Below are 57,671 nucleotides of genomic sequence, written 5' to 3'. Positions count from 1 at the left end.
TTGGAACAAAATTATCAGTCAATGAATTTGTTGCTTATCTTGATTTAAGTAAAATGATTGATGAGTTAGATCCTAAAACAGTTGCCATTCTCTCAATTGCACTTTGCAATTTTGCGAACCTGTCTTCAATCGGCCAGCTGATTGTCGGTTTAGGATCACTTGAACCAACAAAACGTCCCCTTGTTTCAAAGCTTGGATTCAAAGCGATTGTCGGAGGGACATTGGCAAGCTTTATTACAGCAGTTTTAGTGGGAATGTTTATGTAAAGAAAGAAAAGCACCTTGAGCAGGGTGCTTTTTCTTATGGAGCAGAACCCTTTTTTCTGAGGACAATTTCTAAAAGTGCGGCGGGTAAGCGTAAACTATATTATATTTCAAAAAGGCGGGAGGTTTTTAAATGGGGATAAAAATGATTAAACTGTCTGTTCTGTATTTGGCTGCCGGTCTTCTGCTCGGACTGTTTATGTCGATTGCCCATGACTATACATTGACGCCAGTACACGTTCACATTAATTTATTGGGATGGACGACTCTTACGCTTGCCGGCATTTTATATTATGCATTTCCTGAGTTAACCGATCATTTTTTGGCAAAGGCTCACTTTTGGCTTCATAACATCGGACTTCCCGTCATGATGGCAGGGCTTGCGTTTACAGTTTCGGGGAATAACAGTCTGATGCTTCTTACCATCATTGGATCCTTTGCAACCGTGATTGGTCTTCTATTTTTTGTCTGGAATATTTTGGCGAATTTAAAATGAAATGGAAAAAGGAGGCATGTCATCATGCTTCCTTTTTAGTCGTTTTTAAAAGTGAATTCCTGATATTTTCCAGTGCCATTGCACTGCAGGCATTTTTTTGAAAGCGGGATATAAGGGTTCTTTCTGATAATGCCTGCTCCGCTGCATTGTCTGCAAATGACGACAAGTGCCATCACTAGTCCTCCTCTCAAAATAGACGAGCTTCCTTATGCATCTATTTTTGGGAAAAAAGGATGTTTTTATACGTCCTTTCTATTGACTTGATATCCATTCCTCTCTCAGCATGCCCATCTTGACAGAATCGTAATAGACACCTTTATAAAGTCTGCATTTGCGGATTCTGCCTTCTTCTTTCATTCCTGTTTTTTCAGCCACTCTGATCATTCTTGCGTTCCCGGACCATGTCGTTAAACCAATGCGAATCAGTTTGTATTTATCAAATAAGTGCTTAATCCAAAGGTTCAAAGCTTCTGTTCCTATACCGCTGTGCCAATTTGCATGCTCATAGATGACGATGCCGACTTCAAGCCAATTCGATGGCTGGTGCTCCCAGTAGTATGTGACCATTCCGATCAGCTGTTCGTCTGCATATATATAAAGTCTGTTTGGGTTAGGATCTCTTATTTCTTTCTTTTTTTGTTTCTCGAAATCTTTTTTTGTCATCATTCCTAAGGGGAAATAAGGAGCATCCCATTTTTTCCATTCCGGCTCTGCCTCGCCGTATACGAAATGAAATAACTTAGGGATATCGGCTGTGTTTAAGTGTTTTAAAGTTACTTTTTTACCACGAAGCATATAGTTCATCCAACTCCTTTCTTAAAAAATTCTCCTTCTTAAGGTGGATTCCTTTTCCTCTATAAGAAAATTTTGCAAAAAATATGGTCAAGAACTGTTCCTTTCGCACTAAAAAGCGCATGAGTTTGAAAAAAGCCTTTCAAAAAACGGCTGATTTCTCCTAATGCCGGGTAAGTGGAAACAACCGCCTGTTATGATTCAACCATTTAGGTTTTTTCACTGAAAAGTGGAATCAACCCATTCCCTCTATTCTCCAGAAGAGGTCAAGTTCCTTCCGCTGCAACGCTTATGGTTATAACTACTAACCTAGCACTAATCAATGTTCGGCTATAATTCAGGAGGTAATCGTTGCGTCATTGTCTCTTTTATTTTTTTATTTAATGATAATAATTATTAAATAAAAATAATAATAATTTTTAATTGAGTTTTGCGTACATTTTGGTATAATGAGACATATACTGATTCAACTTAGCGGAATATGGGGAATTGCTGCTGGCCTTCAGCAGCATTTGTAGTTTTATAAGCTTATTGAAGATGATTATTTTTCTCAATTAGGGAGGTATACTATGCTTGTAAATGAAAATGCTTATCATCAGGCCAATGATGCTGATACAAAATTTGATAGATTAAAAGAATACGGGGAACTAATTGCGGCCATCCTCTCTGGGATACTGATTTTAATTGGGTGGACCATTCAAACGAATCAGGGGGACTCCCCTGCAGCTGTCGCTTTATTTATTACGGCCTTTTTAATCGGCGGATTTGCGAAAGCAAAAGAGGGGATTGAAGAAACACTTGAAGATAGAAAGCTGAATGTTGAATTGCTGATGGTTTTTGCAGCCATTGGTTCAGGAATTATTGGATACTGGATTGAAGGAGCCATCTTAATCTTTATTTTTGCATTAAGTGGGGCGCTGGAAACCTTCACATTGAATAAAAGCGAGCGTGAACTTTCTGCACTGATGGAGCTGCAGCCTGAAGAAGCTTCCCTGCTTAAGGATGGCAAAGAAACAAGAGTTCATGTTTCATCGCTTGAAATTGGCGACTTGATTGCAGTGAGGCCAGGTGAGCGGCTCCCGACAGACGGGGAGATCGCGTCAGGTTCGACAAGTATTGACCAGGCGGCCATAACAGGTGAGTCTATTCCAGTGGAGAAAAAGACGAAAGACACGGTATTTGCAGGTACGGTTAATATAAATGGTTCGATTACAGTAAAAGTAACAAAAAACAGTGATGAGACTCTTTTCCAGAAAATCATCAAGCTTGTTCAATCTGCTCAGTCTGAAAAATCACCATCACAGCAGTTTATCGAACGATTTGAAGGCACTTATGTAAAAGGAGTATTGATTGCAGTTGCGCTGATGATGGTTTTGCCGCACTATCTGCTTGGCTGGAGCTTCAATGAGAGCTTCTACCGGGCGATGGTTCTGATGGTTGTAGCATCGCCATGTGCTTTGGTTGCATCGATTACGCCGGCAACTTTGTCCGCAATCTCAAATGGAGCAAGAAACGGCCTGTTATTCAAAGGCGGTGTACACTTAGAGCGATTAAGCAAGCTGAAGGTAATCGCTTTTGACAAAACAGGCACACTTACAAAAGGGGAGCCTGTTGTGACAGATGTGAATATCAGCGGGAATGCAGATGAAATGGACGTCTTCAAAGCGGTGCTGTCGATTGAAAAGCAATCCAATCATCCGCTTGCAAAGGCGATAGTCAGCTATATTAACAAGGAATATCCAACCCTTCAGCCGGAAATGCTGGATGTACAGGAGCAATCCGGTTTTGGTGTAACCGCCAAATGGAAGGGTGAAATGTGGAGTGTAGGCAAACCTGCCGCTCTGAGTGACAAAGAAAACAAGATGACTTCATTTGGCTTAGAAAGAGCCCAAGAGGGGAAAACCATAGTCTATGTAAAAAATGATCGTGGAATTGCGGCCGTTCTTAGTCTTCAAGATGTACTTAGAGACGATGCCATTCAAGCAATTGATGAGCTGAAACAGGCTGGTATTCATACCGTGATGCTGACAGGCGATAATGAGTCCACAGCACAATCTGTTGCAAGTGCAGCAAAAGTAGACCAATTTATTGCGGAATGCCTGCCTGATGACAAGGTGGCAGAAGTGAAGAAGCTTGGGAAGAAGTACGGACATACAGCGATGATCGGGGACGGCATTAATGATGCTCCTGCCCTGGCGGCTGCAAGTGTAGGAATTGCCATGGGTGAAGGGACGGATGTAGCTCTTGAAACGGCTGATATTGTCTTGATGAAAAATGATCTGACGAAACTGAAAAAAGCGATTGAGGTCTCACGGAAAATGGATAAAATCATCAAGCAGAACATTGTATTTTCAATGTCAGTCATTGCCCTCCTGATCTGTTCGAATTTTCTCCAGGTGCTTGATCTGCCGCTTGGAGTCATCGGGCACGAGGGAAGCACAATTCTTGTTATTTTAAATGGACTGCGGTTATTAAGATGAAAAAATGGACGAAAGATTTCTTTCGTCCATTTTTCTATGTCGTTCTTTCTCCAGCTGAATCATCATCAGGTCTTTTGCTCACGATCACATAAGCTGCAGCAATACAAATGAAGCCTATGATCCACCCGATCAGGGAGCTATAGTAAAACCAGTCTGTTAATTGAATAAAAATAAAAGGTGATGCAAAACCGATAATACATAAGATGAGGACTATATTTCGTTTCATCAACTTCAGCAAGACTAACATCTCCTTAACTAGGTAAAGAACGGATTCCCATGTTAATTATACATAAAAAGAAAACACATTGAAAATCTAGCTTTCCTTTTTTATGAAAAAAGGGCAGTTTGCCGCTTTAGGTTAGAATTTTCCTGTTTAAATTCACGTTGATTAAATTTGAAAACAGGGATGGAAATTAGGGCGTATCTAACGGAAGGAGGGCATCAGCACTTTATGCTGACGCCCTCTGCCGCATTATAAAAAGAAGAATCCAAGAGAAATAATGACTCCGCTTATAAGCAGGATAAACACACAATACCCCATAATATCTTTCGCTTTAAGTCCTGCAATAGCCAAAGCAGGCAAAGCCCAGAATGGCTGGATCATATTTGTCCAGGCATCTCCCCATGCTACTGCCATGGCTGTTTTTGCCATAGGAACATCAAGTGCTTTAGCAGCCTCGAGCATGACAGGCGCCTGAACAGCCCATTGTCCCCCGCCAGACGGAACGAATATATTTACGATTCCTGCACTCCAAAAAGCGAACACCGGAAACGTCTGCTGATTGGAAATGGATACAAACCCTTCTGAAATGACAGCCGCAAGCCCTGATGTAACCATCATTCCCATGATTCCTGCATAAAAAGGGAATTGAATAATGATTCCTGATGCCCCTTTAATCGCTTCTGTCACAGCATTTAAAAAATTCCTTGGTGTTCCGTGAAAGAGGATTCCCAAAAATAAAAATAAAAAATTCACCACATCTAAGTTCAGCTTAAATCCATTGTTCATAAAATAGGATATAAGAAAGATAAGTCCCATGACTCCAATTAATAGAGAAATGATTCTGCTGTTTTCAAGACGGTCGGCAGGAGTAAGTGCTTCTTTTTCTAGAGTGGCAGCTTCCATCCGCGGATCTCTCAGCAGTTCCGGATTAACGGTAACAGTCTCTTCTTTTCTTGGCATCATCAAGCGGTTGACGATCGGCAAGGTGATGAAAAGCACGCCGACAATAATCAAGTTAAACGGTGCGAAAATCGTTTCGCTGGTCGGAATAAGTCCAATCATATCCTGTGCAAAATGACCTTCTGTCGCAATCGTCAGCGGTACAGAGCCTGAGATTCCGCCATGCCAGATGACAAATCCGCTGTAGGCGCTGGCAATCAGGAGACGATAATCAAGGTTTTCGATTTTTTTGGCTAATTCTTTGGCATACAGTGCGCCGATGACAAGCCCAAAGCCCCAGTTAATAAAGCTTGCAAGCATTGAAACTAGTGTAACGTAAATGATGGCCTGGCCAGGTGTTTTTGCAGCATCCGCAAGGGCACTTAATCCCTTTTTGAAGAGAGGGCTGCTTGCAAGAACATGTCCTGTCACCAGAACGAGCACCATCTGCATGGCGAAGCTGAGAAGTCCCCAGAAGCCGCCGCCCCAGTACTCGACCATTTGAAGAGGTGAGGAAGGGGTGAAAATTAGCCCCAGCGCAAAGACGACGAATGTTAGGATGATGACAAACAAGTATGGATCAGGCAAATAACGCTGCATAATCCTGTTCGAAAAAGAAATCACTGCTTTCAAGCTGCTTCCCTCCAATATAGTTATTTCTCTAAATGTATTCGCTTTCAAGAGGGAATCTCCTTTTTTAATCCCTGTTAATAGAAATTACCTATATGAATAAGTAAAAAAATGTTAAAATGATATGAATTTACAGTTATTATAGAAAGCTAGGTGATCTCGCTTGAACAAACTCATTCCGCTGGGATATCTCAGTGCCATTATTTTTATTATATCGGGCATTCTTTATTTTTTCGCATCCAACTGGAGCGGTTTTGAACGATTGGAAAAGGTAGCTCTTGCTATCGGGTTGATGGTTTTATTTTATGCAGCAAGCTTTATGAGCGGAAAGATCTTGTCCAACCGGGATGATCTGCCGAAGTGGCTGCTTGTCTGCGGTGCTGTCTCGTTTGGCGCTGCAGCTGCATTGATCGGCCAGATCTATAATTCTCATGCAGACAGCTATCTTTTATTTTTCATCTGGATGGTGCCTTCTATTGCACTTGCCATTATTACGCGTTATCAGCCGTTTTCGATCCTGAGCTATGGGTTATTGCTGCTTACGTACTGGTTTTACATGTTTCCGTCGAGTGTCTCAATCGCTCGCTCTGATTTTGAAGAATGGCTGATTTATTCCGGCATGGTTTTACTGAATGCACTGGTATTTGGATTAGCCTATTTTTTAAAGCTAAAACCGCTGCAATATGCTTCGTTTACTGTCGTTCATCTTTTTTTAATCATCATGTCATTTTATGATGTGTTTGAACCGTATAGTTCCTGGATGAACATTGTTTATTTGGCAGTCATTCTAATCAGCTATATCCTCTTCATGAAAAAAGAAAGTCAGCATACGCTTACTATTATTACTTTTGTTATGCTGGGGATTTTTGCTCTCTCCAAATATGCCGAAGTCAGCATAAGGCTTGCAGACAAAATCGGTCCATACAGTTTTTATTTATTTTCCATCCTCGGGACACTGCTCTTTTTGGGAGGGGGCATTTACCTTGCCGTACGTGTAACGAGAAGAGCGCCGGATGACTCTCTGACGTATAAAGTGTTTAAAACTATTTTGATCGTAATCATAACCTTCACTTCATCTCTATTGCTTTCATTCAGCCTTGGGGGATTATTGTTTTTGATCTTTCAATCTGAATATAGCCTCGCTGTGTTCAGTCTTATTCTCATCGGCACAGCTGTTTTTTGGAAAAAGCTCTATGCGGCTGCAAGGTACACGTTATTTATTACAGGGATTTTAACAGCAGTAGGTGTTCTTTTCATGCTTAATGCTGGCACGGCCATTCTCTTTATTGCGGTCAGCCTGGTGATTATTCTGTTAGAGCGGGAAAAGTTTCTCCAGTTTCTTGCCTATACATTTATGCTTGCATGCTTCATAAATCTGTTCTTTGTTCATCTTCAATGGATGGAGAATTTCCGTCTTGTTTTAGCAGTTTTAGCGATTTTGCAATTTCTGATGCTGCTTGTGCCGGCGGGCAGAGTGAGACAGCTGAGCAGCTTTTGTGTTTTTTACGGCTTTCTGCTTCTTTATCCGGCTGCTTTTTGGGGAACGGACTGGAAAGAAACGCTGATCTATCAGCTTCTTTATTTCGGACTGAATGCAGCAATGCTTGTCCTGTTCCATAAGAGAGATAGTCTTGTTAAGAGAAACATCACCTGGACGTTTTTTATCCTGTTTTTCATTGGTCTATATTACGATTTTGCATGGAAGCTGCTTCATAAATCGCTGACCTTCCTGCTTCTTGGCCTTGTGATTTTTGCAGCAGTCAGATTTTTCGATAAAGAAAGACCTGCTGGAATAAAGATTTTTACAAACAGGACGTGGGCTATGATTGCGGGAGTTTTTATCCTGCAGCTTGCTTTTACAGGCTACCAGAGCTTTTCAAACGAACAGGCACTGGAGCAGGGAAAAGAAATCGTGCTTGAACTGCAGCCGCTCGACCCAAGATCTATGCTTCAGGGAGATTATGTCCAGCTGCAATATGAAGCTGGCCGATATAAGCCGGCAGATGACACCGACAGCGGAACGGTCATCACCGTTAAGCTGAAAAAAGACAGCAATGGCATTTACAGGCCAACAGGCGAAACGGCTGAAGGCAGAGCAGGGGACGTTTTTAAAAAGCCTCAAACGGACGAAGCCTATTTGACGGGTAAATATAACGGCTATGACGGGCTAATCTTTGGAATTGAATCTTTCTTTGTTGAAGAGGGTACAGGTATGGAACTTGAACGATCGGCTAAATATGCAAAAGTGATTGTTTCAGATGAAGGCAATGCCCTGCTTGTAGATGTGAAAAAAGATTTATCTTCGCTTAAATAAGAAAAAATCCATCCGTCACAGGATGGATTTTTTTCTATGGACCTATGATTTTATCCTAATTGGCATCATTGGCTAATTTCACGAGCATATGGGCAAGGAAATGTCTTTCTTCATCATTACCGACTTTCCATAGTTCATTCAATAAATTCTCTTCGCTGTTTCGCGGTTCAACGTTATTAGCCAGATAGTTTGCCACTTTCTCGGCGCCTTTGGCAAGCATTTCATCGCTTAAACCTAAACGTTTTCCTGCTTCCACTTTTTCACCTAAATACGATTTGAACTCTTCGAAATCCCGAAGAATCGCTTCCATTTTCTCATTATTCATAGAATCTAGTTTTTTCTCAATCTTTTCTGTTTGAATGGAATCGTCTTTTACTTGATGGTTTGACATTTTTTCCTGCACCTCCTGATAAAGTTATTTGTTACATTCCCCTTTAGAATGAAGGTAAACCTTTCCAGAGAGTTGGATGTGCAGAAACTATAAAACTATTACTGATAGGTTCTGCCTTTCCAGCTGTATCCGCATTTTTTGAAAGAAGCAATCATTGAGGAATACAGCAGGATAAGAAAAGCTAATGCTGAAAATGAAACCGCGAACGATAGGCTGATTTTTTGCCCGCTGCGAAAATCGATAAATGCTTTTTGCAAGATAATAAGCAATAGCGGAATAAAGGTAAAAAACAGAAACTCTTTGGATGATATCAAGGAATAAATGCCGTAAATGGCTAATAAAAACGGGAAAATAAAAAACATACTATAAAAAAAGGTAAACAGGATGACGATGAGGATTGAACGTCCAAATCCCGGAAAAATATTTTTCTTGAAGCCATCCCATACTTCTTTGTTACTGTTATACATATAGCACGTCACAAAGTCTGTGACATTTGCGAGGAGGACGCGATGCTGATTCTTTTTAGCCGTTCTTGCAAGCGCAACATCATCTACGATGGAATCTTTAATGGCTGCATGGCCGCCAAATTGTTTGTAGGCTTTTTTTTCAAACATCATAAACGCTCCATGTGCAGCAGATGCTGAAACCATTGATGTGTTATTGGCAAAAAAGAGCGGAAGGTGAAAATAAATCAGAAAATGCTGCATTGGAACTAGCAGCTTTTCAAGCACAAATTTGACTGGAAAGCGGGGAAAACCTGAAAGCATGGCAGCTTTCTTCTCTTTCATAAGAGAAAGGGAGCTTTCAATCGTGTTTTTATGAACTCTTACATCAGCATCTAAAAATAAATAATAATCTCCATTTGCGATGAGGCTTAATTGATGACATGCATGGACTTTTCCCGACCATCCTTCTGGCAGCTCCGTACCGGAACAAATGATGAAACGGTCATCATGTTTTGTTTCAGAGAGGAGGATTTCTTTTGTCTGATCAGCGGATTGATCATCAAGCAGGATGAACTCCAAATTTGGATAGGTTAGTCCCAGTAAAGAATGAACAAGGCCTCGTGCATTGCGTTCTTCATTGCGCAAGGGAATAAGAATCGAAACAAGCGGTTTTTTGGTAGTGCTGCCGGATTTTAACTTTGGCATAAAAAATGAATTGAAGACTGTCCACGCTAAAAGAAGAAGCAGGACCAACTGATAAATAAGCATAGGCATTCTCCTTTTAATAGATTGAAAAAGAAGGATAAGAGACGATCTTATCCTTCTTTTAAGCAATATGAGGAAAGAAATTTTGCGCATTGGTGTTAAGCTTCAGAGCTTGCGCTTTTCTATCATTATGAAATTTCCTTCTCTTCTTTATTTACCCTCAGATCCTTTTCATGTTCAGCAATTAAATCAGCTGTGAGCTGACCTGAGAGGGTGACCATAGGAACACCGCCGCCTGGATGAGTGGATCCGCCTACAAAATAAAGATTTTCAAGCATGGTGCTTTTGCTCGGGATTTTGAATCCGCCATTTTTCTTTCGGTCTGTGACAACACCGTAGATCGAGCCGCCATTAGCCCCGTATAGGCGCTCTAAATCGTTTGGAGTAAAGGTATATTCAAACTCAATATGCTTTCTTAAATCAGGAATTCCCATGCGCTCCAGTTTTGATAAGATGAGTTCCCGGTACGTTTCTTTTCTGAATTCCCAGTTTTCTCCTTCTTTAAGCGGAGGAACATGCGTCAGCACGAAGAGATTTTCTTTTCCTTCAGGAGCTTGAGCAGAGTCTGATTTTGAAGAGATTCCGACATACACAGTCGGATCGTCCGCTAGTTTGCCTTCATTAAAGATTTGCTGAAACTCTTCTTCCGGATTTTCCGAGAAAAAGAAATTGTGATGGGCAAGATTGTCATATGTTTTGTTTACACCGAGCAGCATAACAAGACCTGAGACAGTTGGTTCATATTTTTGAAGCTCAGCTGCTTTCTGCTGCGATTGAGGGCTTTCATTAAAAAGAGTACGGTACGCAGGAATAGCTTCAAGATTCGATACAATAAGATCTGCTTCAAGAAGTCTTCCATTTTCAAGCTCTACTCCGGAAGCTTTTTTTCCATTTGTTAGGATGCGCTCCACTTTAGTATTGAGCATGATTTCAGCGCCAAGTTCATGAAGAAGCTTATTCATGGCAAGTGCGATTTTATACATGCCCCCCTCGACATAGTGAACGCCAAGTCCCAGCTGTACATGCGTAAGCTGAGAGAGGACAGCAGGTGCATGATAGGGAGAGGAGCCAATATACATAATCAGGAAGTTGAAAAGCTGCCTGATTTTTTTATTTTTAAAGTGTTTTCTTGTAACGCCTTCCATTGATTTTAATGGTTCCATCTGCAGCAGTTCTTTCACACTGTGGAGGGACCTAAGATCATTTAGTCCAGAAAGGCTTTTGCTGTAGAAGCTTTTCATGCTGTACTCATACATTTTACTGCAATACTGCAGGTAATCAAAGAATTCGTTTGCATCTTCTTCTGAAACTTTTTTTAATTCCTCAAGCATAGCAGGCAAATCGCTTGTTAAATCAATGGTTGTACCGTCTTCATAGAATGTTCTCCAGCCGGGCTCAACTCTCTTGATGGTGAGATAATCCGCAAGACTGCGGTCAGCACTTTTAAACAGTTTTTCAAGCACCCAGGGCATCGTCAGAATGGAAGGTCCCGTATCAAATGTATAGCCGAGTCCGCCGCGCATGTTTAATTTGCCGCCCACGCGTTCACCTTTTTCAACAACCGTTACCTCATATCCGTCTGCACAAAGCCTGATAGCTGCAGAGAGGCCACCGAGTCCGCCTCCAACAATAATCACTTTCTTTTTCAAAAGAATGCCTCCTTATGAGATTGTCCTTTTATGTCTAAACTGCAGAATATGTTTATTCTGCAAACCATTCTGCCCTGTTCGATTTTTTCTATAACAGGGAAGCGGGAGCAGCAGGGCAAATGAATAAGAAAGAGTGGCGTCTTTATGATTTCAATAATCATCGGAATTCTTGCAGGACTCATGCTTTTATATAAAATCCCATCGCTTCAGAGCGGACAAAATGATGATGGGCGAGAAGCACTCAGCAGACTGTCTATTATCAATCCTGCAAGAAACGAAGAAAAAAATATAAGCAGACTCATAACATCATTGGAAAACGAAAAGCAGGAAATTTGTGAAATCATAGTTGTAGATGACGGATCTGAAGATAAAACAGCTGATATCGCGGCATCTTTAGGCGCGAGAGTAATAGCGGCAAAAGAATTGCCGCCGGGCTGGCTTGGGAAATCATGGGCATGCTTCACTGGAGCTGAGCAAGCAAAAGGAGAATGGCTCATGTTCATTGATGCTGATGCTTTCTTTGAACAGAACGGAGCAGCTCAGTCTGCTGCCGCATTTTTAAAACAGGGAGCAGAAGGTGTTTTGTCTGTTCACCCTTATCACATCACACGAAAACCATATGAATCGTTTTCTGCTTTTTTTCACCTCGTTACGTTTGCGGCAACAAGCGCTTTTCATATCCTGCAGGGAAAAGGAAGATCGGCCGGAGGGTTTGGTCAGTGCATGATTTGTACGAAAAAGGACTACTTTGAATGGGGAGGGCATGAAGCCGTTAAAAACAAAGTAGTTGAAAATATGGCATTTGCGGAGCATGTTCGTGAACAAGGCGCACCTGTATATTGTGCAGGCGGAAAAGGGGCGATCTCCATGAGAATGTATCCTGATGGAGTGGTGTCGCTCATGCGCGGCTTCAGCAAAACCTTTGCCAGCGGTGCTAAAGCTGCAAAATGGCATGTGCTTTTGCCCATTATCATCTGGCTGACAGGATGTTTGAGTTTTTTTACAGAAACCGGTGTGCTTTTCAGCAAATGGTGGTTTTTATATGTGCTGCTGTATATCGCCGCTGTGCTTCAAATTTGGATTGCGGTTAAAGAAATAGGACGGTTCAGCATTTGGACAGTCTGTTTTTTTCCGGTGCACGCTCTCTTTTTTATGGCTGTTTTTCTCGTATCCCTTTGGAAAACATTCATCAGGAAATCTGCTGTATGGAAAGGACGGAACATTATTATCCGTGAAAATGCAAAATGATTGAATTAAATCTTGCTGCTGTTCTATTCATAAATATGGCTGCGTGGCTTTTGATTCATCTTTCTGTTTCGTTTTTTTCCGTAAGAATGAGTGAGAATTTCATAGGTAAGTTCAACAGGATATTTGCAGTATACAACTGGGAGCGGTCAGGCATATTCTATGAAAAAATCCAAATTAGAAAATGGAAGGACCGTCTGCCGGAAGCGGGAAATCTGTTTAAAGGCGGTTTTTCAAAACAAGCTTTGACAGGAAAGGAAAGGTCCGAGATGGAGAGATTTCTTCTTGAAACAAAAAGAGGCGAGTTCTCACACTGGCTGCAGCTTGTCCCTTGTCTTTTCTTTTTTATTTGGAACACGCCTCTGGCCGCTTTATTTAATGTCCTGTATGCTTTCGCGTTTAATAGTCCGTTTATTCTGATTCAGCGCTATAACCGAATCAGGCTAAGCCGGGTTCTGCAAAAGAAAAAAGCAGGACGCATTTCTGAAGAAGTCCGTCACTCTTCTTTAAGTTCTGATGAATTTGGCGTATGATAGAGAAGACTTATGCAGATGAAGGAGAGAGATTGCATGCAAAAAGCAAGATTAACTAAGCTTACAGACTGGCTGAAGCAGCAGGATACAGATGCTGCGTTTATTTCATCAACAGAAAACATTTTCTACTTAACGAACTTTCACACAAATCCCCATGAAAGACTGATGGGTTTATTTGTTTTTAAAGAAGAAGAGCCGTTTTTTATCTGTCCGGGAATGGAAGTTTCCCAAGCGAAATCAGCAGGTTTTGACGGAGAAATCATCGGTTATGCCGATCACGAAAATCCATGGGACAAAGTAAAAGATGCCATTGCTGAAAGAGGACAGCAGGACGTGAAAAAAGCAGCGGTTGAAAAAGAACTTCTATCCTTTGCCCGCGCGGAGGAGCTTCAAACCATACTGACTGGGGCAGAGCTTGTTTCAGCGGAGGAAATCATGAATCAATTGCGGCTGATTAAAGACGATAAAGAGCTTCAGATCTTAAAGCAGGCAGCAGCGCTTGCAGATTTCGGCGTTGAAGTAGGTGTTCAGGCTTTACAATCAGGCGTCAGTGAAATGGACGTTCTTGCAAAAATCGAATATGAACTAAAACGAAAAGGAATTCGCGAAATGTCCTTTTCTACGATGGTTCTGTTCGGTGAAAAATCAGGGCAGCCGCATGGCAATCCTGGCTTGTCTGCCTTAAAATCAGGAGACTTCGTTTTATTTGATCTTGGTGTTGTGCTTGATGGCTACTGCTCAGACATTACGCGTACGTTTGCTTATCAATCAATCAGTGATAAGCAAAAAGAAATCTATCATACTGTGCTTGAAGCTCAATTAAAAGCGCTGGAAGCAAGCAAACCAGGAACGAGAATCGGGGAATTGGATCAAATTGCACGCGATGTTATCACAAATGCTGGTTACGGCGATTACTTCCCTCACCGATTGGGACATGGCCTTGGTATTAGTGTGCATGAATTTCCGTCGATGAGCCATACGAATCATGATCTCCTTCAAGAAGGCATGGTTTATACAATTGAACCAGGCATCTACGTTCCTGAAATCGGCGGCGTCCGCATCGAGGATGACGTGTATATAACGGATACAGGTCATGAAACACTGACTAAGTTCCCTAAAGAGCTACAAATCATTAAATAGACAGATAATAAATAAAGCATCGAATCAAACCGCACATGCAAGAATTTCGTGCGGTTTGATTTTTGAGAAGTAAAAGGGAGAAAGAAAATGAAAAAATGGTTCCTGCTGTTTTTTGCAGCCTTTATGTTAACAGCCTGTTCAGAAACAACGATGGATGAAACTCCTGCTGAAAACGAAAAGGAGAATTCAGCTTCACAAGAAAATCGTCCAAATGAGGGTGAAGCAAGGAAGGAAACAGAGAATTCTGCATTACAAGAAGAGAACACAGCTGAGGAAGCAGCTGTTCAAAATGAAACTTTCATTCCTGCCAAGGTAATCAGGGTCATTGATGGCGATACAGTCAAAGTTCTCGTGGACGGAAAAGAAGAAACGCTCCGCCTGCTGCTTGTCGACACACCTGAAACGGTTCATCCCAATAAACCTGTCCAGCCGTTTGGACCTGAAGCAAGCAGCTTTGCAAAAAGCACTCTTTCGGGCAAAGAGGTGAAGCTTGAACTTGATGTAGGGGAAAGAGATAAATATGGCAGGCTGCTTGTCTATCTTCATGCTGACGGCAAGATGTTCAATAAACTCCTGATTGAAAAAGGACTTGCGCGTGTGGGATATGTTTATGCTCCAAATACGAAGCATGTGGATGAGTTTTATGAACTTCAAAAAGCTGCCCAGAAAAAAGAGATCGGAATCTGGAGCATTGAAAATTACGCAGCAGAGGACGAAGGCTTTAACGAAGAGGAAGAAAAAGCAGAAGCTACAAAAGAAGCACCATCCGGGGCCTGCACGATTAAAGGGAATATTTCTTCATCAGGTGACAAGATTTATCATATGCCTGAAGGACAATATTATGACGTCACAAAAGAAGAAGAATTGTTCTGTTCCGAGGATGATGCAGTTAAAGCTGGATACAGAGCTTCTAAAAGATAAAAGCGGGGGATGCCCCGCTTTTTTATATTGCTTTTACCAGGTGTTCAGCAGGTTTCAATGCAGGCTTCCCAAACAAATATCCCTGAACTAAATCGATGCCGAGCTCCTTTAGGAATTCAAATTCTTCTTCTTTTTCAACACCCTCCCCGAGAACTTGAATATTCAATTTGCGTCCAAGGTTTATGACGCTTCCAAGAAAGTCCTGCTTCTCAAGGCATTCATGGCAATCTGAAATGTAATTCCGGTCGATTTTCACAAAATCCGGATGAAGCTCACGCAAAATATCAAGTGTTGCAAACCCGGCGCCAAGGTCATCAAGAGCTACTTTCATTCCATTCTTGCGGTATGTATCAAGAATGTTTTTCAAATGGTTCATATCCTCAATTTTTTCTGTTTCCACAACCTCAAATACTAGATCTTCGGGTGAGACATCGTATTTTTTTACAATATCAAATGTGTGTTTCAAGCAAAATTCCGGATTATAAATGGTAGATGGGAGAAAGTTGATAAAACTCTTTATTCCATCGGGTATTTGGCTGACTCGGGCCTTAATGGCAGCTTCTCTCGCTTTTTTATCCAAGATGGACTGCATATTGGTTTTCTGGGCAGTCTGAAAAAGGTGATACGGAGAAATTTCCTGATCTAAAGATCTGAGCAGCGATTCGTAGCCGTACAGTTCTCCTGACTGAGCATTTAAAATTGGCTGAAGATGACTGACAAATGCACCTGTCTGTATCAGGTTTACGGTTTCCTCATTCATGACATGCTGATAGATGACATGCAAGGGGTGAAATTGGCAGAGTGCAGGTTCTTTTACCTTATCAATGGCTGCATCCAGCTGCCTGCCGCTAAATAATAGGTTTACTTTCATCAAGATTTCTTTTAGTTGATTCTTTGATGAAAAAGGGAAACGGGCGAACTTGTCTGCTGATAAATAAAACCCCATATGAAACAGCTCATCTGAAGCATCAGCAGTCCTCAATGTTAAGAAGCCAGTTTCGTGAACGGTGAATGATTGATAACAAAATGAACAAGCTTCCATTATAAATCGCCTCTTTTGAAAAATAATAAATCTATCATATCAAAATTTTAACAGTTTATGAATAAATATACCTATATTTAATAATATATTAGTAAATATTTACTAGATTTTGTCGATAATACTCTTAGAAAAAGATAAAAGGGGCTAGGAAATGATAAAACTTACGGGTGTGTGGAGGAATATTAAAATTGGCTGGAAATTCAGCTTTTCTGTTTTTATTTGTATTTTACTTTTTGCGATCTCAACAATGGTAACGTTTGCACAGTTGGGTGGTCTTAATGATCAGTTATCAAAAATGGATAAGCTGAGCAGCAGCGCTGGAAAAATGACAGAAATAGGTTCCATTTTTCTTGCAATGGACAGCACGATTGCCGATTATATCATTCATCCAACCGAAGAAAATAAAGAGGCATACCTTGAAACACGAAAAACCTTGCTTCAAACTGGCGAAGACAGCAAAAAGGAATTTAATGATCCAGAGGAAACGGCACTTTTTCTAAAATTAATTCAAAATGACAAAATGCTGAACGATCTCTTTTACATCACGGTCATTCCGGCAGTTGAACAAAAAAATACTCAAATATTGAGCGGGGTCAGAGAACGGGCAAAGGTTCTCAGTGATGAAACAATTGCCGCACTTAATGAACTCCGGGACATGAAAATAAAAGAGCGGAATGATGCTGTTCTTGAATCCAGGGAGTATATGGCGCAAATCGCGTTCACGCTGATCGCCGCTCTGATTGGGTCGATCTTGATTTCTGCATCGATTACACTGCTAATTCAGAAATTAATCATGAAGCATATAAAGCATGTAATTGATTTTTCTAAAGAAGTTGCGGCCGGGAATTTGTCATCACCGGATATGGAGTATGGCGGCCGGGATGAAATCGGACAGCTGACAGAGTCTCAAAACAACTTAAAAAATAAAATGAATGTTATGGTCATGCATATAAAGGAGGCTTCTAAGGAACTTCAAGCTAGAAGTGCGGAGCTTAACAAAGCATCATCTGAAGTGAACGAAGGAAGTCAGCACGTATCCGCAACGATGCAGGAGCTTGCAGCCGGTTCTTCCGCACAATCACATGCATCTTCAGATATCGCCGCACAACTCGATGACTTCGCAAAACAAATTGATAAAGCTAACGTGGAAGGGGCGGCAATGAGGAAATCATCTGAACAGGTTTTGCAGCTTGTTGCATCAGGAACTAATCAAATGATGTCATCTGTTATTCATATGGATGAAATGATGAAGGTAATGGATCATTCCGCACGTGAAGTCTTAAATTTAGAAGAAAAAACAACTGAGATTGCATCGCTTGTAACTGTCATCGAACAAATTGCCGATCAGACCAATTTACTTGCTTTAAACGCAGCGATAGAAGCTGCAAGAGTCGGAGAGCATGGAAGAGGATTTGCAGTCGTTGCAGATGAAGTCAGGAAATTGGCAATTGGGGTAACATCTTCAATCACGGATATCACCAAAATTGTTGATGAGTTTAAAAACATTTCAAAACACGTTGCTAAAACGCTTGGGAACGGACAAATAAGAGTGAAAGATTCTACACAATCCATACACCTGACAGGTCAGTCTTTTCAGCACATCAGTCAATCCATTCATCAGCTTGATGAGAAAATTGAAAATGTGGGCAATCATGTTAATTCGATAGCGGACGGTATGATACTGGTGAACCGGGCTGTAGAAGAAGTGGCTTCCGTTTCAGAGGAATCAGCAGCGGGAATAGAAGAAGTTTCTGCTTCTGTACATCAATCCTCTGTAAGCATCAGAGATGTTGCAGACTCCTCAAAAATGTTAAAAGAATTATCGGATGACCTCGCAAAGCTTGTTGGCGCATTCCGCATATAACAGTATAAAAAAACCGAATCACATGCTGATTCGGTTTTTTTATACTGTTATAAGGTGAAATTTAAGTCTCAGGTCTTATATTCAGTTAAACCTGAGGTGTGTTTTCTTATGTTTGCTCTGACAGTACACTTAACTATATAAAGGTAATTTAGATAAAAAGGAGAAAAATGCTGTGATTCTTCAAAAGAAACTGCCAAATCTATGGGAACAGTTATTGCTTGCTGGTATATCAGCATTATGCGTTTTCGTATTTTTGCCGACGCTGCTGCCGATTTATAAAGTGATCTTTACGATTTGTCTCCTATCCATTTTGGTTTCTACTATTGTTTTTATGAAAAATGAAGATTATTTAAAAATTACGAGGTCTGCTTTTTTGTGCTTAAGTATTTTTCTGATTGGCCTGTGTCTGATTTTTTATTCGACAAGATTTATGGTTATGATGGATGCAAACGGAATAGAAAGTGTTTTAGGAGGAAACAAACTGTTAGCAAAACTCGTGTTTGTCCTGCTTTGCTTCCTTCAGCCAATCATCCTGCCTCTGCCTGAAGCTTTAACTGTTCCTGCGGGAAGTGCGGTTTTTGGCTCTTTTACAGCAGCTTATCTAAGCTTCTTCGGCACCATATCCGGAATAGCGGTCATGTTCTTGCTTGCAAGGCTCGGCGGGCAAAAGCTTGCCTTGAAATTTGTAAAAGAAAAACACTTGCGCAGTTATCAGGCATATTTGGGGAAAAATGAAACGGCGATCCTTTTCCTGCTTTTCATTATCCCGGTTCTCCCGGATGAGATCATTTGCATGGGAGCTGGATTATCCGGAGTTGCTTTCAGAAGATTCTTTATGGTCGCTTCAATTTCAAAACTATTGACTGCTTCATCCCTTTCTTATTCACTTGAATTGGCAAAAGCCCTTTCTCTGACCGGACAGGATGCAGTGCTTGTTGTTTCTTTGGGTGCAGGAGCAGTATTTATATTAATAAGCGGAGTAAAGCGGATATTAAATAATAGAAAAAATAAATAGCGGCAAACAATATGAGAAAACGCATAAAAATGCGTTTTTTTAATGTCCAACATCTAATAATGTTTATCATCCAAAATGGTGTTTCTTCCGTTTACCTTTTAACAGCATATTGCTACTTGAAACAACGTGGAAGACATAGCATGATTAATTATACGATCAGTGCAAAATGAAAAGAGAATACAGGAGGATTCAATGAAGCGAATTATTTTATTTTTTATGCTGATATTGGCAGCGGGCTGCTCACAATCAAACGTTCCAAACGAAAATTTGGGCTCGCTTGACCTATCATGGGAAGAAATTGAGAAAAAAGCAGACGGCAGTACAGTTCGCATGTTTATGTGGGGCGGAGATGAGGGAATTAATCAGTACATTGATGACTGGGCTGCCCCAAGGCTAAAAGAGCAATATGGCATTAAGCTTGAACGTGTTTCAATGGATGCTCCCGAATTTCTGCAAAAGATATTAAATGAAAAAAAAGCAGGACAGTCAGAGGGAAGCACTGATATTATCTGGATCAACGGTGAGAATTTCAAAAATGCGAAAAGCAGCGGCTTGCTTTTTGGACCATTTACAGAAAAGCTGCCGAATTTTAAAAAGCATGTGAATCAGGATGCTCTCGATATTCAATATGATTTTGGCGAGAAGACAGAAGGGCTTGAGGCGCCTTGGGGAAAGGTGCAGTTTGTCTTTTTGTATGATGAAGCAAAGGTGAAAAATCCTCCAAAAACATTAGATGATCTGAAAAGCTGGTCAAAACAGAACCCGGGTAAATTTACGTATCCGGACGCCAATGATTTTACAGGAAATGCATTTTTAAGGCATGTGTTTTACGAGTCTGCAGGCGGAGCGGATGCACTGCTTGAAGAAGGATTCAATGAAGAGTTTGCTGCTTCAAACAGCGGGGAGATGTGGAAATACCTAAATGACATCAAACCATCCCTATGGAAAAAGGGTCAAACCTATCCGAATTCTCTGGCTGAGCTTGATAGGCTTTACAGTAGAGGAGATGTCTGGATGACGATGGGGTATAACGAGGCAAGAGCAGAGAGCATGATTGAAAAAGGAATTTTCCCTGAAACGACCCGTTCATTCATCTTAGAATCTGGCTCTCTTGGAAATACACATTTCCTCGGGATCCCCTTTAATTCACAAAATACTGAAGGGGCAATGACGGCGATTAATTTCTTTATGTCTCCTGAAGCACAGCTTGCAAAGTATGATCAGATATACTGGGGAGAAGGGTTTGCTGCAGATCCTTCAACCTTTAACGAAAAAGAAAAAAAACAGCTGAAGGAAATCAAACGGGGAGAATCAGTACTGCCTCAGGAAATTCTGCAGGAGGCGCTTGTTCCAGAGGTTGATGCACAATATGTAAACTTTCTGAAGGAGAATTGGATGAATGAAGTTGCAGGCAAAAAATAAGCTATGGCCATTGCTCCCTGCGGTCCTGTTTACTGCGATTATGGCAGGAGCAGGACTATGGATGGCGGCAATTGAAAGCTTTACAAGTCCGGGCGGGACTATAAATTCAGCTGCTTATAAAGAATTGCTGATGAATCCTTCTTTTCAGGCCTCTTTTTTATATAGCCTGAAAATTACAGTGATTTCTGTCACCGTGTCTATGATCATCGGGCTGCTTATCGTTCGGAGCACTTATCCTCTTTTACAAAAAAAGCATCTCAGGCTGGCTGCCTGGATTCCAATGCTTTTTCCCCATTTCGTTTGGGGATACATGGTTTATCTTTTATTTTCGCAAAGCGGATGGTTTTCTACCCTCTTTTTTCAAGTAGGGTTCATAGAATCTCCTGAAGGTTTTCCAGAGATTATGAAGAGCGAAGGCGGAGCTGGAATTATTCTGACCTATCTATGGAAAGAGGTTCCGTTTGTTATCTTAATTCTTCTTCCGGTTTATCAGCAGTTAAACATGGCTAAAAAAGAAGCTGTCTACACGCTTGGAGGTTCAAAATGGGAGGCATTCAAAACGGTCGAATGGCCTGTCATCCTTCCTTCCTTAATTGAAATTTTTGTGATTCTGTTTTCATTTATTTTTGCAGCCTATGAAGTTCCGGCCCTGCTTGGAGCTACGTATCCAAAGATGATTTCTGTGCTGACATTCGAATGGTTTTATTCCGGAGATTGGAGCAGGAGGCCTCTTGCTTTTGCGGCTATGATCACCACAGCCGCCGCTATTCTCATCGGTTTATTTACCGTTTATATGATCCTTAACAGACAGCGGGAGAGAATAACAAAAGAAAGCACGATTGAGAATACAGGTGCAGTGAAAGGATCAAAGGCTATTATTTTTATTACAATAGGTTTTTTTCTCTTTCCAGCTGTATTTGTTATGTTTAAAAGTGCAGCTGTCAGCTGGAAGTGGGGGCATGTGCTGCCTGATTTTTTTTCAATGCGCAGCTACATGACACTCTTTCAGGAGCCAAAGCTTTTTGAAGCAGTCATTCAATCAGCAGAAATCGCTCTTTGGGTCATAGGGTTAAACCTTTTTATAGGGACTCCAGCAGCTAAAGTGCTTGCACATCAATCTTTCAGAGGAAAAGCAGCTATCGAAACACTTCTCCTGACTCCGATTATTGTCCCTGCATTAACGATTGCTTTAGGACTTCATATTGTTTTTATTCGGGCAGGACTTGCCAATGGTATGGCAGGAGTTGTTTTGATTCACATGCTGCCTACTCTTCCTTATACTATTAAAGTGATGCGGTCCGGTTTTGAAAGAATAGGAGTGAAATGGGAGGAGCAGGCAAAAACTCTGGGAGCGGGCAGTCTGTCTATTTTTTACCGAATCTTCCTGCCTCAGCTGCTTCCCAGCATTCGCAGCGTGATTTTCCTGGTCTGCACGATTTCTCTCAGTCAATATTTGCTTACGGCACTCATTGGGGGAGGATTGGTTGTTACTCTCGCAAGTTTATTTTTTCCTTATTTCAGCAGCGCAGATGATGCTATGATTGCAAGCTTTTCTGTTCTGTTTGCGCTCATTCCCATCCTTATATGGCTGCTGTTTGAAGGTTTTATCCGGCTTGTAACTCCTTATCAGAAAAGGTGATTGATTTATGAATGACATGATTGAGATAAAAGGCTTAACGAAAAGATTTAAAGATTCTTCCATATTCCAAGATGTGAATTTATCCATCAGGCAAGGCGAAATTGTCTCTCTTGTCGGACCATCAGGGACAGGGAAAACAACCCTTTTAAGATGCATTGCCGGATTAGAGACGGCTGATGCAGGCGGAATTTGGATTGATGGGATAGACATGTCAGAAGTGCGTGCTCAAAAAAGACCAGTTGTCATGATGTTTCAGCAGCCTCTTTTGTTTTCTCATATGACGGTATTTGAAAACGTGGAATATGGATTAAAAGTCATGAAAGAAAAAAAGCGCAAAGAAAGAGTGGCTGAGATGCTGAACAGGGTGGATATGATCCAATTTCAGTCCGCTTATCCAAACGAGCTGTCAGGCGGACAGCAGCAGCGGATTGCATTGGCGCGGGCTTTAATCACAAGACCTAAACTCCTCTTGCTTGATGAACCTTTTGCGAGTCTTGATCCAGCCCTTCGAAGCCGCCTTAGAACATGGGTCAGAAACTTGCTAAAGGAACAGCACACATCCGCTCTGTTTGTCACCCATGATATGGAGGAAGCGATGTATATGGGAGACATGACGGCCATCATAGCAAATGGAAGCATTCAGCAAATGGGCACTCCAGAGCAGCTGTATCTACATCCGAAAAATCCGGAAGCAGCGGCCTTTTTCAGCGAAGGATTGATGATTGATGATACCTCCTTTGCCCATGTAAAGAATTTGCGGATGGTACGAAATGAGTCGGAGTATAAGCCTATTTCTTTTCAAGCAGAAGTTAAGCACATTGTTCAAAAGCATGGCATGACGTTTTACACGCTCTTCTTAGACCGGAACGGCGAACTGCTGACACTGCATTCAGATCTGAAGGCGGACATTGGTGATTCCGTATTTGTTGAAATAATAGATCCTGACATGCTTTGCTATTTTGATCTAGACATGCTGAAGGAAGAGACAGGATGAAGAAACAAACCATAATAAAACTTCTCTTGGTCATTTGTCTGGTTCTAATGCTGTTATGGATTAATCAGCGTTTTTTGAAAATAGAACCGGTACTTATCAAAGAATGGATTTTATCCTTTGGTCTTTGGGCACCGCTGCTCTATATAGCTCTCTATTCAATAAGGCCGCTTGTGCTTTTCCCGGCATCAATTCTCTCAATAGCAGGAGGTCTTGCATTCGGGCCTTATTTTGGCACGGTGTACACAATGATTGGTGCAACGGCTGGAGCGATACTTGCCTATTTGGCTGCAGGGAAATTAAAGGTTGATCTATTCAAAACTAAAGAAAACGATAAAGCGGATGTGCTGAAACGCCAGCTTGAGCAGAATGGGTTTTTCTATGTTCTAATCTTAAGGCTTATTCCTCTTTTCCATTTTGATTTGATCAGCTATTCGGCGGGTGTTTCTAAGGTAAAGCTGATTCCATTTGCGTCTGCTACTTTTATAGGGATTATACCAGGTACATTCGCCTTTACTTTCCTTGGTTCCAGCTTGGCTGCAGGCGACAACTCGATTATAGCGGCAGCCTGCATGATCTTTCTGCTATTGCTCATAGTGCCGCTTTTTTTCAAAAAGCAACTAAAAAAAATGATCATCCACAACAGGAAATGAGGACACATTATGCTAGATACTCATGCACGCAAGTATGTGCAGCCTATTATTGAAAAGTCAGCTGTTCAGCTGTTAAAGACTGGCTTATCTGCGAATCAGGTAACTGTCCTTGCTTTTATGATCGGATCCGCTTCAGGTGTATTCATTTATCTAGAACAGCCGATTTTGGCCTTATTTGTTTTATGGTTTTCAGGCTACCTAGATGCAGTTGACGGAACGATGGCAAGACTGACGAAGCCGTCCGGTTTTGGAACGGTTCTTGATATAACGTTTGACAGAGTCGTTGAAATCAGTGTCATCGTCGGTCTAGCATTAGTTTACCCTGAGGCACAATTGCCGCTGCTATTGCTTTCTGTTTCTATCATTATTTCCATGACTATCTTTTTGACGGTTGGAGCAATCAGTGAAAAGCAGGGCGTCAAATCATTCTACTATCAGGCAGGTCTTGCCGAGCGAACGGAAGGATTTATTTTGTTTTCCCTGATGATTTTGTTTACTGATCAGCTGATTTTCATCACCTATTTATTCTTTGCGATTGAATTATTCACCGCATTGCAGCGGCTGCTTGAAGCAAAAAAAATACTGAAATAGGGGGAGAGAAACATGGAAGAATATGATGTGATTGTCATTGGCGGAGGCGCAGGCGGCCTTACCGTGGCGGCAGGAGCTGCAAGTCTTGGTGCTCACGTTGCCTTAATAGAAAAAGATATAAACTTAGGCGGTGACTGCCTTCATGTTGGCTGTGTGCCATCAAAGGCGCTGATTTCTGCCGCAAATCACGTTTATGAGGCAAAACAGACAGCTGCATCATTTGGATTATCCGTGAGCGGCGGCATCGATATGAAGCAGATCATAAATCATGTTCATCAAGCGATAGCAGCCATTCAGGAGCATGATGACGATGAACGCTTTACGAAGCTTGGAATCGATGTCATCCATGGAACGGCAGCTTTTCAGACTAAACATGAAATAAAAGTCGGAGAACAGGTCATAAAGGGGAAAAAGATTGTGATTGCGACAGGATCAAGACCTGCTGTGCCGGATATTGAAGGACTCAAAGATTCCAGGTTTTTAACGAATCAAACCGTCTTTCATCTGGATCGTCTTCCTGAAAAATTAGCTGTGATCGGAGGCGGACCAATCGGTGTCGAACTTGCACAGGCTTTTTCAAGACTTGGCTCTGAAGTTACCATCATTGAAAGATCATCAATGCTCCTTTCCAAAGAAGATGATGAAATCAGGGAGCTTGCAACGGATTTGCTGGGGAAAGAAATGACGATTTTAACTGAGGCAAGCATTGAATCTGCTTCAGCATTTGAAGACCGCAAAGAGCTTGTGATCAGTCAGGATGGTGTGCTGAAGACATTAGAAGTAAATGAGATTTTGCTTGCTGCAGGCAGGAAGCCGAATTCTGATAAACTGAACTTAAATGAAAATGGAGTCGCATGCGACGAGAAAGGTTTTATTAAAGTGAACGACTCGATGCAGAGCAGCCTATCCCATATTTATGCCATCGGTGATGTGAATGGAAACAATCTATTCACGCATGCAGCCGGAATGGAAGGCAAAGCCGTTGTACAGAAAGCTGTTCTGGGATTGCCGAATAAAGTGAAATATGGCCATATGCCTTGGGTTACATACACAAGTCCCGAAATCTTCCATCTGGGATTGACAGAGAATGAGGCAAAAGAAGCGCATAAAGAGATTCAAGTATTTAAAGCTCCGCTCAATGAAGTCGATCGTTTTATTGCCGACGGCGCAACAGATGGTTTTGTAAAAATCATAACAAACACAGGCGGAACAATCCTCGGGGCACATGCGATTGGCAAAGGAGCAGGAGACTGGATGCAGACTGTGGTGTTTGCAAAACAAAACGGGAAAAAAATCGGAGATCTCTCTCAAATGGTCTACCCGTATCCGAATCATGCAGCAGCTGTGCAAAAAACGGCTGATCTGTATTGGAGAGAAAAACTATTTTCAGGCATTCTGCCAAAGCTGACTGAAAAATGGATCAAAGTGAAGCCTTAAAAAGCATGGAGAAGTCCATGCTTTTTTTGATGGTTACTATTCTTTAGTCCTGAATGGGTTTGAAGTTTGCAAGTCATGAATTTGATAATAACAGGCTATTTTCTCTCAGCTCCCCATCTTCCGCATATATCTTCTGTCAATCCAATGCTTGATTCTCCATGCGAGAGAACCATAAAACGAAAATCCTCCATATAAAAATAATCCCTTTTTATCACCCGCTGAGAGAATGCTGATAAATCGCTTTTGCGGATTGAAGGCTGTCATTTCGTCTTCAGACAGAAATCTCCTGATATTTTCAAATAAAACAGGTGCCTGACGGATAGCATATACACCGTTTTTGGGGAGAGCCGAATGCTGCTTCAAAGTGACACAGTCTCCTGCTCCGAAAATGAATGGAAAACGGGGAACCTGCAGTTTGGTATTCACAAGCAAAAAACCATGTTCATCACATTCCATGCCGCTCTCTATTAAAAGAGGATGAGCTTTCGGCCCAGTAACTGCAAGGGCTATGTCATAGTTAACATGCAGGTCATCCGTATAAATGGCATGTTCTTCTATATTTGAAATCTCCTGATGTTCAATGAGGCCTATGCCGTTTTTAATCAAAATTCGAGACATTTTTTTGGAAAGCTTATCGCCATATGAATCCATTAAACTTGTCTTGCTCAAAAGGATCAGATTGGAAGGAAGTCCATATTTTCTGCGAAATGAAGCAGCTGAAAGGGCAAGCTCCACCCCAGCGGCTCCGCCTCCAATAATGACGGGATTTTCAGCACTTCTCAGCTCCTGAATACTTTCAGGAACCGTATAAGTTGGTTTTAAACTAATCACCCCATGGGCGGATAAGCTGCTGAATTTTGTCAGAGAACCGATATCAACAGAAAGGATATCAAATTGGATGATTTTCCCGGCCCTGGTTTCCACTTGCCTTAGGCAAGGATCGATTTTTACTGCTTCACCTTTTAAAAACGATACACCTGTCAGGCTGCATAGAGCTTCAACATTTATTCTTATTTCCTCCTTTTCGTACAGTCCTTCTGTAAACCCGGAAAACATGCCGGAATAATACTGAAAAGAAGATGGTGAGAGACAAGTAATGCTGCAGTCCAGTTCTTCTGTTTCCAATTTTTTTAAAAAAGCAGCGTGTGCATGGCCGGCGCCGAGTAATAGGATATGCTTCAAATCAATCACTCCCAAAATGCATCAGTCTTTCAGCGGACTGATGTTATTAATGTTGCCAAAACGAGAAAAGCACATGATTCTGTTGTTGAAGCTTGAACAGAACACATGTGCACGGTTAATTATATATTTTAAGTCGTGTATGTAATGGAATAGGTTCACTTGATTCATCCCATCTTGGGACACTTAAACAACGTAAGCCCTGCCTCTCATACGTCCTTGCGGTTCCAAGCCCGCGCCAGCTTGAGTAAGTGTGAATCTCAGATGTGCCCGAATCATTGCCTCTAAGCTTTATTTACCCGAATTTCCGGCATTAAAACGTATAGAAAAGAGTTTATCTTTTTTGAAACGCATGAATTCTCAAAATAATAAAGCGGATAAAAAATCCGGTCAGCAATCCTGGAATAAGAGAAAGCATCGGAAGCCAAATCGGTCCAAACAGCACGCCGAACAGCTTGAGCTTAGGAGAGTACATCAATCCCACCGTTACAAAATATGCGCCGAAGGCAAAAGGCAAAAAAGACAGGGGCGGCTCGGGTCCATCCGCATTTTTATAAGCATCATACATCGCATACATGTAAACACACGGATAAAACATCAGCCATCCGAATTCCACCGTTTGAACGGCCTGTTCAATTTCCCCTAAAAAACTGAGCATGATGACCTGATTGAAGTGACTATATGTATTAATCAGCAGTTCCAGCCCTATAAACAGAATTCCTTTAATCAGCTGACGGTTCAGCAGCTGTCCAAACCCAGGGAACGCTATGCTCCATAACAAAACTTCCAGTTTACTTGTTTTCACATTCATACCTACCTATCAGGATTCGTGTGATTTCCATTGAACGAATCAACCTGATGTTATTTTTTGTAAAAAACCGCAGAACATACTATAAATTTAAGACTGTTTATCCATTCACAAAAAAAGTTCATGAAATCTGCTACTCTTGTGACCATTTCCTTGTATAACGTATACGAAAGGAGGTGATCAGCATGGCAGAAACAATCATTCTTGATTCACAGCTTCGCCTTGTATTCGATATGGGCATGGATGAATTTGGAGAGCAGATCTTCAAATACAAGAATTACAACAATGTAAAAACATCAGCAACCGCTGAACAGCTGCTTCAGGCAGCCTCTGCAATCACAGATTTGCAAACCCAGGCACTATCTCATGTTGAACGAAACGATTCACATCAGGTAACAGCTTAAACTGCCTGAAAATAAAGAAGAAGGGAGGGAATGTAAATGGCGAAAACGCTGGAACTTCAATTTCTAAACGAAGAAGGCAAGCAGGTGAAAATCAACATCGATTCTCCAAAAGAACCGGTTGTTGAAGGTGATGTGTCAAATGCGATGGACCTAATCCTTGCTTCAAATGCTTTCACATCTCCAGGCGGAGATTTGTTCGGCAAAAAAGGGGCGCGTGTCGTTGAGAGGAATTTAACCGACCTGACAATCGGATAATGGAAATGAGGGTCAGATCTCTGTTAGGGATCTGGCCTTTCCTCTCTAAGTGAATACACTAAACAGTCAACATAAAAACTGGAAAAGGAGGAAACCTATTATGGAACAGTGGATTCAATTAATAAGCGAAGTCGGATTTCCAATCATGGTTACTCTCTACTTGCTGCACCGGATCGAAAGCAAACTGGACACTTTAAATACGTCTATTCAAATGCTTCCGAAGCAGTGGAATCAGTAGCCTGACAACAAAGCTTCACGCTTATGGAAATGGATCCGTTAAATGGGGAAGTGAAATCATTGGACGTTTATCAGGATTTAAAAAAAGGAGAACGCGGTGCCTGGCTGAGCATTGGGGCATACATCCTTCTTGCTGCAGCAAAGCTTGGCATCGGCTATGTTTATTCTTCTCAGGCGCTGCTTGCAGACGGCTTGAATAACGGGACAGATGTGATTGCATCGGCAGCCGTTTTAGTCGGTCTGAAAATTTCTCAAAAGCCGCCTGATCATGATCATCCATACGGACATTTTAAAGCGGAGGCAATTGCTGCTCTGGTTGCTTCATTTATTATCATGTCAGTCGGGATTCAGGTTTTGTTTGAAGGATTTAAATCCATCATAGAACCCAAAACAGAATCACCCAATTTAATCACCGCATGGGCAGCCATCATTAGTGCCATCATCATGTTTGGAGTTTACCGCTATAACAAATCATTGGCAAAAAAGATAAATTCAAAAGCACTGATCGCAGCAGCCCATGACAATCGTTCGGATGCACTTGTAAGCGTTGGAGCTTTTACGGGCATCGTTGCGTCTCAATTTGGTGTAGCATGGTTTGACACCATAACAGCCATCACAATCGGTTTCATTATCTGCAAAACGGCATGGGACATTTTTAAAGATACAGCTCATTCACTGACAGACGGGTTTGATGATCAGAAGCTGCTGAACTTTAAAGCAACTGTAGAATCCACTCCTGGAGTAGACAGGATCAAGGATATAAAGGCTCGGTATTTGGGAAGCAGTGTCCTTGTGGATGTCGTTATTGAAGTTCATGCCGGACTGAATGTAAGCGAAAGCCACGAAATTACAGATGAAGTGGAAAAAAGAATGGAGATAGAACATCGCATTTCTCATGTGCATGTTCATATTGAACCATCTTGATGAAAGAATAATCATTTAAAATGGCTTCCAGCTGGAAGTCATTTTTCTATATAAAAGTTCTTATGTCTCGACAGAATCATACAAAGGGAATCTTTCTTGAATTGGCGAATGTATTATATATGATAAGAAAAGCGCAAGCGCCCGTTCTGGCCGAGGAGCCTGAGCGTTCGAAGCTTAACATCGAAGCGCAAAATATTATCCTTTCATCTCTAAAAAAAGGAGGATTTCAAAATGCCTGAGAAGGAAAAGGTTTTGAAAATCAAAGAGTTCAGTGATGATATCGTCAGGAAAGTGCTGCATGATGAATACTCCCCTGATGCTCATTCCTTAAAAAATGTAGTCGAGCTGCTTTCGAGATCTGTCTATGATTTATCAGAAATGTATCTGAATGATCAATGCAATCATGAAGAAACCCTCAAAGGCACTTTGGCAAAAATGAAAATTGCCTGTAATACGGTGGATCAAAACCGAATAAAAACACCTTAAAAAAGAACACTCTAAGTGTTCTTTTTTTTTACGCAACAAAAAAATCTCACCAGCAATTAGGATATTTGGCTCAAAATACAAACGTATGTTCCTGTTTTGTTCGATTGATGTTATAATGGACTTGCAGGTCAATCTTTAATGGATCAGTTCGAACCCCTAGGAAAGGGGGGATGACATGTGACAATCTTTGAAAGTTTAGTTGTAATGGTTTCATTTGCTACGTTAATAGTGGCAGTGCTCGGTTTTGGGCAAAAAAAATAGACCTCTCATATCAGGAGGCCACAGTATTTCGTTTGTGTATTAAGCTGATCCGTTCGAGTGCTGTTTGACTGCTTTGGCTGTAGATGTGGCATCATCTGCAGCTTTATGGAAATAGTATATCATAAAATGACAGGGAAATTCCCGTCATAAAGCTGATTTTTTACAAAACGTTTCAAATATATAAAAGAGAAAAAGACGGTCAAAAGAACCGCCTTTCTTAGCTTACATGTATGTAAACCTTATTTTTGTTTTTTGTTCGCTTTTTGCTGGTTCATTTCTTGAGAGAACTCAGTATCAGCTTGCTGGTTTTGCTGTTGTTGATTTTGCTGCTGCTGCTGCATGTTTTGCTGCTTGTTGTTTTGGTTGTTCTTGTTCATCGCTCATTCCTCCTTTCAAGTGAAATTTCCTTTCGTTGGATAGTTTGCATCAAACATACAATTTTTAAACCTAAATTTCGCTATTTTTTGCAGAAGAAAGTTTTTTTGGAAAAAAGTGAAGATCCCCTTTAATATCTTGAATTTTGTTCGATATAAGGGATAAGGGGGAGTTTTGATTGTTTAACTTGAATGCAGATTTGTTTTTAATGTTTCTTGTTCTCGTTCAATCGGTGATCAGCTATCATCTGACGCCGGTGTTCGCAGCTATATACAGTCGTAATACTCAAGATAAACAGCCAAAAATCATAGGAATCCTCAGTTTAACCCTTGGTTTCTTGTTTTGGCTGACTCAACTGCTTGCCATATATTCAGTTCATCTGGAAGTAACCGTTCAGCATCCTTTCCTTTACTTTCTGGTTAGCTATGCTGTTTGCAGTGCTGTTGCTTTTTTCTCGATAAGAACAGGCGGCATTCCGAGAATGAGCTCTAAAGGATATTTCATAACGGGATGCGGTATGTCTCTTGGAATTATTTTGGTTGATTTTATTGGCTTTGCAATATTATTTCAAGGACAGATTGAAGTAAAACCGCTGCTGATTATATTTGCTGTGCTATTGTCTGCGGCATTCAGTTTTTCTGCACTAAGACTATTACTGATCGCTCTAGAGGACGGTTTGGTAAATCAGCGCCGGGCGAAATACTGCCGGACAGCAGGAAGCATCATTGGGGGAGTAACTCTTGCGGGCATCCCATATGTGATCATGACTTCATTTATAGATTATCAGCTTGCAGATGGCGGACCGTATGACTATTTGTTTCCTTTTCTATTTGTTTTTTTGCTGAACCTTATTCTTACATTTATTCCTGATCTGTATAGCCACACGATGATGAATGAACAGTCTGAGCGGATTAATGAAAAGGAAGAGAGGTTTCGCTCATTGTTTCATCACAGTCCGGATGGAGTGATATCAACTGATCTGCAGGGAGTCATTACTTCCGTCAACAAAGTAGCGGCAGCTTTAACTGATCTGCCGGAAAAGAATTTGATCGGCCTGAGTTTCCTGACTTTAATAAAAGAAGCGGACCATCAAAAAGCTTTATTTTATTTTTCTGAAATTGTAAAAGGGGACTTTAGCGAAAATGAGCTCTCTGTTTCTCTGAAGAGAAAAAATGGGGAAACACTTGATGTTCTGATTACAGCCGTAAGGCAAGTCGTTAATCATAAAGTTGTAGGAGTATATGGCGTTATTAAAGATGTCACTGAAAGCAAAAAAGCTCAGAACCGCATTAATTATCTGGCCTTTCATGATGAGCTGACAGGGCTTCCAAACCGGAGGTTCTTTATTCAGAAGCTTTCTGATTTAAGAGCAGAAAATCAGGCCTTTGCTATATTAAATTTGGATTTTGACCGCTTCAAACGATTGAATGATCTATTCGGGCATGCTTTTGGTGACCTGGTGCTGGTAAAGATTGCAGAAAGACTGACATCTGTTCTCCCTGATCAGTCCATTCTTTCAAGGCTAGGCGGTGATGAGTTCAGCATTATTATGCTTTCTGATGATTATGAGGCTGCAAATGAAACGGCAAGCGATATTGTTCATCATTTCCGCTTGCCGATGAAGATCAGGGGAAATGACTGTTTAGTTACCGCAAGCATAGGTATCGCCCATTATCCTGAACATAGCACTGACGCAGAAATGCTGATGAAATTCGCAGATATTGCCATGTACGATGTGAAAATGAACGGTTCGAACAGTTTCGGCGTCTATAAGCCAGAAATGAACGATAAATTAATTGAAAAAATACGGATTGAAAATGAATTGCGCAAAGCTCTTCAATATAAGGAACTCTGCGTTTATTTTCAGCCGAAGTTCAAAGAAAACCTCGCAACGGTCATTGGTGCAGAAGCTTTGGTCAGATGGAAGCATGCCGAGCTTGGCTTTATTTCACCCGCAACGTTTATTCCGATTGCAGAAGAGACAGGGTTGATTTTTGAGCTGGAACGTTTTGTCCTTGGCGAAGTTGCAAGCCATGTACAGACATGGGAAAGTGAAAATCTGAATTTTGGCCGAGTATCAATTAATATCTCACACCTCCATCTATACCAGGATGACTTGATCCAAACCATTGATGAAATTCTGTCTTCTTATCAAATTCAGGCTTCAAGTCTTGAACTTGAAATCACTGAAACAGCGATGATGGATAATGAGCTTGAGGCGAACAAGAAATTATCAAAGCTTCGGAGCAGGGGAATTGAAATCAGCATGGATGACTTCGGCACTGGGTACAGCTCCCTGAGTTATTTACAGAAGCTCAGCATCGACAGGCTGAAGATCGACCAATCGTTTATTAGAGAAATGGAACAGCATAATGGAAACGAAGCGATTGTCTCTATGATTATTTCAATGGCGAATCACCTTGAGCTGAAAGTGATTGCTGAAGGAGTAGAAACGAAAGCTCAAAAGGATCTTCTTGCAAAATTAGGATGCCTTGAATTTCAGGGATACCTAGGCGGAAGACCGATTCCAGCAGAGGAATTTTCAGATGTGTATTTATCAGGCATCAAAGCTGTATAGAGGAAAAACCAAAAAAGGGCGACAAAATCGCCCTTTTTGTTCTGACTTTTATTAAACTTTTACCTGCAGCTGATTTTTGTTCATTTCTAAAACTTGTTTAATGGCTTCCCCTACAGAGGAGACAGTATATGCGGCTTCCGTTTTCACTTCTGGAAGAGCCTCTTCCATTGCGAAACTGTGAGGGGTCATATTGAACATTGGAATATCATTGAATGAATCACCAATGCAGGCAACCTCATCGGACTTTATTCCGAGATGTTCAATCAGCATCTTAAGTGCGTTTCCCTTGCTTATGTTTTTAGGCATGACATCCAGGCACTGTTTATCGGATATGTAGGTCTCAATTGTATCAGGATGACGTTCCTGCAATATTTTCTGCAGCTCAGAAATGGCCTCATATTCACCTAAAATAGAAATTTTAGATGCTTTGACTTCTTGCCCAAGAGCATGAAGAAGATTGACGTTCTCTTCAATCGGAGAGAACATCCTTGATTCTATGCCTGTTATGACTTCATCCCGGCGTTCTGTATAATTTTTGCTGTAGTCTGCAATAATTGTGATTAAGTTTGTAGAACGGACTTGTTCAAACACTTCTTTAGCAATCACATTTTCAAAAGTGAGAGCATGAAGCGATTCATCTTGATCTGTATTGATGAATGCTCCATTTTGACTGATTCGATGATACTTTTCTCCAACCATCGTCAAGATTTCTCCAATTTCCACATCCATTCTTCCAGAAGCTAAACATACATCCACGCCATTTTTCTTTAATTCTTTAAGAGCTGAAATATCCTGCTCTGTCACTTTTTTTTCAAAGCTTAATAATGTTCCATCAAGATCACTGACAAATAATTTTATCATTTCTGATCTCCTCCTTGATGAATCTCTCTGCGGGATTTCCCTGACTTGTCTCATTATAGGGTTAGATCCCGGACGGTGCAATTGATGCGCCTGATGCAGATTGGGGTTGAAGAAATCTAATCAGGCCTCGCCCGTGTAAAGCGAAGCCAGCCAGTTCGAACAAGCCCTTACCGAACACCAAGCGTCTGTATCAGATTCTTAGGGTCGTATGATAGTTCAAAAAATAATGGCTTATTTTCATCAGTAAACAAAATGAGCCTCGGTGTATCTTCTTTGCTGTAAACAATCATACCTTCAGAGACAATCCCGTCATACCATTTGTTTTTCACTTTTAGTGACTCTTCAGGCTGAATTAAAATCAAATATCCTTTCTTAGGCAGGGGATTCACTTTTACTGTAATTCCCTTCATGGACTGAATCGCCAATTTCAGTTCATTCGTAAAATAAGCGGAAGAAGGAAGATCTTTCACCACGTCGCCTGTTTCAACGTCAATTACTTTGACGGCCTTTGTTTGTGCACTTGCTTCATGAATCGGAAAACAAAGAAAAAGGATCAGGAGACAAATATTAATTTTTTTCATATAAACACCTCACACTTACTTTCCCCAATTAGGACGAGTCAATATCTGGAATAAATTACATGGTGATTAAGGAAGGGATAGATTGTGGACATTTGTTGATGCTAACGAATAATTCATTGGTTTGGGAGGCAATAAGATGAAAAAATCTGTCATTATTTTAACCGCTGCTTTTTTCCTTACAGGGTGTACGAAACAGCAGGATCAGCCTCAGCGCACATTCTTGATCCCAGAGGGTTATACAGGGTGGGTAACGGTTCATAACGATCCTTCTGCAGTGGAAAAGAAAGAATACAAAGTGAATAAAGCAGGAGAGACATCCGTAAACGAAAAAAATATCCACGATGGCTGGGCCGCCACAACTTATTTTTACGTGGATGAAAAGGGGGAACGAAAAGAGCTTTCAAGGGGGAAAATGATTCACGGGGCCTCAAGCGGCGATCAAACCGGAAAAGACGGAGAAGCTTACTTTTTTGTAGGTGATAAACAAAAGTTTGAGACGACTGAATATGTGCCGGAAGATCAATAAATCTTCTAAAATCTTCTATTTGCAAGAAGGGGAGATTTGAAAGCTGCGTTAACAAGTATGCAGAATGATTGCATTAAGTCCTTTTCGTAAAAATTTGTTGCGTCTGCAGCGGAAAGTGACAGCCATGATTCATAATCAGTCCAACAATCTATGCTAAAACAGCCTTGCAAAAAGACCGCCAAATCTATTTGCATTGTGAGCACAATTTAGATATATTTCTTCCTTTTATGATCCAATTAAGTATTTCGCAGTTGACGTAATCACATGCTATTATGTACGATATGAAGCATTGAGAGATAAAAGGAGCTGAGGATTTCGTGAAGGAGTCCTTTACAATAAAAAAGGTTTTAAATAATAATGTGCTTATTGCCGATCATGATGCATATGAAGAAGTAGTTCTGATTGGTAAGGGCATAGGGTTTGGAAAGAAGCGCGGAGATATGATGCAGGAGGATTCGTATGAGAAAATGTTTGTTCTGACGAATCAAAAAGAGCAGGAACAATTTAAAATGCTCCTTCCTTTTGTCGATGAAGACATGATCGCGGTTGTCAGTGATGTCATCCACTTTATTGCCGAACGGGTGAAACTGCCCCTGAATGAACATATTCATATTGCCCTGATTGATCATATTACATTTGCAATTAAAAGGCTTCAAAAAGGGATGGACATTAAAAATCCGTTTCTGATTGAAACAAAAACGCTATATCCGAATGAATTTTTAATTGCTGAAGAAGTTATTGATATGATTAATGACAGGCTAAAGGTGAACTTGCCGGAAGGGGAAATAGGGTTTATTGCCCTTCATATTCACAGTGCGGTCACAAATAAGCCGATAGCAGATGTCAATCAGTTTTCGCAGCTGATTAATCAGCTGGTAGGTGTTATTGAAGACTCCATGAAGATAAAAGTGAATCATGACAGTGTCAATTACCTGCGGCTTGTCCGGCACTTAAGATATACGATTGAAAGGGTTCTTTCGGGTGAAACAGTTGAAGAACCAGAAAAATTCACTTTATTGTTGAAAAAAGAATATCCGCTATGCTACAATACATCTTGGAAAATGATCAAAGTGATGCAGCAATTTCTTAAAAAACCAGTCTATGAAGCTGAGGCTGTTTACCTTACATTGCATTTATACCGTTTAACAAACAAAACTTAATGAGAAAAGTACCTTACGTGTTACTGATACGATCAGGCATGAGTGAACAAGTACGTGTTGAAACCGGCAAATAAGGGGAATATACCCTTTGTGCACGGTCGTCCTTGTTGCACCATGCTTTTTTTGTTGTTCTTTTTAGGTGAGAAATGTAAACGCTTGTAATTTGCTTTCATGTTTTTTTTGCTTGCTGCTTACACAAACTATTTTATAAGGAGGTCATACACATGTTTAAAAATTTATTTGGAGTACTCCAAAAAATTGGTAAAGCTCTTATGCTTCCAGTAGCGATTTTACCTGCTGCAGGTATCTTGCTTGCATTCGGTAATGCAATGCAAAATCCGGAGCTTACATCAAAAGTTCCATTCTTAACAAATGAAATTGTACAGCTGATTGCAAAAGTAATGGAATCCTCAGGGGACATTGTTTTTGCAAATCTGCCGCTTCTATTTGCTGTCGGCGTAGCAATTGGCCTAGCCAATGGAGATGGGGTTGCAGGTCTTGCAGCGATCATCGGATACTTAATTATGAATGCAACAATGAGTGCTGTATTGCTTCAAACAGGGAAAATTCCAAGCGATGCTGTAGAGCTTGCACAATTCTTCCAGCAGCTTCATCCTGAATATGCGAGAGTCCTCGGCATGCCGACCTTGCAGACCGGAGTCTTTGGCGGTATTATCGTTGGGGTTCTCGGTGCATACATGTATAACAAATTCTTTAAAATTGAATTGCCGCAATACTTAGGTTTCTTTGCAGGAAAGCGTTTCGTTCCAATTATGACTGCTGTTTCTGCTGTAGCATTAGGTTTAATCATGCTGTTTGTCTGGCCGCCGGTACAAAACGGATTAAACGCATTCTCAACAGGGCTGCTTGAATCCAATAAAACATTGGCAGCGTTCATCTTTGGTTTAATTGAACGTTCATTAATTCCTTTTGGTCTTCATCATATTTTCTACTCGCCTTTCTGGTATGAGTTTGGAAACTACACAACTCAAGCAGGAGAAATCGTTCGCGGGGATCAGCGTATTTTCATGGCTCAAATTAAAGACGGCGCAGAATTAACGGCAGGTACATTCATGACAGGTAAATTCCCGTTCATGATGTTCGGTCTTCCTGCAGCTGCTCTTGCGATTTATCATGAATCAAGACCTGAAAACAAAAAATTGGTTGCAGGCATCATGGGTTCAGCTGCTTTAACATCTTTCTTAACAGGGATTACTGAGCCGCTTGAATTCTCATTCTTATTCGTGGCACCAATTCTATTTGCCATCCATGCAGTGTTTGCCGGACTTTCATTTATGACAATGCAATTGCTGAATGTCAAAATCGGGATGACGTTCTCAGGCGGGGTTATTGACTACTTCCTGTTCGGTATCCTTCCAAACAGAACAGACTGGTGGCTTGTTATTCCGGTAGGATTAGTATTCTCACTTATTTATTACTTCGGATTCCGTTTTGCCATTCGCAAGTTCAATCTTAAAACACCTGGACGTGAAGATGCACAGGAGGAAGATGAGGGTAAAGCGCCTGAGAGTGCAGGAGATCTTCCATATAACATCCTTGAATCACTGGGAGGAAGCTCAAACATCAAACACCTTGACGCATGTATTACCCGCCTGCGTGTTACAGTTAATGATGTAAAAGCAGTTGATAAAAACCGTTTGAAACGTTTAGGAGCAGCAGGTGTCCTTGAAGTCGGAAACAACATTCAGGCTATCTACGGCCCTAAATCTGATAACTTAAAATCACAGATTCAAGACGTTATGTCAGGCAAAACGCCACGTCCTGCGAAACCTGTTTCAGCTGAAAAAGAAGTGCAGGAGCAAGTTGAAGACGTTGTTGCAGAGCCTATTAAAAATGAAGTAAGTGAATTCTCGTTCGTTTCTCCATTAACAGGCGACATTCACCCAATCACAGAAGTACCTGATCAAGTGTTCTCTGGAAAAATGATGGGAGATGGAATAGCCATCACGCCTGCAGACGGCACAATCGTTTCGCCAGTAGACGGAAAAATCTTAAATGTTTTCCCTACAAAGCACGCAATCGGGCTTGAATCAGAAAGCGGTAACGAGATCTTGATTCATGTTGGAATTGATACTGTAAACCTTAAAGGGGAAGGCTTTGAAGCGTTTGTTAAAGAAGGTGACATTGTCACTAAAGGACAAAAACTGCTTCAAGTAGACTTGGATTTCGTTAAAGCAAATGCTCCATCTATCATGACGCCAATTGTCTTCACTAACTTAAACGAAGGCGAATCAATCGTGATAAAATCATCCGGCAGCGTTAAAGCAGGGGAAGAGCATATCATTTCTATAGAAAAATAATAAGAATGGAGTCGCATCACTTGTCAATCATGTGATGCGGCTGTTATGATAAGGTATTGTGTACGAGCTTTATTTAAATATGAAGGAGATTGATTAATTATGGCAGAGAAAACATTTAAAGTAACAGCAGAATCAGGAATCCACGCACGTCCGGCTACAGTGCTTGTTCAAACAGCAAGCAAGTTTGATGCAGATGTGAACTTAGCATATAACGGCAAAACAGTTAACTTGAAATCAATCATGGGTGTTATGTCATTAGGTATCGCTAAAGATTCAGAAATCACGATTTCTGCAGCTGGTTCAGACGAAAACGATGCAATCGCAGCACTTGAAGAAACAATGAAAAAAGAAGGCTTAGGCGAATAATGCTCGAATTAAGAGGGATTGGAGCTTCAGCTGGGATCGCGATTGCAAAAGCTTACCGCTTAGAAGAACCAGATCTCACAGTATCAAAAAAAGAAGTGGCAGATAAAACTGCTGAAGTCCTTCGTTTTGATGAAGCCATCCAAAAATCAAAATCAGAGCTTGAAAAAATTAAAGAGCATGCATTCAGAGAATTAGGTGCAGACAAAGCTGAAATTTTTGAAGCTCATATCTTAGTTTTAAGCGATCCAGAATTACTTAATCCGGTTAAAGATAAAATCAGCAGCGAAGCAGTTAACGCTGAATTTGCAATGAAAGAAACAGCTGATATGTTTGTAAGTATGTTTGAGTCCATGGACAACGAATATATGAAAGAACGTGCAGCTGATATCCGTGACGTAACAAAACGCGTGATCGGACATTTGCTTGGCGTTGAAATTCCAAACCCGAGCATGATTTCTGAAGAAGTGATCATCGTTGCCGAAGATTTAACACCTTCTGATACGGCTCAGCTGAATCGTCAGTATGTATTAGGTTTTACAACTGATATCGGCGGCAGAACATCACATTCAGCAATCATGGCGCGTTCAATGGAGATCCCTGCTGTAGTAGGAACGAAAACAGCCACATCCGACATCAAAAATGGCGATATCGTCATCGTTGATGGAATCGATGGAGATGTAATCGTAAACCCTTCTGAAGATGTTATTGCGGGGTTTGAAAAGAAAAAAGCTCAATACGAAGCACAAAAAGCGGAGTGGGCGAAGCTTGTAAATGAAGAAACGGTAACAAAAGACGGACAGCACGTTGAGCTTGCAGCCAATATCGGCACGCCTGACGATGTTCGCGGCGTTCTTGAAAACGGCGGAGAAGCAGTTGGTCTTTACCGTACAGAATTCTTATACATGGGCCGCGATCAGCTTCCGACAGAAGATGAGCAGTTCGAAGCATACAAAGCGGTGCTTGAGCGCATGGAAGGCAAGCCTGTTGTTGTCCGCACCCTTGACATTGGCGGAGACAAAGAGCTTCCTTACTTGAATCTCCCGAAAGAAATGAATCCATTCCTTGGTTTCCGTGCGATTCGTCTTTGCTTAGAAGAGCAGGAAATCTTCCGCACTCAATTGCGTGCATTGCTTCGTGCAAGCACATTCGGCAACTTGAAGATTATGTTCCCGATGATTGCGGTTGTGGACGAGTTCAGACAGGCTAAAGCGATTCTTTTAGAAGAAAAAGCGAAGCTTGTTAGTGAAGGCACTGATGTTTCAGACACTATTGAAATTGGAATGATGGTTGAAATTCCTTCAACTGCCGTTCTTGCAGATCAATTTGCTAAAGATGTTGATTTCTTCAGCATTGGAACTAATGACCTTATTCAATACACAATGGCTGCTGACCGTATGAATGAGCGTGTTTCATATCTCTATCAGCCTTATAATCCTGCTATTCTTCGTCTTGTGACGCTTGTGATTGAAGCAGCTCACAAAGAAGGCAAATGGGTAGGAATGTGCGGAGAAATGGCTGGCGATCCGCTTGCGATTCCAGTGCTTCTTGGTTTAGGCCTTGATGAGTTCTCTATGAGCGCTACATCAATCCTCCCGGCACGTTCACTTATTAAAAACCTTTCAAAAGAAGAAGCAGCAAGCTTCAAAGAAGAAATTCTTTCTATGAGCACAACAGAAGAAGTTGTTGAGTTTGTAAAAACGAAGTTCAATCTTTAAGTGAGAAAAGACCTGCATATGCGGGTCTTTTTTTGTGAAAAAAGGACTTTTAACCCACTTTTTATTATTGGAATCAACTAAATTTTCACATGTTTTACCCTTCTGTGATAAAATAGTCTCGAATGCAGAAAGAATGGGGAAGATTTTTTTGGAACGGAATGAAAATCAAGTTGTCCGGAAAAAGCTGCTGCTTCAGTCAATGTGGCTGATCTTTATCCTGGACGCACTGTTTATTTTATTTATTGAGAAAAGTTATAAGTATTATCCAATTGTCATCGTATTCGCAGGAATTCTTTTAGGTTATACAATCATGCTCCGTTTCATAAAGAAACATTCTTTTTTTGTATGGAGTTCTCTTGCCCTTATATACTGCTATTTATTTGCTCTAAATTCCTTAGATCCCTATATCGTCAATTTCATCTTCTTGCTGTTTCCCGTTATTTTCAGTGCTGTATTTCAGAAAATGACCTACGTGGTTATTACAGGGGCCGTAACAATCTGCAGCCAGTTTTATTTTTTCCTCGGCAGCTACGAAATTATTTCGACCTCCTTTGAGAGAATAGACGTCATGTATTACGTCTTCTTTGCCATTATTATTGTCGTTATCCTTTGTTACTATATTAAATTCATCAATTTTCTATGGGAGAAAGTTCAGCGTCAAAATGAGATCATCTCACAAAACCTGAGAACGACAGAAGCCAAATTCGACCTGATTTTTTCACAAAGCCATGATGCGATTGCCATAGTAGAGCCTGATCATACTGTCAGAGGAGTGAATCCTGCGTTCATGAAATTATACGGATGGAGTGAAAGCGACATTGCGGGAAACAAATATCCTTTTCCGTCCGGGAGTCAATCAGGATTCACTTCCAGAAGAGACAAGACAAAGTCAGGCTCTGTAATAGAAGTGGAGGTAACAACAACTCCGCTGTACAGCCATGAAAACCAATTGATCGCTTATTGTGAAATGATTCGGGATGTGACTGAAAAAAGAGCGGAAGAGGCTGCTCTGTTTCAGCAGGAAAAGCTAAAAGTAGCAGGTCAGATGGCTGCAGGGGTTGCACATGAAATCAGAAACCCCCTTACCGTCATTCAAGGTTTTCTTCAAATGATGGATGAAAAAAAGGAAATCATAGATCCTCATTATACAAAAATCATGCTGGAAGAGCTGAAGCGCATGAACAGTATCGTCAGCGAATTCATGATTCTTTCAAAGCCGCAGGCCGTTCATGAAAAAGAAATAAATATGAAAAAGCTCATAGATTCAATGATCCGTTTTTTCGCAACCGAAAGCGCGCTTAAAAATGTTGCCATTGAATTCAGCTGCATTGAAGAACTTCCTCCTGTTAAAGGAGATGAAAATCAGCTGAAACAGGTGTTAATCAATTTGCTGAAAAATGCATTTGATTCCATGTCTGATGGAGGAACGATTGCTGTAGATGCTCATGCTGATCATGATGATGTCAAAATTACCATTACTGACCAAGGGCCAGGCATTCCAGCAGATATGATCAGCCAAGTAACAAAACCATTCTTTACCACAAAAGAAAAAGGAACAGGCTTAGGCCTTGTCATAACCGAAAAAATCCTCCGCCAGCATAAGGGAAACTTAACAATCTCAAGTCAAAAAGGGGAAGGTACAGCCGTCCTGATTACTTTTCCAGTATCACATTCATTAAAAAGGTGAAACTAACTTCATCATACGCAAAAGAAAGGTGATGCAATAGTGGAAAAGAAAGATGTAAATGCAGGGGACAAGGTATATGTCATCTACCGAAATCCGCATGCTGCAAATGTAGCCAATATACAGGAAGCTGAAGTGGTCGATCATCCGACAGAGCCTGGGCAAAAAGCTTTGTTTATCCATGATTCCTATCATTTATTAGATGAAGAAGACGCTATATTTCCATCTTACTCAGAGGCGGAAGTTATGTATAATAAGTTGTTTGATTATGAACAGTATGAGTAGTTAACCTCCGCGGCCTCTGCGGAGGTTTTTAGTAATGACGGTGTGTGGGATATTTATGGACAAATTATCTGACTGATCCTAAACAGCCTTCAAGCGCTGAACAGCCGGTTAAGCATATTGTGGTGGTGTCAATCTCCATCGCTCTGGCTCTTCGGCCAGAACGGATCAGCAAGCATTGGCAAAAAGCGCCTTTACTGGCTGATCCTTATCTGTCTGTCGGAGCTGACCAGTCGGCTCCGCTTTTCGTGGTGTCCAGCTCCACCTCCTAGCTCCTCGGCCAGAACGGCTCCGCCAGTAAAGGCAAAAAGCGCCTTTTCTGTCGGATCCTTATCTGTCTGTCGGATCCTTATCTGTCTGTCGGATCCTTATCTGTCTGTCGGAGCTAAACGGGCGATTCCGCTTTTCTGTATAGGAAATATTTAAAAAGCATACGAACCATTTCCGAAACAAATCTTAAGGATATACTGTTTTGAACAAAAGGAAGTGACTATATGGTAAAGCCATTTGTGCCGCAGCTTGTTTATATTGAGCCGAGGGCGCTTGAGTATCCTCTTGGAGTAGAGCTGAAAGAAAAATTCGAAAAGATGGGTCTTGAAATCAGGGAAACGACTTCACATAACCAGGTCCGGAATATTCCAGGGAAAAATGATCTGCAGAAATACCGAAATGCAAAGTCCACTCTGGTTGTAGGGGTGCGTAAAACGCTTAAATTTGATTCTTCCAAACCATCTGCTGAATATGCAATTCCTCTTGCTACAGGCTGTATGGGGCACTGTCACTATTGTTATCTGCAGACCACAATGGGTTCAAAACCTTATATCCGCACATACGTGAATACAGAAGAAATTTTTCAGCAGGCACAGGAATACATGGAAGAACGGAGCCCCCAGATTACCCGGTTTGAAGCTTCCTGTACGTCTGATATTGTTGGAATCGATCATTTGACTCATTCGCTGAAAAGAGCGATTGAATTTTTCGGGAATACGGATATGGGCCGCTTGCGTTTTGTTACAAAGTTTCATCACGTTGATCATTTGCTTGATGCCGATCATAAGGGTAAAACTCGTTTTCGTTTCAGCATCAATGCGGATTATGTAATAAAGAATTTTGAACCTGGCACCTCACCGCTTGATAAGCGTTTAGAAGCAGCTGTCAAAGTAGCAGGGGCAGGATACCCGCTCGGTTTTATCGTAGCGCCTATATATATTCATGAAGGATGGCGCGAGGGATATTACGAATTATTTTCTAAGCTTAATCAGCTTCTGCCACCTGAAGCCCGTGATGACATTACATTCGAAATGATACAGCACCGGTTTACTAAACCTGCCAAACGAGTTATTGAAAAAAACTATCCGAAATCCAAACTTGAAATGAATGAAGATGACCGCCGCTACAAATGGGGAAGATACGGAATCGGCAAATACATTTATCAAAAGGATGAGGAAGCGGATTTAAGAGAAACACTTGAGACCTATATTGATGACTTCTTTCCAAATGCGAAGATTGAATACTTCACCTAAAAAACAAGGGGCTTTTGCATCCCTTGTTTTTTTTATTTTCTGAATCCTTATTGGAGCAAAATACAGCCAGTCCTGTTACTATAAAAATAAGAAATAATAAGGGAGTGTTAGTAATGGAACTCGGATTAAGTGGAAAAGTGGCACTTGTTGCAGCATCAAGTCAAGGATTGGGCAGGGCTATTGCTGAAGAACTTGCAAAAGAAGGCGCTCATGTCATGATAACAAGCAGAAACCCTGATAAGCTGCATGAGGTGAAAGAAGAACTGTCAGAAAAATATTCAGGCCTTGTTGAATATAAAGCTTGCGATTTATCGAATGCAGAGGAGATTAACCAGCTCGTAGAAGAAACCGTGAAGCGCTTTGGAACCATTGATTTGCTGGTGAACAATGCAGGCGGTCCTCCTTCAGGGCTTTTTGAACAAATGAGTGATGAGGACTGGCAAAAATCGTTTGAATTAAATCTTTTAAGCCATGTTCGGCTGATTCGGTCCGTCATTCCTTATATGAGGGGCAAAGGCGGTAAAATTGTCAACATCGCGTCGTCCTCCGTAAAAGAACCAATACCCGGATTAATCTTATCGAATACATTCCGGCTTGGAATTGCCGGGCTTACAAAAACTTTGGCAACAGAGCTTGCTCCCTATAAAATTTTGATCAATACAGCGGCACCAGGGAGAATTGCCACGGACAGGGTTGCTTCTTTAGACAAGTCAGCAGCAGACAAACAGGGCATCAGCGTCAATGAGGTGGAAGAGGAAGCGAAGCGGAAAATTCCTTTAGGACGGTACGGAAAACCGTCCGAATTTGCTGCGTATGTTCTTTTTCTGCTCTCAGATGCCAACAGCTATATCACAGGCCAGACACATTTAATTGACGGAGGAATGGTGAAATCCGTTTAGGCACTTAAATCTGTATATAAATAGCATGCCGGAAGTACACTAAACCAGAGAAATTAAAGCTAAGGGTGGCATAAACAATGGCGATTGTCTTCGCTGTGATCTTGGTTTGGTTTGCAATTCATTTATATGTGTATTTTCCAAAAAAATTAAATCAGTTAGAATCCGTCTTCGTTTTTATGATTTTGTCCATTGCAAATAACGCCTTTTGTTCCATCATCACTGTGAATTTGGGATGGGCATCGGCTTATGAAACCCCAACTGCCTTAACGGTCATTATTTTACAGAGAATTATCATTATTCCTTGTCTGTTTCTCATGATCGTACATGTGAATTTTATGTTGAAAAGTACAGCCGCAAAACTTGTCCTGCTGCTCTTTTCTCTTGCTTTGATCATATCAATGGAGGAGCTATGTTCTTATTTCAGCGTAATGAACTACGAAGAAAATAGATGGCTGATTCCTGTTATTCACTCAGCTTTGCTCTTTTTTTCAGGGATTTTAAGTCTTCGCATATTCCGGCAGATCCTGAAAAAGGGGGTCACTATGAGATGAAGGATTTCATAAATGAACTCTATATTATCACGACATTAGCGGCAGGATTATTTTTGGTTGTTAAGCTGCCGAAAAAGTTTCCGGCGGCAGTTACAATTCTTATTTTCACATTCAGTGCCTTTATTGGACTGACGGCAGACCATATTTTAGCAATTCCGCCTTATGATATTTATGATGTAAATGATTCTCCGAAATTTGAGGTCTGGGATTTTATTTATTACAGCATGTATGGTTTTTTTGGCTATTTTTTTCTGTATCTCTATCAGCATTGGAGAATCAGGGGCATCATTACGATTGCCTATATCATTATCTGGTCGGTGTTTTCTGTCTTTTATGAATGGATTGCTGTTTTAGTCGGTATTTTTGATTTCAGCAAAGGCTATAAAATGCAATACTCCTTTCCGGTTTATCTTTTTATTCAAACATTCTTTATTCTATTTTTTCATTTTGTCATCAAAGAATATGATAAGCTAAAAGAAAAGTCTTCCATCGTTTAGATGGCTGTTTGATTGGAGAGGATCTGCATGACTGAGAAAAAAGGTGCAATCGGTTTTATCGGAACTGGTGTAATGGGGAAAAGCATGGCAGGGCATCTGCTGCGCGACGGATATCCGGTCTTTGTCTATACAAGAACGAAGGAAAAAGCAGCTGAATTGATAGAAGCAGGAGCAGTGTGGAAAGAAACAATCGAAGAGCTTGCTTCACAATCGGACTATATTATAACAATGGTCGGCTATCCTTCTGATGTAGAAGAAATTTATTTAAGCGAAAAAGGCATTTTGCGTTCTGCAAAAGAAGGGGCATATGTCATTGATATGACTACTTCAAAGCCTAGTCTTGCAAAGGAAATTTATGAACTTGCCAAGCAGCGCAACATTCATGCCTTGGATGCACCTGTTTCAGGCGGGGATGTAGGGGCAAGAGAAGCAAAATTATCCATCATGGCTGGCGGAGATCAGCAAGCGTTTGAAGCCTGCATGCCGATTTTTTCTGTGATTGGACAAAATATTGTTTATCAGGGAGGATCAGGCAGCGGGCAGCATACAAAAATGTGCAATCAAATTGCAATTGCAGCAGGCATGATTGGTGTCACTGAAGCGATTGCTTATGCGGAGCACGCGGGTCTCGATCCTGAAAATGTCTTAAAAAGCATATCTGCAGGTGCAGCAGGCAGCTGGTCACTGAGCAACCTTGCTCCGAGAATGCTGAAAGAGGACTTTGAACCAGGATTCTATGTAAAGCATTTCTTAAAAGATATGGGCATTGCCATTGAAGAGGCGGAAACGATGAAAATGGATGCGCCAGGCTTAACCCTCGCTCATTCTCTTTACACGGAACTTCAGAAAAAAGGCGAAGGGGACAGCGGAACACAGGCACTGTACAAGCTATGGAAATCGTAATCAGAAAGCTGCCTGGCAAGAGTAGAGCAGCGATGGATCTTTTGCTCGAGGCGGATCCTTCTGAACAAAACATAAAACGCTATCTCAAAAAAGGGTTCATTTATCTTGCGGAGCATGAGATGAAAACAGCAGGAGTGATGGTGCTGATGCAGATTGGAGATTCATCTATGGAAATAATGAATCTTGCGGTTGATAACCATTTTAGGGGAAAAGGGATAGCGAAAAAACTGATTGCTCATGCAAAGCAAATATGTGCAGCCCAAAAGATCGGCATCCTTGAGATTGGGACAGGCAACTCAAGCTTAGATCAGCTTGCCCTCTATCAAAAATGTGGATTTCGCATGGAAAAAGTGATTAAAAATTACTTTATAGATCATTACGAGAAACCTATTTATGAGAATGGAATCCGGTGCATGGATATGGTCAGGCTAAAAATGAACATAACAAACGCTGAAGGCCCTTGGTCAGATCAGACAGTCAAATAAGGATCTAGAAAGGAAAGGCAGATTTGTTTTAGCCGGGAATTTAGGCCGATGGATCTAGATGCCGAAGCGCAAAAAGGTATTTTTTAACACTAAAAAAAGATAGCTAGAATTCTCTAGCTATCTCGTAATATGAAAATCTATTATTTACCGATGAACATTTGAGTCCAGTAGTTGCCTTCAGCTACATGGCCTACACCAATGTGAGTGAAGTCTCCGTTCATGATGTTTTTACGGTGGCCTTCAGAATTCATCCATGCTTGAACAACTTCTTCTGGTGAAGCTTGTCCTTTAGCAATGTTTTCTCCAGCTGTAGTGTACTCAACGCCAAACTTCTTCATCATGTCAAATGGTGATCCGTAAGTTGGGCTGTTGTGGTCAAAATAGTTCTTGCTTTGCATGTCTTTTGATTTTTCTTTAGCTACTTTGCTTAATTCTTCATCTAATTGAAGTGGTTTTAAACCTTGTTTTTCACGCTCTGCATTTGTTAATTCAACTACTTTTTTCTCGAATTCACTTACAGAAGCCTGTGTTTGCTCTTTTTTTGGAGCTGCTTCTTTAGAAGCTTCTGGCTGAGTTTGCTTAGCTGGTGCCGGTGCTGCTTCTTGTTTTGGAGCTTCAGCTTGCTCTTTTTGTGGTGCTGGAGCTGCAGATCCGCCTTGCTGTGCTTTAAATTGGTTTAATTGCTGCTCAACCATTTTTTGAAGCTCAGGATTGTTGATGTTCTTTAATAGCTCTTGTTGCTGGCCTTGATTTAAATTGCAGTTTTGACCGGCAATTTGGTAAGCTTTAACTTGCATATTTGATTGCTGCGGAGCTGCTGCATCTGCTGATGGGCCCCCAGCATTGAATGTGAAAATAGTGGCTGCTGCCGCTACTGAAAGTACGAAAGATTTCTTCATGAAAAAATTCCTCCTAAGAGTTTTTTTGTGTGTTTCTTGCTACAACAACATCGTAACATACGTTTTTCGTAATATATCAGCCATTGCTTTCCATTGACAGAATATAGTCTTTTATTCTATGTAACTTACACAAAGTAAGCGTTAACAAACCGTTATTATCACTAGATTTATAGCATCATGAATAGAATGCTCCTCACGCTCTGCCGCCAAAAAAACTTCCTATTTATATCCAGTGGTACTAACTTTTTCATTGAATTGTTTCTTGACATAAATTTAAGTCCCTTTTTTATGTAACAAGTATTACACAAGTGTTACAATAGAGTTTGAAAAACGTTAAAATGATCTCATAACTTATGGATCGATTTTGAAAGGGGAATAATTCGTTGACTGAGCCAGGTAATAGTCAAGCTGATCTGCGAAAATTGAAGAAAACACGTTTAATCAGGATCAATGTATTCTTTTTCTTTGTGTTTCTTTTATTCGTAGCGCTAATCATTCGGCTGGGTGTTGTTCAAATTGTTCAGGGTGAGGAATTTTCAAAGGAAGTCAGCCGCACTGAGTCAAACTATGCAAGCTTTCCTGCACCGCGAGGAAAGATGTATGACCGGAACGGAAATGTTCTTGTTGAAAACATTGGTGTTGAAGCCATCACATATACAGTAGAAAAAACAACGAAAGCATCAGATAAAATTGAAACAGCAAAAGTACTAGCATCACTTATTGAAATTCCAACTGAATTTTTAAAAGACAGAGATTTAAAAGACTATTGGGTCGCTGCAAATCCTGAAGAAGCAGCAAACCTTCTTAAAGAGAAGGAAAAAGAAAAGAAAGGGAGCGAAACGTATCAGCTTCAAATTGATCGTGTCCCTGAAGCAGAGCTGAACAAATTAAAAGGTGATAAAAACGAGCTTGAAGTTGTGGCCTTATATACACGTTTCTCGGCTGGCTATGCCTACGAGCCTCAGATTGTCACTGCTACAGGTCTGACAGAAGGCGAAGAGCTGACAAAAGAAGAACTGACTCGTGTAGCAGAAAATCTAGAACTTCTCCAGGGAATCGATGTCATCACCGACTGGAAGCGCTCCTATCCGAATGGAGACCTATTAACGGGTATTTTCGGAAGTGTTACGACTCCTAAACAGGGAATTCTGGAAGCAAGAAAGTCATATTACACAGCGCGCGGCTATGCAAGAAATGAACGCGTAGGCCGAAGCAATCTTGAATATCAATATGAAGACTATTTGAATCCGCGAAAAGCGAAAGTGCAATATGTAACCGACAGCAGCGGCAAGGTCATTTCAGAAACGATGATCGATGAAGGCCGGCGCGGCTATGATTTGAAACTGTCATTTGACCTTGAACTGCAAAAGCAGCTCGATACGATTGTCGAAGAAGAGCTGAGAGTAGCTCGGGGGAAATCGGGAAATCATCTTGCAGACAGAGCATTTGCCGTGATGATGGATCCAAATACGGGTGACGTTCTTGCAATGTCAGGCAAGAAGTATGATTTTGAAGACGGGAAAATTAATGACTATATAATCGGCAATTTTACTTCACAGTATGAAATAGGATCTACTATTAAAGGAGCTACAGTTTTAGCGGGATACCAGAATGGAATGTCTCGTGGAACTGTTTATAATGATACTCCTATATATTTAAAAGGAACTGAACCTAAAAAATCCGTGCGAAATATGGGACCTGTAAGTGACATTACCGCATTAAAACGCAGTTCTAACGTTTATATGTTCCGGATTGCAATGGATATTGCGGGAGAGACGTATGTTCCAAGAGCACCATTCAATGCTTCCTCAAGCGATTTCCAAAAAATGCGGAATTATTACAGTCAATTTGGTCTGGGAGTTCCAACAGGTATTGACTTGCCTAACGAAGCAACAGGACAGCAAGTAACACCGCCAAACCCTGGTATCCTTTTAAATATGGCTATCGGCCAGTTTGACACGTACACACCGCTTCAAATGGCCCAGTATGTTTCAGCCATTGCTAATGGAGGTTATCGTGTAGAGCCGAGAGTCGTCACAAGCATTCATTCTCCTGTAGAAAATAATGAGCTTGGATCAATCGTAACCGAGCATGAAACGCGGATTTTAAATCGCATCAATAATTCAGAAGAAGACATCCGTCAAGTTCAGCGCGGATTTGAAGCTGTTACGCAAACTGGTGGCACAGCAGCAGGCATCTTTGGCAAATATGATGTGGCCGGAAAAACAGGAACATCACAGACAAGCTATTATGGAGAGCAGAGCAAACGCGCATACTGGGGAACAGAAACAAATAACCTTGCGTTTGTAGGATACTATCCTGCCTCAAAACCTGAGGTCGCAATCAGTGTAATTGTTCCTTATACAGGAAAAACAGCTTCACATCCTGTAAACAAATACATCGCAAAACGGGCAATCGAAGCATACGCAAACCTTGAACCAAAAGAAACGAATGCTGTACCTGAACAACCTGCAAAAACCGGTGAAAACACAGAAGAATAATTAAGACTTGAGCTTTCCTTTTTTAGGGAAGCTTTTTTTAATTTTATGAGTAACCCATTATATAGTAGGAAAAAATAATCTCATCATCAGAAAAGAGGGATAATATGGGGTTTTACTCTATTGAAAATATCCAGCTCATGAAGAGATTTCCCGAGCTTGCGCCTGAGCTTTATCAATCGTATCTTGCCTTCAGCAAAGCGGTTTTAAGCGAGGGGCATTTAACAAGAAAGGAAAAAGAAATCATTGCAGTTGCTGTATCACATGCAACAGAATGTCCTTATTGCATTGATTTCCATACAAAAAAAGCGAAAAAAGCAGGAGCATCACTCGAGGAATTATTTGAAGCTGTCATGACTGCAGCTGCTATTGAAGCAGGCGGCGCTTATGCTCACCGTACTCAGATGCACCGTGCTTACGACGGCAAGCTCGCAGAATCATTTTACAGCAGAGATGATTTAGCAAACATCCATACATTACAGGACCTTTCTCCTGAAATTCAGCAGACAGCAAGGGCATTTTTTTCAAAAGCCTCAGAAGAAGGAAAGCTTACTGCTAAGCTGAAGCAATTAATCGCGGTTGCTGTTGCCCATACTTCTGAGTGTCCATATTGCATTGCTGAACATACCGCAGAAGCCAAAAATGAAGGCTGTTCAAAGGAAGAACTGGCGGAAGCCGTTATGACTGCTGCCCTGCTCAGATCAGGGGGAGCTGTTACTCATGCTGTAAATATGATGCAGGCTTTTGAGCAGAGCAGTGAAGAATAGCCGCACCATGAGAGGAAAACACTAAGAATAATCTTTGATGAGGAGTGAATGAAATGTCAAAAACGAACAAAAACGATGCAAATCAAAAAAACAAAAAAGGGTTCGACTCAAGTAAAATCGACTCTGAATTCAGCGGTGAATTCGGAAGTGCAGCAGCCAACCTTGCCCATAAAGAAAAAGCAAAAAAAGAAAAAGCAGCCAAAAATTTTGGCGAATATAAAGAATAAAACGAGACCGGGACATTCCCGGTTTCATTTATTTTCACCCATTAACGAAAAAAATTAACTTTTTAAGGAAAAAACAGAGGAATTTTGGATTAGAAAATCGAATTTTGTTAAGTAAAATCGAACGTTCTGTAGACGAAGACTATCCTCATTGAAAGACTGATCTGCACGTAATTCCTCGTCATTTCCGCATTACGCTCATTTTAGCCGGTCAATCCCAACAGCAGGTACGTTTAATAACATGTGAAGAGAACATAAAAAGGGGGGCAATGCATGAAACAAGAGACAGAAGCCGAATATCAAGTATTGCCGCAGGCTGAATTATTTGCAGTGATGAATGAAAATGGGAGATTCCAGTTTATGTCGCTGAATTGTGAAGAGCATCTCGGCTTCACCAGTGCAGAATTTATTGGTACTTCCATGAAGGAATATGTCCATAAAGATGATTTATTTTTAGTTGAAAGCTATTTTTACAACGAACACCACCTCCATCCATGCACGTTTCGTTTTTTAATGAAGAATGGAACGTTTATTTGGCTTGAAGCAACGGTTGATTTTATTAAAACTTCTGCGAACCAGGAAAATCAAATCGTTCTTAAAATCAAATTGCTTAAATCCGGTGAACAGGAGAACAAGTCAAAACCTGTGCAGCTGAATAATCCGTTACTAAGCGATGAAGCAACAGAAATAAACATATATGCAGAGGAATTGCTTAAGAGGATGCCCTGTCCCTTATTTATCTCGCAAAAAGGCCAGTTATGCTATGTGAATCAGGCTCTGATCGATTTGCTTGGGGGCACCTCAAAGGAAGATTTGCTTGGGCTTGATGTACTCGACATTATCGATCATGACTACCATGATATTGTCAAAAACCGCATTCAAAGAATGCAGAGGGGCTCGTATGTGGGACTTATTGAACAAACGTGGAGAAGACTTGATGGTACTCCGGTCGAAGTGGAAATCAAAGCAGCACCCACGCAATTTAAAGGCCAGCCGGCAGAGCTGGTTGTTCTTATTGATATTTCATCCAGAAAAAAATTTCAGAAAATCCTGCAAAAAAGCCGGGAGAGGTATCAGCTTCTCATTCAAAACTCCATTGATACAATTGCCGTCATACACCGGGAAAAATGGGTGTTTATCAATGAATCAGGCGTAAAGCTTTTTGAAGCAGATGATTATCCAGATATGCTCGGGAAAAGCATCTTTTCCTCCCTGGACCCTGAATATCATGAGCAGGTCAAAGAGAAATTGCATAATATTGTCCAATTAAGAACGGATGTTGAAGTAACGAAACAATCATGGCATACATATAAAAACAGCACAATCTATACTGAAATGGTCTGTATCCCAACTACTTATTTCGGTGAACCTGCTGTACAGGTTATTTTAAGAGACATTTCCGACCGGAAAAAAGCAGAAGAGCTGATGCTCCGTTCTGAAAAGTTGTCCGTCGCAGGCCAGCTTGCAGCTGGAATAGCCCATGAAATCAGGAATCCCCTGACAGCCATCAAAGGGTTTCTTCAGCTAATGCGTTCTGCAGGAAAAGGGGAAGAGACTTACTTTGATATTGTTTTTTCTGAATTAAACCGGATCGAACTCATTTTGAGCGAACTGCTTATGCTTGCAAAACCCCAGGAAAGGATATTAAAGGAAACGAATTTATTAACGCTGATTGGGGATGTTGCAACCCTGCTTGAAACTCAGGCAATCATGAATAACGTCATGATTGTGCAGCAGCATCCGCATCAGGATCAGATGTGGATCAATTGTGATCAGAATCAAATCAAACAGGTTTTTATCAATTTAATGAAAAATGCAATTGACTCTATGCCAAAAGGGGGAAAGGTAACATTGTCCTCCGTTAAAGAAGGCGATAATATTCTTGTTCATGTAATCGACGAGGGTGAAGGCATTCCGCCGGAAGCGCTGAAAAAAATAGGGGAGCCATTTTATACAACCAAGGAAAAGGGAACAGGCCTTGGGTTAATGATCACATATAAAATTATTGAAAATCACAAAGGGACTATATCCATTGAGAGCGAGCTTGGGCGGGGCACGGTCTTCACACTGAAGCTGCCATCGGCTGAAGCCGAAAAAAACTAGCCGGCGAAGCACTTAGAGCATTCGCGGGCTAGTTTTTATTAGGGGATAGACAGCCTATTTTAACGAAATCAAATATTTTTCCATTCTATTTAGTGCCTGCTCAAGCTGCTCATAGCTGCACGCGTAGGATATTCTGATAAATCCTTCCCCAAACTCTGAAAATGCGGAACCGGGTACGACCGCAACTCCTCCATCTTTTGCCAAAGAATATGCGAAATCGAATGAAGAAACGTTAAATTGACGGATGCTCGGAAAGATATAAAAGGAACCATCGGGTTTAACGGTTTGAAGACCCATGCTTATTAATCTTTCATACACATAATTCATCCGTTTTTCGTACTCCCCATTCATCGGAACCGCATCATTGATTCCTGCAGTAAGTGCCTGAAATGCCGCTTTTTGAGAGATAGAAGAAGCACAGGATACGTTATACTGATGTACTTTTAAAAGATGCTTCGCAACTTCTGCCGGAGCAAATAAAAGACCGATTCTAAATCCTGTCATACTGTGGGATTTGGATAATCCATTAATAACTATGGTCTGCTTCGGCAAGTAATTGGCAATCGATTTGTGTGTTCCGTTAAACACTAACTCACTGTAGATTTCATCTGATAAAACAAAGATATCTCTGCCTCTGATGACATCGGCAATCTTCTTCAGCTCATCTTCATGCAGCGTCACTCCCGTGGGATTTGAAGGATAAGGAAGGACAATGCAGCGGGTTTTTTTCGTTATTTTTTGTTTGATTAACTCAGCAGTTAACCGGAAATCATGTTCTGCTGTATCGATATGAACTGGCACAGCCCCGCAAAGGGAGATGATGGGTTCATAGCCCGGATAAACGGGCCCAGGAAGGATAACTTCACTGCCCTCTTCAAGAATGGCTCTAAAGGAAATATCGATCGCCTGACTGGCGCCTGTTGTGACAATAACTTCATTTTCAGGATCATAGACTAAGTCATATTTCACTTTGAGGAATTCAGCAGCCGCTTTTCTGAGTTCAATATACCCTGCATTATGAGTATAAGTGGTGAAATTTTCATTTATTGCTGCAACTGCGGCTTCTTTTACATGAGCAGGGGTAAAAAAGTCAGGCTGGCCGATTGTCAGAGAGATGGTGTCTTCAAACTGCGAAACCATATTGAAAAACTGCCGTATTCCTGAAATTTGAATATTTTTCACGTTGTTATTTATGAGATGTTCCATCTTGTTCATCCTTTTTATGTAGTTATTGTTCCATCATACACAATTCCTTCGCCTATATCATCCTTTCTTTCTTTGTTTAGGAACATAGAAGAGGGGGAATAGAAGAAGAATAAATTCAAAGCAAACAGAAAAGATGTGACATTATGATACGTACACTTGCCGTTCAATCGTCCGGAGCCGTTACTTATGACCTGCCGTTAAAAGAATTGAAAAACCCTGATATCAAATGGTACTGGGTGGATTTTCAAGATCCAACAGCAGAAGAAATTAAGCTGCTAAGCAAATTTTTTAAATTTCACCCGCTTGCCATTGAAGACTGTGTCGAATTTGTTCAAAGACCCAAAATTGATACATATGATACATACCTATTTGTCGTCATGCATTCCATTCATCAAAAAACGTTAGAAGCTGAAGAACTGGATCTTTTTGCAGCCAAAAATTATGCAGTAACTTTTCATAAAAAATCAATTCGTGATTTGAACAATATATGGTTCAAACTTAAAAAAGACAATCTACTTCAGGAAGGCGGGCCTTCGCTGTTAATGCATCAGCTGATGGATCAGCTTGTTGATGAATACTTTCCGCCCGTATACCAGCTTGAAGATCAATTAAATGAAATAGAGGAAAACACTAAAGACTTGACAATAAGTGAACTGATGGAAGGCGTTTTTGACATCCGGACAGATCTTTACAAACTGAGAAGAACGATTATTCCAATGCGGGATTTATTGTATCGTATGATCAGCTCAAATGGTTTAAAAGTGTACATTAAAGATGAAATTTACTTTCAGGACATTTATGACCATCTTTTGAAATTAGTTGAAATGATCGACGCAAACCGTGAACTTAGTGCGGATATACGCGACAGTTATCTTTCTATCAGTTCTGACAGAATGAACAGGGTTATGATGACATTGACTGTCATATCGTCTATCTTTCTTCCGCTTACGTTTATTGCAGGACTCTACGGAATGAATTTCCAATACATGCCGGAGCTGACCGGAAAATATAATTACTTTATTGTCGTTGCCATCATGGTATTAATTTCAGCAGGCATGATTTACTTCTTTGCCAAGATGGGCTGGTTCAGATATCACAAAGGGACAAAACTATAACAATGCCGACATAATTCTCGATGTGCATTCGAATTCTATTTTATAGAATGAAAGCAACCGGAGTGATTCTATGCAAATTGATGAAACGCTGCTCACAGATAAAGAAATTCAATTAGTGAAAAAATTGAAGGAGGAGATGTTCTTTGCCATATCCTACGAACATCTTGCCTTCTATAAAAATGAAATAAATGCCATTATCGATCAAGCCTCAAGAAGAAATTCGTTTTTGATGAAAGTAAATAAACCAAGCTGCCTATAAGGCAGTTTTTTTTTGAGAAAAATTCAGATTATACATAGTATAATAAAGGAAAAGATTGAAAAGGCGGGATAAGCGTGAAGAGAATAGCTGTGATCGGCCAATCTGGAGAAATTCCCGAAGACATTCAATTAATAAGTGAAGAAGTTGGGGCAGAAATAGCGCAGAGGAATGCCGTGCTGCTGACTGGAGGCGGCAGCGGAGTGATGGAAGCTGCATCAAAAGGGGCAAAACAGGCCGGCGGACTTGTAATTGGCATTCTCGCAGGAGATGAAACACATGTTGCAAATGACTATCTGGATGTTCCCATCACAACCGGCATGTCTTTTGATTACCGAAGCCTGGTATTAATTCATTCATCAGACGCCCTCATTATGATTCGCGGCGGTAACGGTACGCTTGGAGAACTCTCTGCCGCCTATATGAACAAAAAGCCGGTTGTCGTCATCGAAACATCAGGCGGTTGGGCGACCAAAGTAAAAGAAGTCGCTTTTGAAGGTGCCTATCTTGACGAGAGAAGGACCGTCGAAATTCATTATGCAAACACAGCAAAAATGGCAGTAGACAGAGCATTCCTGCGAATGGAACATCCTCTTGATGAAGGGAAAAATACCGGTATCATTGGAGATTAAAAAATCAGACCTTGTGGGGGTCTGATTTTTTTCGTGGATTGAATTTTTATTTCTGCCGGAGACTGAACAAACGGTTCCGCATTTCGTGGTGTCCAGCTCCATCCCCCAGCTCCTCGGCCAGAACGGATCCGTCTGTAAAGGCAAAAAGCGCCTTTTCAGCCAGATCCTTATCTGTCTGTCGGAGCTAAACGGGGGATTCCGCTTTTCGCGGTGTCCAGCTCCATCCCCC

General features: G+C 41.0%; 59 protein-coding genes (1 of these 59 running past the window's edge). 44 read left to right on the top strand and 15 right to left on the bottom strand.

Translation table 11 applies throughout. From position 1 onward, the window contains the following. Both ABEQ24_RS22485 and ABEQ24_RS22480 read left to right on the top strand, forming a co-directional pair. Window positions 1-266, top strand: the end of a protein-coding gene (locus ABEQ24_RS22485) for a NupC/NupG family nucleoside CNT transporter (protein ID WP_430008836.1). It extends 928 nt beyond the left edge of the window; only the last 266 of its 1,194 coding nucleotides appear in the window; its start codon lies off the left edge, out of view; its stop codon occupies window positions 264-266. Between the two features lie 130 nt (window positions 267-396). Next, window positions 397-759 carry a cytochrome-c oxidase gene (locus ABEQ24_RS22480; protein WP_430008835.1) on the top strand — a complete coding sequence of 121 codons (363 nt, stop codon included), beginning with the start codon at window positions 397-399 and terminating at the stop codon, window positions 757-759. Between the two features lie 35 nt (window positions 760-794). On the opposite strand, the gene ABEQ24_RS22475 is transcribed toward ABEQ24_RS22480, so the two are convergent. Both ABEQ24_RS22475 and ABEQ24_RS22470 read right to left on the bottom strand, forming a co-directional pair. Further along, complete coding sequence (locus ABEQ24_RS22475; protein ID WP_430008834.1) at window positions 795-932, bottom strand: hypothetical protein; 138 nt, start codon at window positions 930-932, stop codon at window positions 795-797. Between the two features lie 79 nt (window positions 933-1,011). Then, window positions 1,012-1,563 carry a GNAT family N-acetyltransferase gene (locus ABEQ24_RS22470; RefSeq protein ID WP_430008833.1) on the bottom strand — a complete coding sequence of 184 codons (552 nt, stop codon included), beginning with the start codon at window positions 1,561-1,563 and terminating at the stop codon, window positions 1,012-1,014. A gap of 557 nt (window positions 1,564-2,120) precedes the next feature. On the opposite strand from ABEQ24_RS22470, the gene ABEQ24_RS22465 reads away from it, so the two are divergent. Beyond that, entirely contained in the window at window positions 2,121-4,031 is a 1,911-nt protein-coding gene (locus ABEQ24_RS22465) for a heavy metal translocating P-type ATPase (RefSeq protein ID WP_430008832.1), read from the top strand. A gap of 34 nt (window positions 4,032-4,065) precedes the next feature. Here ABEQ24_RS22465 and ABEQ24_RS22460 read toward each other — a convergent pair whose 3' ends face one another. Together ABEQ24_RS22460 and ABEQ24_RS22455 are read right to left on the bottom strand one after the other, a co-directional pair. Beyond that, window positions 4,066-4,269, bottom strand: coding sequence for a hypothetical protein (locus tag ABEQ24_RS22460; RefSeq protein ID WP_430008831.1), 204 nt, complete (start codon window positions 4,267-4,269; stop codon window positions 4,066-4,068). A gap of 234 nt (window positions 4,270-4,503) precedes the next feature. Further along, window positions 4,504-5,826, bottom strand: coding sequence for a short-chain fatty acid transporter (locus tag ABEQ24_RS22455; RefSeq protein ID WP_430008830.1), 1,323 nt, complete (start codon window positions 5,824-5,826; stop codon window positions 4,504-4,506). 160 nt (window positions 5,827-5,986) lie between these two features. Here ABEQ24_RS22455 and ABEQ24_RS22450 point away from each other — a divergent pair, with 160 nt between their 5' ends. Beyond that, window positions 5,987-8,137, top strand: a complete 2,151-nt coding sequence (locus tag ABEQ24_RS22450) for a GDYXXLXY domain-containing protein (protein WP_430008829.1) — start codon at window positions 5,987-5,989, stop codon at window positions 8,135-8,137. A 55-nt stretch (window positions 8,138-8,192) separates the two neighbouring features. On the opposite strand, the gene ABEQ24_RS22445 is transcribed toward ABEQ24_RS22450, so the two are convergent. The 3 genes from ABEQ24_RS22445 to ABEQ24_RS22435 form a co-directional block, all read right to left on the bottom strand. Then, complete coding sequence (locus ABEQ24_RS22445) at window positions 8,193-8,528, bottom strand: DUF3243 domain-containing protein (RefSeq protein WP_430008828.1); 336 nt, start codon at window positions 8,526-8,528, stop codon at window positions 8,193-8,195. Window positions 8,529-8,626: 98 nt separating this feature from the next. Continuing rightward, window positions 8,627-9,742, bottom strand: coding sequence for a glycosyltransferase (locus ABEQ24_RS22440; RefSeq protein ID WP_430008827.1), 1,116 nt, complete (start codon window positions 9,740-9,742; stop codon window positions 8,627-8,629). Window positions 9,743-9,867: 125 nt separating this feature from the next. Continuing rightward, on the bottom strand, window positions 9,868-11,388 hold the full coding sequence (locus ABEQ24_RS22435; protein ID WP_430008826.1) for a phytoene desaturase family protein: 1,521 nt from the start codon (window positions 11,386-11,388) through the stop codon (window positions 9,868-9,870). Window positions 11,389-11,532: 144 nt separating this feature from the next. Here ABEQ24_RS22435 and ABEQ24_RS22430 point away from each other — a divergent pair, with 144 nt between their 5' ends. From ABEQ24_RS22430 to ABEQ24_RS22415, 4 genes are all read left to right on the top strand, one after another. Next, entirely contained in the window at window positions 11,533-12,636 is a 1,104-nt protein-coding gene (locus ABEQ24_RS22430; protein WP_430008825.1) for a glycosyltransferase, read from the top strand. Continuing rightward, window positions 12,633-13,166 carry a glycosyl-4,4'-diaponeurosporenoate acyltransferase gene (locus tag ABEQ24_RS22425; protein WP_430008824.1) on the top strand — a complete coding sequence of 178 codons (534 nt, stop codon included), beginning with the start codon at window positions 12,633-12,635 and terminating at the stop codon, window positions 13,164-13,166. The genes ABEQ24_RS22430 and ABEQ24_RS22425 overlap by 4 nt, the downstream gene beginning before the upstream one ends. 36 nt (window positions 13,167-13,202) lie before the next feature. Beyond that, the gene (locus ABEQ24_RS22420; protein WP_430008823.1) at window positions 13,203-14,306 is read left to right on the top strand and encodes a M24 family metallopeptidase; all 1,104 of its coding nucleotides are present in this window, start codon (window positions 13,203-13,205) and stop codon (window positions 14,304-14,306) included. A gap of 87 nt (window positions 14,307-14,393) precedes the next feature. Then, window positions 14,394-15,227 (top strand): thermonuclease family protein, encoded by an 834-nt coding sequence (locus tag ABEQ24_RS22415; protein WP_430008822.1) that lies wholly within the window; start codon window positions 14,394-14,396, stop codon window positions 15,225-15,227. Window positions 15,228-15,249: 22 nt separating this feature from the next. Here the strand turns inward: ABEQ24_RS22415 and ABEQ24_RS22410 are convergent, their stop codons facing one another. Then, window positions 15,250-16,269, bottom strand: coding sequence for an EAL domain-containing protein (locus ABEQ24_RS22410; protein ID WP_430008821.1), 1,020 nt, complete (start codon window positions 16,267-16,269; stop codon window positions 15,250-15,252). Window positions 16,270-16,420: 151 nt separating this feature from the next. On the opposite strand from ABEQ24_RS22410, the gene ABEQ24_RS22405 reads away from it, so the two are divergent. From ABEQ24_RS22405 to ABEQ24_RS22370, 8 genes are all read left to right on the top strand, one after another. Continuing rightward, a complete protein-coding gene (locus tag ABEQ24_RS22405; RefSeq protein ID WP_430008820.1) occupies window positions 16,421-18,133 on the top strand; it encodes a methyl-accepting chemotaxis protein in 1,713 nt (570 codons plus the stop codon). 172 nt (window positions 18,134-18,305) lie between these two features. Next, a complete protein-coding gene (locus ABEQ24_RS22400; protein ID WP_430008819.1) occupies window positions 18,306-19,148 on the top strand; it encodes a TVP38/TMEM64 family protein in 843 nt (280 codons plus the stop codon). 192 nt (window positions 19,149-19,340) lie between these two features. Further along, window positions 19,341-20,570, top strand: coding sequence for an ABC transporter substrate-binding protein (locus tag ABEQ24_RS22395; RefSeq protein WP_430008818.1), 1,230 nt, complete (start codon window positions 19,341-19,343; stop codon window positions 20,568-20,570). Beyond that, window positions 20,548-22,209, top strand: a complete 1,662-nt coding sequence (locus tag ABEQ24_RS22390) for an ABC transporter permease (protein ID WP_430008817.1) — start codon at window positions 20,548-20,550, stop codon at window positions 22,207-22,209. Before ABEQ24_RS22395 ends, ABEQ24_RS22390 begins: the two co-directional genes overlap by 23 nt. Before the next feature lie 7 nt (window positions 22,210-22,216). Continuing rightward, complete coding sequence (locus tag ABEQ24_RS22385) at window positions 22,217-23,203, top strand: ABC transporter ATP-binding protein (protein WP_430008816.1); 987 nt, start codon at window positions 22,217-22,219, stop codon at window positions 23,201-23,203. Next, on the top strand, window positions 23,200-23,853 hold the full coding sequence (locus ABEQ24_RS22380) for a TVP38/TMEM64 family protein (RefSeq protein WP_430008815.1): 654 nt from the start codon (window positions 23,200-23,202) through the stop codon (window positions 23,851-23,853). The genes ABEQ24_RS22385 and ABEQ24_RS22380 overlap by 4 nt, the downstream gene beginning before the upstream one ends. Window positions 23,854-23,862: 9 nt before the next feature. Then, complete coding sequence (locus tag ABEQ24_RS22375) at window positions 23,863-24,444, top strand: CDP-alcohol phosphatidyltransferase family protein (protein WP_430008814.1); 582 nt, start codon at window positions 23,863-23,865, stop codon at window positions 24,442-24,444. A gap of 12 nt (window positions 24,445-24,456) precedes the next feature. After that, the gene (locus ABEQ24_RS22370) at window positions 24,457-25,881 is read left to right on the top strand and encodes a dihydrolipoyl dehydrogenase family protein (RefSeq protein ID WP_430008813.1); all 1,425 of its coding nucleotides are present in this window, start codon (window positions 24,457-24,459) and stop codon (window positions 25,879-25,881) included. 105 nt (window positions 25,882-25,986) lie between these two features. Here ABEQ24_RS22370 and ABEQ24_RS22365 read toward each other — a convergent pair whose 3' ends face one another. Beyond that, window positions 25,987-27,063 carry an FAD-dependent oxidoreductase gene (locus ABEQ24_RS22365; RefSeq protein WP_430008812.1) on the bottom strand — a complete coding sequence of 359 codons (1,077 nt, stop codon included), beginning with the start codon at window positions 27,061-27,063 and terminating at the stop codon, window positions 25,987-25,989. Window positions 27,064-27,394: 331 nt separating this feature from the next. Continuing rightward, window positions 27,395-27,865, bottom strand: coding sequence for a hypothetical protein (locus ABEQ24_RS22360; RefSeq protein WP_430008811.1), 471 nt, complete (start codon window positions 27,863-27,865; stop codon window positions 27,395-27,397). Window positions 27,866-28,053: 188 nt separating this feature from the next. Here ABEQ24_RS22360 and ABEQ24_RS22355 point away from each other — a divergent pair, with 188 nt between their 5' ends. From ABEQ24_RS22355 to ABEQ24_RS22330, 6 genes are all read left to right on the top strand, one after another. Further along, complete coding sequence (locus tag ABEQ24_RS22355) at window positions 28,054-28,272, top strand: DUF1659 domain-containing protein (RefSeq protein WP_430008810.1); 219 nt, start codon at window positions 28,054-28,056, stop codon at window positions 28,270-28,272. A gap of 36 nt (window positions 28,273-28,308) precedes the next feature. Continuing rightward, the gene (locus ABEQ24_RS22350) at window positions 28,309-28,527 is read left to right on the top strand and encodes a DUF2922 domain-containing protein (protein ID WP_430008809.1); all 219 of its coding nucleotides are present in this window, start codon (window positions 28,309-28,311) and stop codon (window positions 28,525-28,527) included. A gap of 100 nt (window positions 28,528-28,627) precedes the next feature. After that, on the top strand, window positions 28,628-28,765 hold the full coding sequence (locus ABEQ24_RS22345; protein WP_430008808.1) for a YvrJ family protein: 138 nt from the start codon (window positions 28,628-28,630) through the stop codon (window positions 28,763-28,765). 59 nt (window positions 28,766-28,824) lie between these two features. Continuing rightward, a complete protein-coding gene (locus tag ABEQ24_RS22340) occupies window positions 28,825-29,688 on the top strand; it encodes a cation diffusion facilitator family transporter (protein WP_430008807.1) in 864 nt (287 codons plus the stop codon). A gap of 231 nt (window positions 29,689-29,919) precedes the next feature. Beyond that, complete coding sequence (locus ABEQ24_RS22335; RefSeq protein WP_070876755.1) at window positions 29,920-30,174, top strand: hypothetical protein; 255 nt, start codon at window positions 29,920-29,922, stop codon at window positions 30,172-30,174. A 177-nt stretch (window positions 30,175-30,351) separates the two neighbouring features. Continuing rightward, on the top strand, window positions 30,352-30,435 hold the full coding sequence (locus ABEQ24_RS22330; RefSeq protein ID WP_223443286.1) for a putative holin-like toxin: 84 nt from the start codon (window positions 30,352-30,354) through the stop codon (window positions 30,433-30,435). 239 nt (window positions 30,436-30,674) lie between these two features. Here the strand turns inward: ABEQ24_RS22330 and ABEQ24_RS22325 are convergent, their stop codons facing one another. Next, window positions 30,675-30,812 (bottom strand): hypothetical protein, encoded by a 138-nt coding sequence (locus ABEQ24_RS22325; RefSeq protein WP_165970936.1) that lies wholly within the window; start codon window positions 30,810-30,812, stop codon window positions 30,675-30,677. A 176-nt stretch (window positions 30,813-30,988) separates the two neighbouring features. Here ABEQ24_RS22325 and ABEQ24_RS22320 point away from each other — a divergent pair, with 176 nt between their 5' ends. Next, entirely contained in the window at window positions 30,989-33,388 is a 2,400-nt protein-coding gene (locus ABEQ24_RS22320; RefSeq protein ID WP_430008806.1) for an EAL domain-containing protein, read from the top strand. 51 nt (window positions 33,389-33,439) lie between these two features. Here the strand turns inward: ABEQ24_RS22320 and ABEQ24_RS22315 are convergent, their stop codons facing one another. Next, a complete protein-coding gene (locus ABEQ24_RS22315) occupies window positions 33,440-34,249 on the bottom strand; it encodes an HAD family hydrolase (protein WP_430008805.1) in 810 nt (269 codons plus the stop codon). A 167-nt stretch (window positions 34,250-34,416) separates the two neighbouring features. Then, entirely contained in the window at window positions 34,417-34,830 is a 414-nt protein-coding gene (locus ABEQ24_RS22310; protein ID WP_430008804.1) for a hypothetical protein, read from the bottom strand. 136 nt (window positions 34,831-34,966) lie between these two features. Here ABEQ24_RS22310 and ABEQ24_RS22305 point away from each other — a divergent pair, with 136 nt between their 5' ends. The 14 genes from ABEQ24_RS22305 to ABEQ24_RS22240 all read left to right on the top strand — a co-directional run bounded on the left by ABEQ24_RS22305 (window position 34,967) and on the right by ABEQ24_RS22240 (window position 47,742). After that, window positions 34,967-35,356 carry a DUF6843 domain-containing protein gene (locus ABEQ24_RS22305; protein ID WP_430008803.1) on the top strand — a complete coding sequence of 130 codons (390 nt, stop codon included), beginning with the start codon at window positions 34,967-34,969 and terminating at the stop codon, window positions 35,354-35,356. 317 nt (window positions 35,357-35,673) lie between these two features. Next, on the top strand, window positions 35,674-36,516 hold the full coding sequence (gene glcT / locus ABEQ24_RS22300; RefSeq protein ID WP_430008802.1) for a glucose PTS transporter transcription antiterminator GlcT: 843 nt from the start codon (window positions 35,674-35,676) through the stop codon (window positions 36,514-36,516). Between the two features lie 224 nt (window positions 36,517-36,740). Next, on the top strand, window positions 36,741-38,837 hold the full coding sequence (ptsG, locus tag ABEQ24_RS22295; protein WP_430008801.1) for a glucose-specific PTS transporter subunit IIBC: 2,097 nt from the start codon (window positions 36,741-36,743) through the stop codon (window positions 38,835-38,837). A 99-nt stretch (window positions 38,838-38,936) separates the two neighbouring features. Continuing rightward, complete coding sequence (locus ABEQ24_RS22290) at window positions 38,937-39,203, top strand: phosphocarrier protein HPr (protein ID WP_029281636.1); 267 nt, start codon at window positions 38,937-38,939, stop codon at window positions 39,201-39,203. Then, window positions 39,203-40,918, top strand: a complete 1,716-nt coding sequence (gene ptsP, locus ABEQ24_RS22285) for a phosphoenolpyruvate--protein phosphotransferase (protein ID WP_430008800.1) — start codon at window positions 39,203-39,205, stop codon at window positions 40,916-40,918. Before ABEQ24_RS22290 ends, ptsP begins: the two co-directional genes overlap by 1 nt. 148 nt (window positions 40,919-41,066) lie before the next feature. Next, window positions 41,067-42,605 carry an ATP-binding protein gene (locus tag ABEQ24_RS22280; protein WP_430008799.1) on the top strand — a complete coding sequence of 513 codons (1,539 nt, stop codon included), beginning with the start codon at window positions 41,067-41,069 and terminating at the stop codon, window positions 42,603-42,605. Between the two features lie 39 nt (window positions 42,606-42,644). Then, entirely contained in the window at window positions 42,645-42,887 is a 243-nt protein-coding gene (locus tag ABEQ24_RS22275; RefSeq protein ID WP_070876746.1) for a transcriptional regulator SplA domain-containing protein, read from the top strand. A 44-nt stretch (window positions 42,888-42,931) separates the two neighbouring features. Continuing rightward, on the top strand, window positions 42,932-43,156 hold the full coding sequence (locus ABEQ24_RS22270) for a hypothetical protein (protein ID WP_430008798.1): 225 nt from the start codon (window positions 42,932-42,934) through the stop codon (window positions 43,154-43,156). Between the two features lie 222 nt (window positions 43,157-43,378). Further along, window positions 43,379-44,407: a spore photoproduct lyase gene (gene splB / locus ABEQ24_RS22265; RefSeq protein WP_430008797.1), complete on the top strand. Its 1,029-nt coding sequence runs from the start codon at window positions 43,379-43,381 to the stop codon at window positions 44,405-44,407. Between the two features lie 113 nt (window positions 44,408-44,520). Beyond that, a complete protein-coding gene (locus tag ABEQ24_RS22260) occupies window positions 44,521-45,306 on the top strand; it encodes an SDR family oxidoreductase (protein WP_430008796.1) in 786 nt (261 codons plus the stop codon). Between the two features lie 77 nt (window positions 45,307-45,383). Further along, entirely contained in the window at window positions 45,384-45,857 is a 474-nt protein-coding gene (locus tag ABEQ24_RS22255) for a hypothetical protein (protein WP_430008795.1), read from the top strand. Further along, window positions 45,854-46,354 carry a hypothetical protein gene (locus tag ABEQ24_RS22250; protein WP_430008794.1) on the top strand — a complete coding sequence of 167 codons (501 nt, stop codon included), beginning with the start codon at window positions 45,854-45,856 and terminating at the stop codon, window positions 46,352-46,354. The genes ABEQ24_RS22255 and ABEQ24_RS22250 overlap by 4 nt, the downstream gene beginning before the upstream one ends. Window positions 46,355-46,381: 27 nt before the next feature. Beyond that, window positions 46,382-47,257 (top strand): NAD(P)-dependent oxidoreductase, encoded by an 876-nt coding sequence (locus ABEQ24_RS22245; RefSeq protein ID WP_430008793.1) that lies wholly within the window; start codon window positions 46,382-46,384, stop codon window positions 47,255-47,257. Beyond that, complete coding sequence (locus ABEQ24_RS22240) at window positions 47,245-47,742, top strand: GNAT family N-acetyltransferase (protein WP_430008792.1); 498 nt, start codon at window positions 47,245-47,247, stop codon at window positions 47,740-47,742. The genes ABEQ24_RS22245 and ABEQ24_RS22240 overlap by 13 nt, the downstream gene beginning before the upstream one ends. A gap of 140 nt (window positions 47,743-47,882) precedes the next feature. Here the strand turns inward: ABEQ24_RS22240 and ABEQ24_RS22235 are convergent, their stop codons facing one another. Continuing rightward, window positions 47,883-48,641: a CAP domain-containing protein gene (locus ABEQ24_RS22235; RefSeq protein WP_430008791.1), complete on the bottom strand. Its 759-nt coding sequence runs from the start codon at window positions 48,639-48,641 to the stop codon at window positions 47,883-47,885. 383 nt (window positions 48,642-49,024) lie between these two features. Here ABEQ24_RS22235 and ABEQ24_RS22230 point away from each other — a divergent pair, with 383 nt between their 5' ends. The 4 genes from ABEQ24_RS22230 (at window position 49,025) to ABEQ24_RS22215 (ending at window position 54,233) form a co-directional block, all read left to right on the top strand. Then, the gene (locus ABEQ24_RS22230) at window positions 49,025-51,142 is read left to right on the top strand and encodes a peptidoglycan D,D-transpeptidase FtsI family protein (protein ID WP_430008790.1); all 2,118 of its coding nucleotides are present in this window, start codon (window positions 49,025-49,027) and stop codon (window positions 51,140-51,142) included. Between the two features lie 104 nt (window positions 51,143-51,246). Further along, entirely contained in the window at window positions 51,247-51,906 is a 660-nt protein-coding gene (locus tag ABEQ24_RS22225) for a carboxymuconolactone decarboxylase family protein (protein WP_430008789.1), read from the top strand. 53 nt (window positions 51,907-51,959) lie between these two features. Then, window positions 51,960-52,133: a hypothetical protein gene (locus ABEQ24_RS22220; RefSeq protein WP_165970935.1), complete on the top strand. Its 174-nt coding sequence runs from the start codon at window positions 51,960-51,962 to the stop codon at window positions 52,131-52,133. 270 nt (window positions 52,134-52,403) lie between these two features. After that, window positions 52,404-54,233, top strand: coding sequence for a PAS domain S-box protein (locus tag ABEQ24_RS22215; protein ID WP_430008788.1), 1,830 nt, complete (start codon window positions 52,404-52,406; stop codon window positions 54,231-54,233). Between the two features lie 54 nt (window positions 54,234-54,287). Here ABEQ24_RS22215 and ABEQ24_RS22210 read toward each other — a convergent pair whose 3' ends face one another. Then, complete coding sequence (locus ABEQ24_RS22210; protein ID WP_430008787.1) at window positions 54,288-55,439, bottom strand: aminotransferase A; 1,152 nt, start codon at window positions 55,437-55,439, stop codon at window positions 54,288-54,290. Window positions 55,440-55,582: 143 nt separating this feature from the next. Between ABEQ24_RS22210 and corA the strand changes: the two genes are divergently transcribed. The 3 genes from corA to ABEQ24_RS22195 all read left to right on the top strand — a co-directional run bounded on the left by corA (window position 55,583) and on the right by ABEQ24_RS22195 (window position 57,442). After that, window positions 55,583-56,554: a magnesium/cobalt transporter CorA gene (gene corA, locus ABEQ24_RS22205; protein ID WP_430008786.1), complete on the top strand. Its 972-nt coding sequence runs from the start codon at window positions 55,583-55,585 to the stop codon at window positions 56,552-56,554. Window positions 56,555-56,624: 70 nt separating this feature from the next. After that, complete coding sequence (locus ABEQ24_RS22200) at window positions 56,625-56,813, top strand: hypothetical protein (RefSeq protein WP_430008785.1); 189 nt, start codon at window positions 56,625-56,627, stop codon at window positions 56,811-56,813. A gap of 74 nt (window positions 56,814-56,887) precedes the next feature. Continuing rightward, a complete protein-coding gene (locus ABEQ24_RS22195) occupies window positions 56,888-57,442 on the top strand; it encodes a TIGR00725 family protein (protein ID WP_430008784.1) in 555 nt (184 codons plus the stop codon). Window positions 57,443-57,671: the final 229 nt, after the last annotated feature.

This window comes from Metabacillus idriensis (genome assembly GCF_050483325.1).
In the GTDB taxonomy this organism is placed as follows: domain Bacteria; phylum Bacillota; class Bacilli; order Bacillales; family Bacillaceae; genus Bacillus_P; species Bacillus_P idriensis_A.
This window is presented reverse-complemented; position numbering and strand designations above follow the sequence as displayed.

Coding starts and splice junctions, on each gene's coding strand:
- ABEQ24_RS22480 (WP_430008835.1), top strand. CDS start 397: ATGGGGATAAAAATGATTAAACTGTCTGTTCTGTATTTGGCTGCCGGT.
- ABEQ24_RS22475 (WP_430008834.1), bottom strand. CDS start 932: ATGGCACTTGTCGTCATTTGCAGACAATGCAGCGGAGCAGGCATTATC.
- ABEQ24_RS22470 (WP_430008833.1), bottom strand. CDS start 1,563: ATGAACTATATGCTTCGTGGTAAAAAAGTAACTTTAAAACACTTAAAC.
- ABEQ24_RS22465 (WP_430008832.1), top strand. CDS start 2,121: ATGCTTGTAAATGAAAATGCTTATCATCAGGCCAATGATGCTGATACA.
- ABEQ24_RS22445 (WP_430008828.1), bottom strand. CDS start 8,528: ATGTCAAACCATCAAGTAAAAGACGATTCCATTCAAACAGAAAAGATT.
- ABEQ24_RS22440 (WP_430008827.1), bottom strand. CDS start 9,742: ATGCTTATTTATCAGTTGGTCCTGCTTCTTCTTTTAGCGTGGACAGTC.
- ABEQ24_RS22430 (WP_430008825.1), top strand. CDS start 11,533: ATGATTTCAATAATCATCGGAATTCTTGCAGGACTCATGCTTTTATAT.
- ABEQ24_RS22425 (WP_430008824.1), top strand. CDS start 12,633: ATGATTGAATTAAATCTTGCTGCTGTTCTATTCATAAATATGGCTGCG.
- ABEQ24_RS22420 (WP_430008823.1), top strand. CDS start 13,203: ATGCAAAAAGCAAGATTAACTAAGCTTACAGACTGGCTGAAGCAGCAG.
- ABEQ24_RS22415 (WP_430008822.1), top strand. CDS start 14,394: ATGAAAAAATGGTTCCTGCTGTTTTTTGCAGCCTTTATGTTAACAGCC.
- ABEQ24_RS22410 (WP_430008821.1), bottom strand. CDS start 16,269: ATGGAAGCTTGTTCATTTTGTTATCAATCATTCACCGTTCACGAAACT.
- ABEQ24_RS22405 (WP_430008820.1), top strand. CDS start 16,421: ATGATAAAACTTACGGGTGTGTGGAGGAATATTAAAATTGGCTGGAAA.
- ABEQ24_RS22395 (WP_430008818.1), top strand. CDS start 19,341: ATGAAGCGAATTATTTTATTTTTTATGCTGATATTGGCAGCGGGCTGC.
- ABEQ24_RS22390 (WP_430008817.1), top strand. CDS start 20,548: ATGAAGTTGCAGGCAAAAAATAAGCTATGGCCATTGCTCCCTGCGGTC.
- ABEQ24_RS22385 (WP_430008816.1), top strand. CDS start 22,217: ATGAATGACATGATTGAGATAAAAGGCTTAACGAAAAGATTTAAAGAT.
- ABEQ24_RS22380 (WP_430008815.1), top strand. CDS start 23,200: ATGAAGAAACAAACCATAATAAAACTTCTCTTGGTCATTTGTCTGGTT.
- ABEQ24_RS22375 (WP_430008814.1), top strand. CDS start 23,863: ATGCTAGATACTCATGCACGCAAGTATGTGCAGCCTATTATTGAAAAG.
- ABEQ24_RS22370 (WP_430008813.1), top strand. CDS start 24,457: ATGGAAGAATATGATGTGATTGTCATTGGCGGAGGCGCAGGCGGCCTT.
- ABEQ24_RS22355 (WP_430008810.1), top strand. CDS start 28,054: ATGGCAGAAACAATCATTCTTGATTCACAGCTTCGCCTTGTATTCGAT.
- ABEQ24_RS22350 (WP_430008809.1), top strand. CDS start 28,309: ATGGCGAAAACGCTGGAACTTCAATTTCTAAACGAAGAAGGCAAGCAG.
- ABEQ24_RS22345 (WP_430008808.1), top strand. CDS start 28,628: ATGGAACAGTGGATTCAATTAATAAGCGAAGTCGGATTTCCAATCATG.
- ABEQ24_RS22335 (WP_070876755.1), top strand. CDS start 29,920: ATGCCTGAGAAGGAAAAGGTTTTGAAAATCAAAGAGTTCAGTGATGAT.
- ABEQ24_RS22325 (WP_165970936.1), bottom strand. CDS start 30,812: ATGAACAAGAACAACCAAAACAACAAGCAGCAAAACATGCAGCAGCAG.
- ABEQ24_RS22315 (WP_430008805.1), bottom strand. CDS start 34,249: ATGATAAAATTATTTGTCAGTGATCTTGATGGAACATTATTAAGCTTT.
- ABEQ24_RS22310 (WP_430008804.1), bottom strand. CDS start 34,830: ATGAAAAAAATTAATATTTGTCTCCTGATCCTTTTTCTTTGTTTTCCG.
- ABEQ24_RS22305 (WP_430008803.1), top strand. CDS start 34,967: ATGAAAAAATCTGTCATTATTTTAACCGCTGCTTTTTTCCTTACAGGG.
- ptsG (WP_430008801.1), top strand. CDS start 36,741: ATGTTTAAAAATTTATTTGGAGTACTCCAAAAAATTGGTAAAGCTCTT.
- ABEQ24_RS22290 (WP_029281636.1), top strand. CDS start 38,937: ATGGCAGAGAAAACATTTAAAGTAACAGCAGAATCAGGAATCCACGCA.
- ptsP (WP_430008800.1), top strand. CDS start 39,203: ATGCTCGAATTAAGAGGGATTGGAGCTTCAGCTGGGATCGCGATTGCA.
- splB (WP_430008797.1), top strand. CDS start 43,379: ATGGTAAAGCCATTTGTGCCGCAGCTTGTTTATATTGAGCCGAGGGCG.
- ABEQ24_RS22260 (WP_430008796.1), top strand. CDS start 44,521: ATGGAACTCGGATTAAGTGGAAAAGTGGCACTTGTTGCAGCATCAAGT.
- ABEQ24_RS22255 (WP_430008795.1), top strand. CDS start 45,384: ATGGCGATTGTCTTCGCTGTGATCTTGGTTTGGTTTGCAATTCATTTA.
- ABEQ24_RS22250 (WP_430008794.1), top strand. CDS start 45,854: ATGAAGGATTTCATAAATGAACTCTATATTATCACGACATTAGCGGCA.
- ABEQ24_RS22245 (WP_430008793.1), top strand. CDS start 46,382: ATGACTGAGAAAAAAGGTGCAATCGGTTTTATCGGAACTGGTGTAATG.
- ABEQ24_RS22240 (WP_430008792.1), top strand. CDS start 47,245: ATGGAAATCGTAATCAGAAAGCTGCCTGGCAAGAGTAGAGCAGCGATG.
- ABEQ24_RS22235 (WP_430008791.1), bottom strand. CDS start 48,641: ATGAAGAAATCTTTCGTACTTTCAGTAGCGGCAGCAGCCACTATTTTC.
- ABEQ24_RS22225 (WP_430008789.1), top strand. CDS start 51,247: ATGGGGTTTTACTCTATTGAAAATATCCAGCTCATGAAGAGATTTCCC.
- ABEQ24_RS22220 (WP_165970935.1), top strand. CDS start 51,960: ATGTCAAAAACGAACAAAAACGATGCAAATCAAAAAAACAAAAAAGGG.
- ABEQ24_RS22215 (WP_430008788.1), top strand. CDS start 52,404: ATGAAACAAGAGACAGAAGCCGAATATCAAGTATTGCCGCAGGCTGAA.
- ABEQ24_RS22210 (WP_430008787.1), bottom strand. CDS start 55,439: ATGGAACATCTCATAAATAACAACGTGAAAAATATTCAAATTTCAGGA.
- corA (WP_430008786.1), top strand. CDS start 55,583: ATGATACGTACACTTGCCGTTCAATCGTCCGGAGCCGTTACTTATGAC.
- ABEQ24_RS22200 (WP_430008785.1), top strand. CDS start 56,625: ATGCAAATTGATGAAACGCTGCTCACAGATAAAGAAATTCAATTAGTG.